The 40,396-nt window shown below is 63.1% G+C and carries 35 protein-coding genes, 4 tRNA genes and 1 riboswitch; of the genes, 33 read left to right on the top strand and 6 right to left on the bottom strand.

The genetic code is table 11. The features are described 5' to 3' along the window. The 21 genes from rsmH to nrdR form a co-directional block, all read left to right on the top strand. On the top strand, positions 1-799 hold a 799-nt coding region (gene rsmH / locus TX78_RS01525), incomplete at its 5' end, for a 16S rRNA (cytosine(1402)-N(4))-methyltransferase RsmH (RefSeq protein WP_044493521.1). Continuing rightward, complete coding sequence (locus tag TX78_RS12415) at positions 796-1,449, top strand: hypothetical protein (protein WP_049897289.1); 654 nt, start codon at positions 796-798, stop codon at positions 1,447-1,449. The genes rsmH and TX78_RS12415, both read left to right, overlap by 4 nt. 24 nt (positions 1,450-1,473) lie before the next feature. Continuing rightward, positions 1,474-3,270, top strand: coding sequence for a peptidoglycan D,D-transpeptidase FtsI family protein (locus TX78_RS13430; protein WP_044492988.1), 1,797 nt, complete (start codon positions 1,474-1,476; stop codon positions 3,268-3,270). Next, on the top strand, positions 3,264-4,925 hold the full coding sequence (locus TX78_RS13425) for a Mur ligase family protein (protein WP_044492986.1): 1,662 nt from the start codon (positions 3,264-3,266) through the stop codon (positions 4,923-4,925). The genes TX78_RS13430 and TX78_RS13425 overlap by 7 nt, the downstream gene beginning before the upstream one ends. Further along, entirely contained in the window at positions 4,922-6,406 is a 1,485-nt protein-coding gene (locus TX78_RS01505; protein WP_044492984.1) for a UDP-N-acetylmuramoyl-tripeptide--D-alanyl-D-alanine ligase, read from the top strand. Before TX78_RS13425 ends, TX78_RS01505 begins: the two co-directional genes overlap by 4 nt. Next, positions 6,403-7,509 (top strand): phospho-N-acetylmuramoyl-pentapeptide-transferase, encoded by a 1,107-nt coding sequence (gene mraY, locus TX78_RS01500; RefSeq protein WP_044492982.1) that lies wholly within the window; start codon positions 6,403-6,405, stop codon positions 7,507-7,509. Before TX78_RS01505 ends, mraY begins: the two co-directional genes overlap by 4 nt. Continuing rightward, complete coding sequence (murD, locus tag TX78_RS01495; protein WP_044493519.1) at positions 7,506-9,071, top strand: UDP-N-acetylmuramoyl-L-alanine--D-glutamate ligase; 1,566 nt, start codon at positions 7,506-7,508, stop codon at positions 9,069-9,071. The genes mraY and murD overlap by 4 nt, the downstream gene beginning before the upstream one ends. Before the next feature lie 33 nt (positions 9,072-9,104). Continuing rightward, positions 9,105-10,589: an FtsW/RodA/SpoVE family cell cycle protein gene (locus tag TX78_RS01490; protein WP_233722112.1), complete on the top strand. Its 1,485-nt coding sequence runs from the start codon at positions 9,105-9,107 to the stop codon at positions 10,587-10,589. Positions 10,590-10,687: 98 nt separating this feature from the next. After that, on the top strand, positions 10,688-11,794 hold the full coding sequence (locus TX78_RS01485; RefSeq protein ID WP_044492975.1) for a UDP-N-acetylglucosamine--N-acetylmuramyl-(pentapeptide) pyrophosphoryl-undecaprenol N-acetylglucosamine transferase: 1,107 nt from the start codon (positions 10,688-10,690) through the stop codon (positions 11,792-11,794). Then, a complete protein-coding gene (murC, locus tag TX78_RS01480; RefSeq protein ID WP_044492973.1) occupies positions 11,791-13,257 on the top strand; it encodes a UDP-N-acetylmuramate--L-alanine ligase in 1,467 nt (488 codons plus the stop codon). The genes TX78_RS01485 and murC overlap by 4 nt, the downstream gene beginning before the upstream one ends. Before the next feature lie 127 nt (positions 13,258-13,384). Then, positions 13,385-14,062 carry a cell division protein FtsQ/DivIB gene (locus tag TX78_RS01475; protein WP_158644280.1) on the top strand — a complete coding sequence of 226 codons (678 nt, stop codon included), beginning with the start codon at positions 13,385-13,387 and terminating at the stop codon, positions 14,060-14,062. A gap of 359 nt (positions 14,063-14,421) precedes the next feature. Next, positions 14,422-15,618 carry a cell division protein FtsZ gene (gene ftsZ, locus TX78_RS01470; protein ID WP_044492970.1) on the top strand — a complete coding sequence of 399 codons (1,197 nt, stop codon included), beginning with the start codon at positions 14,422-14,424 and terminating at the stop codon, positions 15,616-15,618. A 155-nt stretch (positions 15,619-15,773) separates the two neighbouring features. Beyond that, positions 15,774-16,616, top strand: coding sequence for a polyphenol oxidase family protein (locus TX78_RS01465; protein ID WP_049897286.1), 843 nt, complete (start codon positions 15,774-15,776; stop codon positions 16,614-16,616). A 64-nt stretch (positions 16,617-16,680) separates the two neighbouring features. Further along, positions 16,681-17,409 (top strand): YggS family pyridoxal phosphate-dependent enzyme, encoded by a 729-nt coding sequence (locus tag TX78_RS01460; protein ID WP_044492968.1) that lies wholly within the window; start codon positions 16,681-16,683, stop codon positions 17,407-17,409. Between the two features lie 82 nt (positions 17,410-17,491). Continuing rightward, positions 17,492-18,163: a cell division protein SepF gene (locus TX78_RS01455; RefSeq protein WP_044492966.1), complete on the top strand. Its 672-nt coding sequence runs from the start codon at positions 17,492-17,494 to the stop codon at positions 18,161-18,163. Positions 18,164-18,193: 30 nt separating this feature from the next. Continuing rightward, positions 18,194-18,484 (top strand): YggT family protein, encoded by a 291-nt coding sequence (locus TX78_RS01450; protein ID WP_081652477.1) that lies wholly within the window; start codon positions 18,194-18,196, stop codon positions 18,482-18,484. Positions 18,485-18,621: 137 nt separating this feature from the next. Then, positions 18,622-19,563: a DivIVA domain-containing protein gene (locus TX78_RS01445; protein WP_044492965.1), complete on the top strand. Its 942-nt coding sequence runs from the start codon at positions 18,622-18,624 to the stop codon at positions 19,561-19,563. 30 nt (positions 19,564-19,593) lie between these two features. Next, positions 19,594-20,178: a signal peptidase II gene (locus TX78_RS01440; protein WP_187118344.1), complete on the top strand. Its 585-nt coding sequence runs from the start codon at positions 19,594-19,596 to the stop codon at positions 20,176-20,178. Beyond that, on the top strand, positions 20,171-21,214 hold the full coding sequence (locus tag TX78_RS01435) for an RluA family pseudouridine synthase (protein ID WP_081652476.1): 1,044 nt from the start codon (positions 20,171-20,173) through the stop codon (positions 21,212-21,214). The genes TX78_RS01440 and TX78_RS01435 overlap by 8 nt, the downstream gene beginning before the upstream one ends. Positions 21,215-21,265: 51 nt before the next feature. After that, positions 21,266-24,793 (top strand): DNA polymerase III subunit alpha, encoded by a 3,528-nt coding sequence (gene dnaE / locus TX78_RS01430; RefSeq protein ID WP_044492963.1) that lies wholly within the window; start codon positions 21,266-21,268, stop codon positions 24,791-24,793. Between the two features lie 143 nt (positions 24,794-24,936). Beyond that, positions 24,937-25,434, top strand: a complete 498-nt coding sequence (gene nrdR / locus TX78_RS01425) for a transcriptional regulator NrdR (RefSeq protein WP_044492961.1) — start codon at positions 24,937-24,939, stop codon at positions 25,432-25,434. A 176-nt stretch (positions 25,435-25,610) separates the two neighbouring features. On the opposite strand, the gene rpe is transcribed toward nrdR, so the two are convergent. From rpe to TX78_RS01400, 5 genes are read right to left on the bottom strand one after another with little or no spacing between them, the layout of a single operon-like run. After that, complete coding sequence (rpe, locus tag TX78_RS01420) at positions 25,611-26,264, bottom strand: ribulose-phosphate 3-epimerase (RefSeq protein ID WP_044492960.1); 654 nt, start codon at positions 26,262-26,264, stop codon at positions 25,611-25,613. Between the two features lie 19 nt (positions 26,265-26,283). After that, positions 26,284-27,918 (bottom strand): RsmB/NOP family class I SAM-dependent RNA methyltransferase, encoded by a 1,635-nt coding sequence (locus TX78_RS01415; RefSeq protein WP_044492959.1) that lies wholly within the window; start codon positions 27,916-27,918, stop codon positions 26,284-26,286. Continuing rightward, positions 27,915-28,907, bottom strand: a complete 993-nt coding sequence (gene fmt, locus TX78_RS01410; RefSeq protein ID WP_044492956.1) for a methionyl-tRNA formyltransferase — start codon at positions 28,905-28,907, stop codon at positions 27,915-27,917. The genes TX78_RS01415 and fmt overlap by 4 nt, the downstream gene beginning before the upstream one ends. Then, positions 28,904-29,443: a peptide deformylase gene (gene def, locus TX78_RS01405; protein WP_044492954.1), complete on the bottom strand. Its 540-nt coding sequence runs from the start codon at positions 29,441-29,443 to the stop codon at positions 28,904-28,906. The genes fmt and def overlap by 4 nt, the downstream gene beginning before the upstream one ends. Before the next feature lie 13 nt (positions 29,444-29,456). Beyond that, complete coding sequence (locus tag TX78_RS01400) at positions 29,457-31,106, bottom strand: HNH endonuclease signature motif containing protein (RefSeq protein ID WP_147640388.1); 1,650 nt, start codon at positions 31,104-31,106, stop codon at positions 29,457-29,459. Positions 31,107-31,731: 625 nt separating this feature from the next. Between TX78_RS01400 and TX78_RS01395 the strand changes: the two genes are divergently transcribed. Beyond that, positions 31,732-32,274 carry a DUF6318 family protein gene (locus TX78_RS01395; protein WP_158644279.1) on the top strand — a complete coding sequence of 181 codons (543 nt, stop codon included), beginning with the start codon at positions 31,732-31,734 and terminating at the stop codon, positions 32,272-32,274. A 500-nt stretch (positions 32,275-32,774) separates the two neighbouring features. Beyond that, positions 32,775-33,431: a hypothetical protein gene (locus TX78_RS01390; protein ID WP_049897283.1), complete on the top strand. Its 657-nt coding sequence runs from the start codon at positions 32,775-32,777 to the stop codon at positions 33,429-33,431. Here TX78_RS01390 and TX78_RS01385 read toward each other — a convergent pair. Next, on the bottom strand, positions 33,398-34,456 hold the full coding sequence (locus TX78_RS01385; RefSeq protein WP_069956223.1) for a PD-(D/E)XK nuclease family protein: 1,059 nt from the start codon (positions 34,454-34,456) through the stop codon (positions 33,398-33,400). The genes TX78_RS01390 and TX78_RS01385 overlap by 34 nt on opposite strands. A 130-nt stretch (positions 34,457-34,586) precedes the next feature. Between TX78_RS01385 and TX78_RS01380 the strand changes: the two genes are divergently transcribed. The 10 genes from TX78_RS01380 to TX78_RS14080 form a co-directional block, all read left to right on the top strand. Next, positions 34,587-34,660, top strand: a tRNA-Gly gene (locus TX78_RS01380). Positions 34,661-34,693: 33 nt separating this feature from the next. Then, positions 34,694-34,764: transfer RNA gene (locus tag TX78_RS01375), tRNA-Cys, on the top strand. Between the two features lie 42 nt (positions 34,765-34,806). Continuing rightward, a tRNA-Val gene (locus tag TX78_RS01370) sits at positions 34,807-34,878 on the top strand. 24 nt (positions 34,879-34,902) lie between these two features. Further along, positions 34,903-34,976: transfer RNA gene (locus tag TX78_RS01365), tRNA-Gly, on the top strand. A gap of 73 nt (positions 34,977-35,049) precedes the next feature. Further along, positions 35,050-35,169: riboswitch (FMN riboswitch) on the top strand. A gap of 14 nt (positions 35,170-35,183) precedes the next feature. After that, positions 35,184-36,272 (top strand): bifunctional diaminohydroxyphosphoribosylaminopyrimidine deaminase/5-amino-6-(5-phosphoribosylamino)uracil reductase RibD, encoded by a 1,089-nt coding sequence (ribD, locus tag TX78_RS01360; protein ID WP_044492949.1) that lies wholly within the window; start codon positions 35,184-35,186, stop codon positions 36,270-36,272. Next, complete coding sequence (gene ribB / locus TX78_RS01355; protein ID WP_081652475.1) at positions 36,254-38,317, top strand: 3,4-dihydroxy-2-butanone-4-phosphate synthase; 2,064 nt, start codon at positions 36,254-36,256, stop codon at positions 38,315-38,317. Before ribD ends, ribB begins: the two co-directional genes overlap by 19 nt. Next, positions 38,314-38,814 carry a 6,7-dimethyl-8-ribityllumazine synthase gene (gene ribH, locus TX78_RS01350; RefSeq protein ID WP_044492946.1) on the top strand — a complete coding sequence of 167 codons (501 nt, stop codon included), beginning with the start codon at positions 38,314-38,316 and terminating at the stop codon, positions 38,812-38,814. The genes ribB and ribH overlap by 4 nt, the downstream gene beginning before the upstream one ends. A 17-nt stretch (positions 38,815-38,831) precedes the next feature. Then, complete coding sequence (locus TX78_RS01345) at positions 38,832-39,095, top strand: phosphoribosyl-ATP diphosphatase (RefSeq protein WP_044492944.1); 264 nt, start codon at positions 38,832-38,834, stop codon at positions 39,093-39,095. A 23-nt stretch (positions 39,096-39,118) separates the two neighbouring features. Next, positions 39,119-40,003, top strand: coding sequence for an ATP phosphoribosyltransferase (gene hisG, locus TX78_RS01340; RefSeq protein WP_044492942.1), 885 nt, complete (start codon positions 39,119-39,121; stop codon positions 40,001-40,003). Positions 40,004-40,078: 75 nt separating this feature from the next. After that, on the top strand, positions 40,079-40,396 hold a 318-nt coding region (locus tag TX78_RS14080), incomplete at its 3' end, for a HisA/HisF-related TIM barrel protein (RefSeq protein ID WP_044492941.1).

The following is a 40,396-nucleotide window of genomic DNA, read 5'->3' as shown; positions in this document are numbered from 1 at the left end:
CGCCGGTCGGCTCGAGCGTTACGGCAGCCGTTTTCGCGGCGTCCATGCGGTATACGACCAGGTGGACGAGGTTGCCAAGACGCTCGAGCCGGACCAGCGTCTGGCCGGAGTGCTCTTTGACCTCGGAGTATCGTCTCTGCAGCTCGATGAGGCTGAACGCGGCTTTGCCTACTCCTATGACGCACCACTGGATATGCGCATGAACGCCGCGGATGACTCCCCAGATGAAACGGCTGCTCAGCTGCTGGCGCGGGTGGAGGAGAATGAACTGCGCCGGATTCTCTCCGAGTACGGCGAGGAGCGGTTCGCAGGGCGCATCGCCAAAGCGATCATCCGGGCTCGGCAGGAATCACCGTTGACCACCACGAGCCAATTGGCCGCCGTCGTGGATTCAGCAGTCCCAGCCGCAGCAAAACGTACCGGGGGGCACCCGGCCAAGCGGACTTTCCAGGCCATTCGCATCGCGGTGAACCAGGAGTTGGAGGTGCTGCGCCGAGCTATTCCGCATGCACTGGATGCACTGAGCCTGGGCGGCCGGATCGTGGTGCTCAGCTACCACTCGCTTGAAGACCGGATCGTCAAACAAGCCATCGCCAAGCGCACCACATCCTCAGCACCTGCCGGACTGCCGGTGGAGCTTGACGAGCACAAACCCACCTTCAGCAATGTGGTCCGCGGGGCAGAACCGCCCACCGCAGAGGAGATCGCTGAGAACCCGCGCGCAGCATCAGCCAAGCTGCGCGCAGCCGAGAAGATCCGCCAGGCCAAGGCCCCAGTCACGGCAAGGAGTATCGCATGAGCGTCCTCTCCGTAGCAGATGTGCGCACAGTCTCCCCGGAGCACAGCTCGCCGCGCTCCCAGCAGGCTGTGCGCTCTCGGCCAGCACTGCAGGTTCTGCCGAAGGTCAAAGGGCGGCAGAAAGGGTTGATCGCCGGAGTGATTCTGCTGCTTGCAGCGGCACTTGCAGCGGTTCTGGCCCTGAATATTCACATCGCCAACGCTCAGTACAGCGTGGTCCAGATGCAGAATGAGCATCAGTCACTGGTGCATCAGAACCAGGCGCTGACCCAACAGGTCCAGTTCCTGGAGTCACCTCAGTCACTGTCCAATGCTGCAGTGACCCTGGGCATGGTCATGCCAGCTGCGGCTGGGACCCTGGACTTGGCCAGTGGGGATGTCATCGGCAGCGCCGAAAGCGCTGACTCCTCCCACCGCCCCAGCAATTTTGTGGCAGCACCTGTGCTGCCCGGCCAGGACGTCAGCGCGGCAGTGGACGTGGCGCAACAGGCCGAGGGTTCGCCTACCGGACTACTCGGCGTCGGCGCGTTGGAGACCCTGATGCACGCTGCGGACGGGCACAATGGAGGCCAAGAAGCCCAGGCTGACCGCAAGTTCGGCAGTCAGGACTTAGAGGGCGGCACAATTCCCGCCCCGAAGCTGATCAACTGAAGCGGCCCGGAGGACAACTGACGCATGATGGGCACCACCCAGCGCGCCAAGACGCTCTCCTTCCGCATGCGCATCGGGCTTGCCCTGGTGCTGGCCATGCTGATGCTTCTGGGCGGAAGACTCTTCCACGTTCAGGCCCTCGACCCGGCCGGTAATGCTCAACAGGCGGTCAGCGACAGGCTGCGCAGTGTTGAGCTGCCCGGCGCCCGTGGAGACATCCTGGATGTCCACGGGCGCGTCATGGCCACCTCCGTGGAGCGGTACCACATCATCGCTGATCAGCCTCAGGTCGATAGCTACACCGTTCGGGATCCGGACACCGGCCTGAGAGTTCCCATCACGGTGGAGGAGTCCGCCGCCCAGATCGCTGAGATCCTTGAGATCGACCGCCAAGAGGTACTGGAGGCGATGACCGGGGACGGCACCAACCGGTACTCGATGATCGACCGGTCGGTGACCCCGGAGATACGTCAGAAAGTCATGGAGCTACGAGTCCCGGGCATCTTCTCCGAGCCCCAGTCCGAGAGGGCCTATCCTGCCGGGCCCGTTGCCGGCTCCATCATCGGTTTCATCGGAGCAGATGGACCCTTAGAAGGGGTGGAAGCGGCTCAGGACGAGGCCCTCACAGGTGAATCGGGCCAGCGGATCTATGAGGTGGGTGCCGACGGCGTGCGCATCCCTACCGCGACCTATGAAGAGGTCCCCGCCACCGACGGCCAGGATGTGAAGCTCACCATCGACCAGGATCTGCAGTGGTACGCCCAAGAAGCCATCGCGCAGAAGACCAACCAGTACAACGCCCAGTGGGGCAACGCTACTGTGGTCGACCTTCGTGAAGGCAGCGAAGGCGAGATCCTGGCCATGGCAGATTCTGAAACCGTGGACCCGGCACAACCGGGTCAGACCGATGAGCTCTTCCGCCGTCCGCTTGCTCTGACCCAGCCTTTTGAACCGGGCTCCGGGGGCAAATCGATCACCTTCGCCATGGCGTTGGAAGAAGGGGTCATGGAGCCCGAAGATCACTACACGGTTCCCTACCGCTACACCTGGAACGGCCAGACCATCCAGAACGCCCGCTCGCATTCTGAGTACGAGATGACGGCGGCGGGCATCTACGCGCGCTCCTACAACACCGGTACCGTGCTGATCGGCAATCAGATCGATGAGCAGACCCGCTACGACTACATGCGCAAAGTCGGCATCGGCGATCCCATTGACATCGGTCTGGGGATCGAGGGGCAGTCTGCGCTGCGCCCGCCTGAGGAGTGGGACGCGCGCCAGCCGCTGACCACCCAGTTCGGTCAGGGTTATGAGATGACCGTGCTGCACACTGTTCAGATGTACCAGCTGCTGGCCAACGACGGCGTGAAGACGCCGCTGCGCATTGTTGACGCCTACGTCGATCCAGATGGAACCGAACATCCGGTGGAGACCGAATCCGAGCGGATCTTCTCCTCGCACACTTCAGAGGAGATGCTCAAGCTCATGGAGGGCGTGGTGGAATACGGCAGCGCCCGCGGTGCTGCTATCGAGGGGTACCGGGTCGGTGGAAAGACCGGCACCGCTGAGGCCGCCGGTGCTCAAGGGGGCTTCGACGGGTACACCGTGAACTTTGTGGGGCTGGCCCCGCTCGATGACCCGCAGTTCCTGGTCTCGGTCACCGTGCACCGGCCCGCAGGACGCTTTGGCGACTGGGACCTCACAGATACCTTCCGGGACATCATGTCCTATACCCTCTCCAGCTACGACGTGCCTCCCTCAGGAGCAGAGTCGGAGGCCTATGATGGGTTTGTGGGCGAAAAGCAGGACTATCCGTGGTGACCAGCGCTGTCAGCGTCGGCACCCTTACTGAGCATCTGCGAGCTACAGGGTATGACCCGCTTCTGAGTCCTGTCGCAGAAAGTGCCTACGCCACCGCACTGACCGGTGCGGCCATGAATCCCCAGCGGGTAGCGCCGGGGGATCTGTTCGTTGCTGTCAGCGGAGCGCGGGCGCACGGGGCCGACTTCATCACCGAGGTCATCAGCCGCGGTGCTGCCGCCGTACTGACCGACGCCGCCGGGGTAGCCAAGATTCGTGAGACCGTCGGCTACCAGCTGCCGGTCATCGAAGTTTCGGCAGTGCGTGACGCTGCCGGTCCCGCCGCGGCTGTGATCTACGGCACTACCGCCTCCTCGGATCCGGCACTTTTCGGTGTCACCGGAACGAACGGGAAAACCACCACCACCTACTTCCTGCGTGCGCTGCTGAGCGCACTGCTGGCACCTCAGGGGCGCAATACCGGGCTGATCGGAACTATCGAGATCGCCGCCGGTGCGACTCCAGAGGATTCCGAACGCATCGCATCGGATATGACCACCCCGGAGGCTGTGCAGCTGCATGCGTTGATGCACCAGTTCCGTGAGAAGAACGTCGCGGCCGCCGCTATGGAGGTTTCCTCCCATGCCATCAGCTACCAGCGGATCTCCGGACTGTTCTACGACGTCGCTGGCTTTACCAACCTCACCCAGGATCACCTAGACCTGCACGGGACCATGGAGGAGTATTTCGCCGCCAAGGCAGCCCTCTTCAGCCGCTCGCGGACCCGGATCAGCGTGATCACTGTGGACGACGCCGGGGCCGAACAATCCTGGGGGCACCGGATGGCTGCCGCGGCCACCGGTAAGGTCGTCACCCTCTCCACTCGCCCGGACAGCGTCACCCAGGCTCATTGGGAGGTACGCGAGGTCGCACCTGAGGGCCTGGGCAGCGCGTTCACCTTAGTCAACCGGCATACCGGGGAAGAGGTTCGCTCCTCCACTGCACTGCCGGGGGACTTCAACGTCTCCAATGCCGCACTGGCTGCAGTGATGGTCTTAGAGGCAGCTGCGGATCCGCACCGCGCCCAGGAGTTCACGCGAGAAGATGTCGTGGCCGCACTGGAGACCAAGCGGCCCTTCCACGTGCAGGTCCCCGGCCGGATGCAGGTGATTGCGGCTGGAACCGACGGCGCCGGACCTGCGGCGATCGTGGACTTCGCCCACAACCCCGACGCTATGATCCGCACCCTGCAGGCGGTCCGCCAGCAGCACGGCAAACTCATTCTGGTCATCGGCGCCGCGGGCGAACGTGACCGCAGCAAGCGTCCTACGATGGGCGCGATCGCAGTACGGATGGCCGACCACGTCATCATCAGTGATGACGATCCCCACGGTGAAGATCCCGCCCAGATCCGTGCCGACCTGCTCGAGGGCGCCCGTGACGCTATCGCCCGTGGTGGCCTAAGCACGGTGCTTGAAGAGATCAGCCCGCGCGAGGACGCCATCACCGCAGCGGTTGCTGCCGCTGGGCGAGCGGACACTATCCTGCTGGCCGGACGTGGTCATGAGTCTCATCAGGACATGGCCGGTGCCAAGCACGCCATCGATGACCGGGTAGAACTGGCCCGCGCGCTGTCTGCACGCGGGTACCCCACGCTTCAAGGAGACTACGCATGATTCCGCTGACCGCCGCTGAGATCGCTGAGATCACCGGGGGCCGGCTGCTCGGATTTGAGGCCGCGGAGCTGGATCCGCAGTCGGTGACGCTGACCGGTGCCGATACAGACTCCCGGCAGATGACTCCGGGCTCATTGTTCATCGCTAAGCCAGGGGAGACCACTGACGGTCATCACTTCATTGACGCGGCCCTGGCATCTGGGGCCCAGCTGGTGCTCGCCGAGCGTGCGACCTATGCCCCTGACGGTACCGAGCACCCCTCGGTGATCGTGCCGGATGTGGTGGTGGCAATGGGAGCGCTCGCTGCTGAAATCATCCGTCGCATACGCGCGCATTCGCCCACCACGGTGATCGGCATTACTGGGTCGGCAGGGAAGACCACCACGAAGGATCTACTGGCTGCGCTGCTGGGAGAAGAGGGCCCGACCACAGCGCCTCAGGGGTCCTATAACGGCGAGGTCGGAGTTCCGTTGACGGTTTTCACCGCCGAACTGGACACTCGGTACCTGATCATCGAAATGGGCGCCGACGGGCCCGGGCACATCCGCTACCTGTGCGAGATGGTGAAACCCGATATTGGGGTGGTCCTCATGGTCGGCTCCGCCCATGCCGGAAAGTTCGGCGGTGCCGACAAGATCGCCCAGACCAAGGGAGAACTCGCCGAGCTGGCCACTGAGCACGTCATTCTCAACGACGACGACGCTCAGGTCCGTGCCATGGCAGACCGTGCCAGTGCGCCGATTACCTGGACCACCTCGGATTCGATGGACGTCAGTTCCCGCACGGTGGCCGCCAAGAGCTTGACTCTCGACGGTGAGGGTCACCCGCAGTTCACGCTGAGTTTTGGCCCGAGCCGGGAGGAGTTCGCGGTGACCAGTGGGCTGACCGGAGCCCATCACATCACCAATATCCTGGCGGCTGCTGCTGCGGCCTACCGCGCCGGAGCCGAACCCGAAGACATCGCCGCGCGCCTGCAGGGGCTGGGACCGGCATCCCGTTGGCGAATGGAACGCAGCGTCATAGATTTCAAGGGGGAGCCGCAGTCGCTGACCATCATCAACGACGCCTATAACGCCAACCCCGAGTCCATGCGTGAAGCGCTGCGCACTCTGGCGATGCTGACCCGGCCCTCAGCCCATGACCCGCTGGCCACACCGCGCCGCTCGGTGGCGGTTCTAGGAGCGATGCTGGAGCTCGGCGATGAATCGATCATCAAACACGCCCAGTTGGGTGAGACTGTCGTCCGGCTGAACATCGACAAGACCCTGGTGGTGGGGGAGACTGCGTACCCGCTCTACCGCGGCGCCATCGCCGAAGGCTCCTGGGGCAGTGAGGTCCACTGGGTGGCCACCGCAGAGGAAGCCGAGAGCTGGCTGAAATCGACTCTGGAACCGGGAGACATTGTGTTGTTGAAGTCCTCCAACGGAGCTGGGCTTAGACTTCTTGGAGACAAAATCGCCTCATGGGAAGGAACTGAGTGATCGCCGTCGTAATCGGTGCAGCCCTCGGCCTGCTCCTCACCCTTCTCGGGACACCACTGCTCATTCGCTTCTTAGTGCGTCGCGGATACGGGCAGTTCATCCGCGACGACGGGCCTACCAGCCACGAATTCAAACGCGGCACACCCACTATGGGTGGTGCTGTCATCATCCTCGCGGTGCTGATTTCCTATGCGCTGACCCACGGGGTGCTGCTGCTGATCAGTGACACCGCTGCCGGACCCTCGGCCTCGGGACTGATTCTGCTGCTTCTGATGGCAGGTATGGGCGTTGTCGGCTTCTTCGACGACGCCGCGAAGATCACCAAGAAGCAGTCCCTCGGGCTTTCCCCGTGGGCTAAGATCCTGGGTCAGGGGATTGTGGGCGTGCTCTTCGCGGTACTGGCGCTGCAGTTCCCCAACAGTGAGGGCAACACCCCGGCGTCGACTGCCATTAGTTTTGTGCGCGAGACACCGATTGACTTCGCAGTCTTCGGCACCGTCATCGGCGGCATCCTGTTTGTCATCTGGGCGAATCTGATCAACACCGCGGCCACTAATGCGGTCAACCTCACCGATGGGCTCGATGGCCTCGCTGCTGCAGCCACGGCGATGGTGACCGCGGCCTATACGATCATCTCCATCTGGCAGTACAACCAGTCCTGCAGCGGGCCCCGGGCTGTTGAATCGGTCTGCTACACCGTGCGGGACCCGATGGATATGGCCACAGTCGCCGCCATTATCACCGGCGCGCTGATTGGTTTCCTGTGGTGGAACACGTCACCGGCCAAGATCTTTATGGGCGATACCGGATCGCTTGCTCTAGGTGGTGCGCTGGCGGGCTTCGCCATCCTGACGCACACTCAGCTGCTCTTCGTGATCCTGGGCGGGCTCTTCGTGATCATCACGATGAGTGTGATCATCCAGGTGGGTTACTTCAAGCTCACTGGCGGTAAGCGTGTCTTCAAGATGACGCCGCTGCACCATCACTTCGAACTCAAGGGCTGGGCCGAGGTGACAGTGGTGGTCCGCTTCTGGATCATCGGAGCGCTGGCAGTAGGACTTGGCCTGGCGGTGTTCTACGGCGAGTGGGTGATCACGCAGTGACGGGTTCCCATCCGCAGCTGCGCGGTTGGGACGGTCCGTGGGCCGGTGTCCGTGTGGCAGTGCTGGGCTTAGGCGTCACCGGGTTCTCCGCTGCGGATACTCTTGCCGAACTTGGCTGCCGCGTGGTTGTCGTTGACGGGTCCAGCACGCCCAAAAAAGAGCTGGATGCACAGACCCTGCGCATTGTGGGTGTGGAGGATATCCGGCTGGGGGCCGCGGCAGTCGATGAGCTTCCGCTCATCGGGGACCAAGCACCTGAGCTGATCATCACTTCGCCGGGCTGGCGCCCGGACTCGGCAATCATGCAGCAGGCTGCCGCCGAGCATGTGCCGGTATGGTCAGATATTCAGCTGGCCCGGCGACTGGGCGCCCGACCCGGGGCCAGGCAGCCGCAGTGGTTGGTGCTCACCGGCACCAACGGCAAGACCACCACGGTGACCCTGCTGGAGTCCATGCTGCAGGCGGCCGGTCGACGCGCTGTGGCCTGCGGGAATATCGGGATGCCCATCCTGGATGCCATCCGGGACCCCGAAGGCTACGATGCGCTGGCCGTTGAGCTCTCCAGCTTCCAGCTGCATTACACCGAAGCCCTGAACCCGCTGGCCTCAGCGGTTCTCAATATTGCCGAGGACCATGTGGACTGGCATGGCAGCATGGCCGGCTATATCGCTGATAAGGCCAAGATCTATACCGGCACTGAAGTCGCCTGCGTGTACAACGTGGCTGATCCGGTCACTGAGCAGATGGTGGCCAGTGCCGATGTTGCCGAGGGCTGCCGGGCAATCGGGTTCACCACGGACACCCCGGATGTGTCGATGCTGGGTATGGTCCGTGCTGAGGATGGTCACGACATCCTGGTAGATCGTGCTTTCCTGGACAACCGTCGACACCAGGCCCTTGAACTCGCCGTGCGTTCAGACTTCGGTCCGATGGCGCCCCAGCACCTGGTGGCCAATGCGCTGGCAGCCGCCGCACTAGCACGCGCTGCAGGTGCGGAGCCAGAGGCTATCCGCACTGCTATCCAGAGCTACGAAGCAGGCGACCACCGCATCCAGCCGGTGGCCAAGGCCGCCGATATCCTCTGGGTCAATGACTCAAAGGCCACGAACCCCCACGCCGCAGCGGCGTCGCTGAGCAGTTTCAGCGAAATTGTCTGGATCGCCGGCGGGCTCCCCAAAGGGGTGAACTATGACGAGCTGGTGCGCCAGGTGGCGCCGAGGCTGCGCCAGGTGATTCTCATCGGTACAGACTCTTCTCAGCTGCGTTCCAGCCTTGAACGACACGCGCCGCAGGTGCCGGTGATCGGCGGAGGCGTGAGCGAAGATGAAACGCAGAACCAGACGGGATCAGATACACCCCCACCGGTGGAGGACCTGCTGCGATCTGCTGATGGAACTGCCGCAATGCGTGCAGCAGTCGCGCAGGCACATCGCTTGGCTACCGCAGGCCAGACCGTGCTGCTCAGTCCTGCGGCGGCCTCGATGGATCAGTTCGCCTCCTATGCAGCACGAGGCGAAGCCTTCATCGAAGCAGTCGCCGAGCTGATGGAAGGTCCGGCTTAAGCAGCCACCCCAAGCCCGTAGAAGGAGGATCAGATGGATAAGCGCCCGCCGCGGCTTCCGGCCCGACCTCCTGCACCAACGGTACTGACCGCGCCGTCGCCGATTGAAGCGGACTCGGCCGAGGAGTTGCTGACCGCAGAGCCGGAGACCCCGGAGCTGGAGACACCCGGCCACAGCGGATCCCAGCGTGGGCATCTGCGGCTGGTGGACGACATCCCAGGAAGCAATACTGATACTTCAACCGCAGCCACCTCGGGGCAGGAGGACGACGCCGCAGACGGTTCCACCGGGCGGGCCTGGCGCCAACAGCGCGCCGCCTCCCGAGCAGAACGGGTCCGCCAGCTGTGGGCGTTCTTCGAAGGGGCGAACCCTTACACCAACTTCTGGCTGGTATTAGGCTCAGCCATCGCGCTTTCTGTGATCGGCCTGACCTTCGTGCTGTCCTCGACCTCAGTCACCGGCGATGGGGACCCGTTCACCATCGTCGCCCGTCAGGCGATGTGGGCTGGCATCGGCGTCTTGGGCATGATCTTCATGATGTACGTGCCCACCCGTTGGATGGGCGGCATCGGCTGGGCCATGATGCTGCTCTCCGGAGTGCTGCTGAGTCTGGTGGCCTTCACTCCGCTGGGTTCAGACGGCGGCGGTTCAACCAACTGGCTGCAGATCGGACCTGTCCGCGGCCAGCCCTCGGAGTTGGCGAAGCTCGCCCTGGTGCTCTGGGGCGCGGCGGTGCTGGCCAAGAAGGGGCGACTGGTGGAGCAGTTCACCCACTGGGTGGTCCCCTTTGTGGCCCCGGGTGCGCTGGCCGTGCTGGTGCTGGTGCTCGCCGGTGGTGACCTCGGCACCAGCCTGATCATCATCACCGTTGTCGCCGCACTGCTCTTTGCCGCCGGTGTCACCTTGCGCTACTTCATCGCAGCCGGTGCCTTGGCGGTGGTCGCAGTGGGCCTGCTGATGTGGATGACCCCGTACCGGATGATGCGCGTCTACGCATGGCTGGGTATGAACTGTGACCACAGCCTGGATCCCTGCCACCAGACCGAGATGGGCTACTACGCGCTGGCCTCCGGCGGTTTCTGGGGAGTGGGCCTGGGGCAGTCCCGGCAGAAATGGGACTACATCCCCGAGGTCCACAATGACTTCATCTTCACCATCATCGGTGAGGAGTTGGGCCTGCTGGGAACTCTCACTGTGCTGGGGCTCTTCGCCGCCCTGTCCATCGGCATCTTCCGGGTGGCATTCGGCACCGATGACCAGTTCACCCGGTTGGTGTGCATCGGTATCATCGCCTGGCTCAGCGGACAGGCCTTCATCAATATCGGCATGGTCATCGGGCTGTTGCCGGTGGTCGGTGTGCCGCTGCCCTTCATCTCCTACGGCGGCTCAGCCCTGACCATCACACTCTTAGCAGTCGGGGTGGTGCTGAACTTCGCGCGCCGCCAGCGGCTCCAAGCGCGGGCGCCCAAGCGCCGTCGTCGCGGTACTGCTAAGCGGTCTACACTGGCACCGCGGTAAAGACGCCAGACCGCGATCACGCCGACGTCCCTGATGTACCCCGCTATGACTGACCTGCCGAAGATCGTCGCTTAACACCCGAAGGAACCCCACACGCTATGAGCGCTCCCTCTGTCGTCCTCGCTGGAGGCGGCACTGCCGGACATATCAGCCCCATGCTGGCCATCGCTGAGGCGATCCACAGACTCGCCCCGCAGGCCCGCCAGTCCATGATCGGAACCCCCGCAGGCCTGGAGACCCGCCTCGTTCCGGAGGCCGGATACGAGCTGGACCTCATCGAGAAGGTTCCTTTTCCCCGCCGACCCACCCGTGACCTGCTGCGATTCCCGGGCCGTTTCCGTTCAGCGATCAACGCCGCCGGTGAGATCCTGGACCGCCGCGAGGCTGAGGTAGTGGTGGGTGTGGGCGGTTATGTCTGCACACCGGTGTATCTGGCAGCACGACGGCGCGGTATCCCGGTGGTACTGCACGAAGCCAATGCGCGACCGGGACTGGCCAATAAGTTGGGCAACCGGTTCAGCGCCTTCTCCGGGGTGGCTTTCGAGAACACTCCGCTGCGCGGGGCGGAGCATGTGGGGATGCCCATGGCTCAGGCCATCTCGCGTCTGGATCGTGATGCGGAGCGCGCGACTGCACGTCAGGCTCTTGGTCTGGATCCGCAGCGCCCCACCCTGGTGGTGACCGGGGGATCCTCCGGTGCATTGAACGTCAACCGAGCGCTGGCTTCTGCACTGCCGGAGATTCTCAGCACCGGAGCCCAGGTCCTGCACCTGACCGGCCGAGGCAAAGTCGTCACTGATGCCAATGGCGCGCCGCTGCGCGCTGAGCACTACCACCAGCGTGAGTATTTGGACGGAATGCACCTGGCCTATGCGGCTGCGGACCTGATCGTGGCGCGTGCCGGAGCGGCGACTGTCTGCGAGGTCGCCGCGGTGGGCCTGCCTGCGGTATTCGTCCCGCTGCCCATCGGCAACGGCGAGCAGGAGCTCAATGCTCGCGGCCTGGTGGACGCCGGAGGTGCCCTGCTGGTCAAGGACGAGCATTTCAGCAAGTCCTGGATCCGGCGCAATGTTCTGCCGTTGCTGAAGGACCCACGGCTGCTGCTGACCATGCAGCAGCACTCAGAAGCCTCCGGAATCGCTGATGCAGACGAGCGGATGGCCCGTGCGGCCCTGCACGCAGCAGGTGTGGAGGCCCAGGTATGAGCACCACTTCAGCGACTCAGGCCCCCGGTCCCCAGATCCCACCTGCACTTGCGGCCCTGGGGCGGGTTCATTTTCTGGGACTGGCAGGTGTCGGCGTCTCTGCCATCGCCCGACTGATGCTGGCTGCCGGGGTGCCGATCTCCGGTACCGACGCCAAAGACCTCCCGGTCCTGCAGGAGTTTCGTGACGCCGGTGTGCCGGTGCGGGTGGGATACAGCGCCGCGAATATTGCCTCCATTGAGGCTGAAGCCGGAGAACCGGTGACCACGGTCATCGCCTCATCCATTGCCAATGAGGGCAACCCGGAGTACGACGCCGCCCGCGCCGCCGGTGCTGACATCCTGCACCGATCCCAAGGTCTGGCAGCGTGTATGGCCGATCAGCAGGCGATCGCGGTAGCCGGCACGCACGGGAAGACCACCACCTCATCGATGACGGCGGTGATGCTTGATCGTGCTGGGGTGCAGCCAAGTTTCGCCATCGGCGCCAATGTGGCAGGTTTCGGCACCAACGCTCAGGCCGGTGCGGGTCAGTGGTTCGTTGCTGAGGCCGATGAGTCCGATGGTTCCCTGCTCAATTACCGTCCGCGCATCGCGGTCATCACTAACGTCGAGCCTGACCACCTGGACCATTACGGCACTGCGGAGGCGGTGGAGCAGGTTTTTGTGGACTTCACCGAGCGGATCGAGGCCGGGGGAACGCTGGTGATCTGTGCCGACGACGACGGCGCGGCCGCCCTGCTGGAGAAGGTGCGGGAATCCCTTGCCGCACGAGATGTCCAGATCCTCAGCTACGGAACCGGGGAGTCCGCCGATATCCAGCTGAACGAGCTGGTACCGGCAGGTGCCGGGCTGGAAGCTGTGCTCCGCTACGCCGACCAGAGCGCGCGGCTGCAGTTGAAGGTGCCCGGTGTCCATAACGCGCTCAATGCTGCTGCCGCCGTCGGCGCGGGCCTGGCCTCCGGGCTCAGACTGGAGCAGGCGGCGGCAGCAGTGGCTGAATTCTCGGGAAGCTCACGGCGTTTCGAGCTGCGCGGTGAGGTCTCCGGCATTCGGGTCTATGACGACTACGCTCACCACCCCACCGAGGTGGCCGCGGTGCTGGCCGCAGCCCGGGCCGCAGTGGCCTACCAGCCTGACTCATCATTGGAGCCCGGTCAGGTCCATGCGATCTTCCAGCCGCATCTGTTCAGCCGCACCCAGTCCTTTGCCGCAGAGTTCGGTGCGGCCCTTGAAGCTGCCGACACTGCTCTGGTGCTGGATATCTATCCGGCCCGTGAAGAGCCCATCGAAGGGGTTACCGCTGAGCTGTTGGGCCATCCGGTGCACAGCCCCGACTCCGCGGTAAGCGCAGTGGCCGCCGTCGCCCGTCCCGGGGATATCATCCTGACCATCGGCGCGGGGGATGTCACCCACCTGGGCACCGGCATTGTGCAGGCCCTGCGGGAGCGCACCGGTGGGTGAGCCCCGACGGGACAGTGGTGAGCCACCGGACAGTGGTGATCGACAGCACAGTGGTGATCATGAGCCGCTGTCCTTTCCGGAACCGGAGACGGTCACTGAGCGCCGGCGCCGACGTCGGGGACTGCTCATGCTCGGTGGGGCCTTCCTCGCGCTGGTGGCGACAGTGGCTACGCTCTATTTCTCCCCGCTGCTGGCACTGCGCAGCATCGAAGTCAGCGGTAACGACCTGCTGACTGATGCCCGGGCCCAGGAGTTGGTCGAGAGCTTCTACGGAGAGCCCCTGCCTCAGGTGAGCACAGCCGATATTCGGGCCGCTCTGGAGCAGGAGAACGTGGTGGCAGATGTGCACAGCAGGGCAGAGCTTCCGCATACCCTGCATGTGGAGATTCAGGAGCACCCGCCGGTGGCCGAGGTCCATGAAGACGAGGCCGTGCTGTTCTACAACGACGCCGGGGAGGTCATCCGAGAGTTCCGCGGGGCCCAGGTCATGGACGCTGAGGGTTACGCCACGCCCGAAGTGTCAGCAGAGGCGGCCCTGGAGGATGAGGCCGTCTTCGCTGCCATCGTCTCTGTGCTGGGTCAGTTGCCGGAATCAGCGCGGGAGCAGATGAGCGCGGCCTCTGCAGAATCGATCGACTCCGTTCATCTCGAACTGGCAGATGAGCGAGTGGTGGTGTGGGGCTCCGATGACCGCGGTGAGGAAAAGGCGGCGGTACTGGAGGCGATCCTGGCCTCCAGCGCAGAGGACTTCGCTGAAGCCCAGATTATTGATATCTCCACGCCGTCCACGCCGGTTACCCGCTGATCGGGTGTCAGGGCTGTAGGGTGGGGCAAAACTGCATAGGCACCCGCGGCTGAGGAGGCCTCAACCCTCTAAGGTTCAAGTGCAACTTGAACGTTGCTGCAGGGTGTCCGGAACAGAAGAATGGCATGTGTCACGAAGGCTCCGGCTGCTTGTAAGGGCGGCCCGGGACGGAGTCACCGTGTGTGAAGGCGGGTTGGCTTGAACCGATGCATCCGCGAACTGCATCGGCTTAAGCCGCGGACCCCGCCAGAGCGCGGATTGACGGGCAAGGCAGTGAGGAGCCTCCCGGTCAGCAGCCTGTTCAGGGCAGCTGGGGTCTTCGTGCATTAAGACTTTCGAGAGCTAAGGGACAAACTCACGTGGCTACACCGAACAACTACCTGGCCGTGATCAAGGTCGTCGGCATCGGCGGCGGCGGTGTCAACGCCGTCAACCGCATGATCGAGGTGGGGCTGCGCGGCGTGGAGTTCATCGCCATCAACACTGACGCCCAGGCGCTGCTGATGTCCGATGCCGATGTGAAGCTTGACGTGGGACGCGAACTGACTCGCGGTCTGGGCGCCGGCGCCAACCCCGATGTGGGACGCCAGGCTGCCGAGGATCACGCAGAAGAGATCGAAGAGGTCCTGCGCGGGGCCGATATGGTCTTTGTCACCGCCGGCGAGGGCGGCGGCACCGGTACTGGCGGTGCGCCCGTCGTGGCACGTATCGCCCGGTCCCTGGGCGCGCTGACTATCGGCGTGGTGACCAGGCCGTTCACCTTTGAGGGCCGCCGTCGTGCCAGCTCCGCCGAATCCGGCATCGAAGCGCTGCGCGATGAGGTCGACACCCTCATTGTGATCCCGAATGACCGTCTGCTCTCCATCTCGGATAAGAATGTCTCGGTGCTGGATGCCTTCCGGTCAGCTGATCAGGTGCTGCTCTCCGGCGTGCAGGGCATCACAGACCTGATCACCACCCCGGGCCTGATCAACCTCGACTTCGCAGATGTGAAGTCGGTCATGCAGGGTGCAGGCTCGGCGCTGATGGGTATCGGCTCGGCGAACGGGGAAGACCGAGCCGTCAAAGCCGCAGAGTTGGCCATCGCCTCCCCGCTGCTGGAAGCCTCCATCGACGGCGCCCACGGTGTGCTGCTCTCCATCCAGGGCGGTTCTGATCTCGGCCTGTTCGAGATCAATGAGGCCGCCCGCCTGGTGCAGGAAGTGGCCCACCCAGAGGCCAACATCATCTTCGGTGCGGTGATCGATGACGCGCTGGGAGATGAAGCTCGGGTGACCGTTATCGCGGCCGGATTCGACCAGGTGGATGCCACCTCCCGCCCGGCGGCACCGCAGCAGGCCGCCCCGGCGCCGCAGCGTCCAGCGGTCCCGGTGGCCCCTGTAGCTGGCGCCACCGCACCAGCAGCTTCGGCAGCCTCCCAGGACACTGCACCGCAGCCGCGCATCTCCAGCCCGGCCCCCGCGGCCCGCTCCCAGGAGGAGATCCCGGAGATTATCGAGTCGGATTACACCGGCAAGAACGACGATGACCTGGACGTTCCTGATTTCCTGAAGTAGAAATAGGGCAACAGACTTACGGCGATAACCTTCCCATCGCGCACGGGGGTACCGCCTGCCGCTCCAGGCAGGGGTGCCCCCGTTCTGCATCCTTAGACCATCCTCGCCCTCCCGTTCCAGCCCCATGCGCCGCAGCGATGCGGGATACTGAAGCGGTGACGTCACAGCAGCCACCCGCAGAAACAGCGCCGGCAGGACCGGACCGAGGCAATGAGCCCTTCTGGTGGAGCGCTGATCATGGTCCGCTCCGACTGGCCTTCACCTCAACAGCTGCCGGCACCATGTCGTTGAACACCGGGGTCAACGGCGCTAAGAACCGGAGCAGGGTCGAACAGCATATGAAGATCCCCCCGGGCTCGCTGAAGTTTCTGAACCAAGTGCATTCTGCGACGGTTCACAACGCCGCAGAGACGCCTGGCGCAGAGATATCGACCACATCAACACCGACCACAGATCACCACCCAGGAACAGATCATTTAGAAGCCCGGACCGTCTTAACTGGAGACGCCTGGATTTCTCCTGAGGCAGGGCAGCCGCTGGCGATCATGACCGCAGACTGCCTGCCGGTGCTTTTTGCCGCCACACGTGAACCATCAGCGCAGGGGCAGTCCGAATATCTCACCGCAGCTGCCCACGCCGGGCGGATCGGTCTGTTGGACGGCGTATTGGAGAACACCGTCGCAGCACTGCGTGAGCACGGTGCGCAGCAGATCAGCGCGTGGATAGGCCCGGCTGCCTGCGGTGACTGCTACGAGGTGCCGCAGCAGATGGTTGATGAACTGGCTGCGCAGCGACCCGCCCTGGCCTCCACCACCAGCTGGGGGACACCCGCGCTGAATCTCAGGGCGGAGGCGGGCCGTGTCCTTGAAGCCGAGGGCGTCCTGGTCAGCGATATCTTCGGCTGCACCATAGAGGATGCGGCACTGTATTCTCATCGCGGCAGCCAGCAGACCGGTGCCTCAGAGGGCCGCATTGCCGGACTGATCTGGCAGCGCTGAGTCGGTTGACACGCGCTCCACGGCCAGGGATTCCGTGCTGCACTGCGGAGATACACTGACCTGCGTGACAGATCCCCGGACAGATGAGCTCAAAGACCGACTTCAGCGCGTTCACCAACGAATCGAGACGGCCTGTGCTGCCGCCGGCCGACTGGACCGTCCCGAGCTGATCGTTGTCACCAAGTACTTTCCGGCAGCAGATGTCCAGCGTCTCTACCAGCTGGGTGTGCGCCAGGTGGGGGAGAACAAAGATCAGGAAGCCGCGGCCAAGGCCGCCCATACCGCGATATCGACGGCGGGACTGAACTGGCACTTCATCGGACAGCTGCAGAGCAATAAAGCCAAATCCGTGGCGCGATACGCCTCCGCGGTGCATTCGGTAGACCGCGGCAAGCTGATCACTGCACTCTCAAAAGCTGCAGACCAAGCGCTGCAGGAGGGGCAGCGGACAGCCCCCTTGGACTGCTTGATCCAGGTGGACCTGCGCGAGCCCGGCGTCGACGACGGCAGGGGCGGAGCAGTCCCGGCGAAGGTGGAGGAACTGGCCGCCCAGGTTGCTGAGGCTACAGGTCTGCAATTGAAAGGCCTCATGGCTGTCGCTCCGCTGGGGGAACCGGCCGAGCCTGCCTTCGACAGGCTGCAGCAGCTGGCCAGCAGCCTGCGCGGCGCACACCCGGAGGCGCACTGGATCTCAGCAGGTATGAGTCAGGATCTAGAAGCTGCGGTGGCAAGCGGGGCGACACACCTACGCATAGGACGTGATGTCCTCGGCTCGCGACCTTATCCCGGGTAATCTCTGAGTCACGCAGGTCGCCGGCGGTTATCCAAGCGCCGCAGGGCCTGAAGCTAACCACAACCTTCCCCAGGAGAATCTCATGGCCGGCGCACTGAAGAAGACCATGATCTACCTCGGCTTGGCCGATGGTGATGACTATCAGGAGGAGAGCTTCGGCAACGAGGAGCGCTCCTCCGCCCGTGCAGAGAGCAGCTCCGAGCGAGCTGCAGCTTCCAACGGAGCACAGCCACTGGCCTCGGCGCAGCAGACCAGCTCAGTGCGTGCCGCGCACTCCGGGCGCCCGACTGCTGCTCAGCCGACCGGCGCCGTCGTCTCCCTTGCTGATCGTGCCTCCAGTGCCGAGGAGCCGGAGAACACCACCGGTGCCTACAACCGGACCAACCTGGCCGTGGACCCCGACTACCGGGCCCCCGTGACCCCTATTAAGCGTGCCCCCTCCTCCCGGGATGAGAGCTCAGAAATGCGTAAGATCACCACCGTCCACCCCCGCTCCTACAATGACGCGAAAGTCATTGGCGAGTCCTTCCGTGATGACATCCCGGTGATCATGAATGTCACGGAGATGGGGGAATCCGAGGCGAAGCGACTGGTGGACTTCGCTGCTGGCCTGGTCTTCGGTCTGGGCGGCTCCATCGAGCGGGTGACCAATAAGGTCTTCCTGCTGACTCCGAAGAACGTGGAGGTCCTCGCGGAGGAGCAGGCCGCTCCAGTGCCGGCTGAGGGCAGCGCCAAATTCTTCAACCAGTCCTGATTCGCTCCAGTTCAGGTAGCCTTTCCACCTGTGGACTTCTTCCTTGCACCGCTCTATCTGCTGCTGAGCATCTATCAGCTGATGCTGCTCATCCGGATCATCTTTGATATCACTCAGCAGTACGCCCGAAGCTGGCGTCCCAAGGGACTCGCGCTGATGCTCGCCATTGGTGTGTATTCAGTAACGGACCCGCCGATTAAGTTTGTCCAGCGCAAAATTCCACCGCTGAACCTTGGTGGCATCTCCCTGGACATGGGCTTCATCATCGTCTTCCTGGCCGTTGTCATCCTGCAGCGCGTCCTGGTCGCCATCGCCTTCTGATTCGCGCGCCTAAGACGGCCTGAAGGCCTGAAACCCTGACTTGAAGGTTGAGGTCGAAGGCGAAAGTGCCCGATGGGTATTCTGTGCGATGACGCAATCCCGCCCGCTTGTACAGCCACTCGATGAGGTGACACCGCATGGCCCTGACACCCGAAGACCTCCTGAACAAGGAGTTCCCGGAGACTAAGTTCCGCCCCGGCTATGACAAGGACGAGGTCGACGACTTCCTCGACGAGGTCGTCGTCGAGTGGCGCCGGCTTCTCCAGGAGAATCAGGAGCTCGAGGCCAAGGTCGCCTCCCTCCAGGAGCAGCTGGACAACGATCCTCGCCACGTCGAGCCCGATGACCTCAACGACGCCGGACTCTCCGGCTACGCAGGTACCGCCGCCGAGGTGACCGGTACCGTTGACCGGATCACCGATGAAGACCCCTCGGAGTCCGAAGCGAGCGCCGAGCAGCCGGAGTACAAGGCTGACCCCAGCATCACCGCCTACCCGGAGTACGCGCTGGGTACCCGTCCCGCTCAGGAGCGCCCCAAGCCCGCGCCTGCAGCGTCCGGGGACGACGCCGCCTCTGCAGCTGGTGTGCTGGCCATGGCCCAGAAGATTCACGACCAGTACGTCGCAGAGGGCGAGCAGACTCGTGCGCAGTACATCGCCGAGGGTGAGCAGACTCGTGCGCAGTACATCGCCGAGGGCGAGTCCAAGCGTGCTGAGCTGATCTCCGAGGGCGAGTCCAAGCGCGAAGAGCTCATCACCGAGGGCACCAGCAAGCGTGAGGAGCTCATCACTGAAGGTGAGCGCACCCGCGAGGAGTACATCACTGAGGCTGAGCGCAAGCGCACTGAGATTGTGACCGATGCGGAGACCCGCGCGGAGAACATGATTGAAGAGGCTGAGCTGACCTCAACCCGGACTCTGAATGCGCTGGAGCGCAAGAAGTCCGAGCTGGAATCCCGCGTCAGTGAACTGACTGGCTTCGAGCGCGACTACCGTGCCCGCCTGAAGGACTACATCGAGGGCCAGCTCAACGAGCTGAACACTAAGGGTTCTATCGAGAAGGAAGCCACCGGCGCCTAAGCCGGATGACTATCACGTAGAATCGTGGGGATGTCCGAATCCCCCAAAACACCACGCCGCAGGGCCGCGATCCTCCTCGCAGGAGGCATCGCGGCCCTTGCCTTTGTTCTCGACCAGACCACCAAAGTGTGGGTCGAAACCACCATGACTCTGGGACAGCAGATTGATGTGCTCCCGCCGGTGCTCTATTGGCGCTACCACCTCAACCCCGGAGCTGCCTTCTCCATGGGCACCGACCACACCTGGATCTTCACCCTGATTCAAGCGGCGGTGCTGGTCTTCGCATTGGTGACGTTCCGTAAACTCGGCGGTTCCTGGCTCTGGGTGCTGGGGCTGGGTGGGCTGGCCGGGGGAGTCGCCGGCAACCTCACTGACCGGCTGTTCCGGGCGCCGTCGTTGGTCGATGGCAGCTTCGTCAGCTTCGGACAGGGCCATGTGGTGGACTTCATCTCCGTCCCGCAGTTTGCGATCTTCAATATCGCCGACTCCTTCATCGTGTGCTCGATCATCCTGTTGTGCGCGCTGATGGTATTCGGGATCAACATTGACGGCAGCCGTGAAGCCAAGAAGCCCAAGAAGACTATGAACCAGGATGAGGCCAACACTGATGACTGAGCATTCCCGCGCTGAGCCCTTTGATCAGACCACAGTGCCCGCTGACGAGCTCGTCGAGGCCGACGACGCCGCTTACGGTCTCATCGATTTCACAGTCCCCGCAGAACTCGGCGGAAAGCGTGCCGACGCTGTCCTTGCCGGGCTGTGCGATATCTCTCGTACTGAAGCGGCCGCGTGGCTGCAGGACGGGCGGGCCGGCTGGGCGGAGGATCGGCCGCAGCACCATACGCAGGACAGCCGTGCCACCGGTGCGGTGGTGAAGAAGTCTGAGAAGCTGCCTGCCGGAGCCCGGATCACCGTAGACATCCCGGAGCCCAGTGACCCCAATGAGCTGAGGATCGAAGCCGTGCAAGATCTGGTACTGCTGCATGAGGACGCCGATATCGTCGTCATCGATAAGCCTGTGGGTGTGGCGGCACACCCCTCGCCCGGCTGGCGCGGCCCCACGGTAATCGGTGGGCTGCTTGCACAAGGCGTGGAGATCGCGACCTCAGGGGCCCAGGAACGCCGGGGCATTGTGCACCGCCTGGATGTGGGCACCTCCGGAATCATGGTGGTGGCCAAGACTGAGCGCGCCTACAGCGTGCTCAAGGACGCTTTCCGCAACCGTACGCCGAAGAAGACCTATCATGCGCTGGTGCAGGGGCTGCCCGATCCGCACGAGGGCACCATTGATGCGCCCATCGGGCGACACCCTGGGCATGACTGGCGCTTCGCCGTCGTCGACGATGGACGTGATGCGCGTACTCACTACACGCTGATGGAAGCCTATGGTCGGGCGAGTCTGATGAATGTGACTCTGGAGACCGGGAGAACTCACCAGATCCGCGTGCACTTCTCCGCCATGGGGCACCCACTGGCCGGGGACCTCACCTATGGGGCCGACCCCTACCTGGCTTCTGAGCTGGGACTGACCAGGCAGTGGCTGCATGCGGTAGAGCTGGGCTTTAGCCATCCGGCATCGGGGGAGTGGGTCAGCTACCGTAGCGAGCACGCCAAGGATCTGACACAAGCACTTGACCTGCTTCATGATTAAGCAGCGCTTCCGGCGCGCAGTGATGTCAGAGGCTCAGGGCATTCTGGAGGCATGATGAGCAAGGATTTTGTCCACCTGCACAATCACACCGAGTATTCGATGCTCGACGGCGCAGCCAAGCTTGACGAGCTCTTCGAGCAGACCCGCGCTCAGGGAATGAAATCCCTGGCCACCACTGACCACGGGTTCATTTTCGGTGCCTACGACTTCTGGAAGAAGGCCAAACAGCACGACATCAAGCCGATCATCGGCGTCGAGGCCTATCTGACCCCTGGCACTCACCGCACGGACAAGACCCGTGTGCGCTTCGGCGATGGTGTGGACGATGTCTCCGGCTCCGGTGCTTACACCCATATGACCATGTGGGCTGAAACCACCGCCGGTATGCACAACCTGTTCCGGGCCTCCTCACTGGCCTCCTTGGAAGGCCAGTTCTACAAGCCGCGTATGGACCGCGAGATTCTGCAGACCTACGGCAAGGGGATCATTGCCACCACCGGCTGCCCAGGTGGTGAGATTCAGACCCGCCTGCGTCAGGGCCAGTATGAGGAAGCCAAGCAGGCTGCGGCGGATTTCCGCGACATCCTGGGCAAGGACAACTTCTTCTGCGAGATCATGGACCACGGCATCGAGGTGGAGAAGCGGGTCAAGCAGGACCTGCTGCGCCTGGCCAAGGAGATGAATCTCCCGCTGGTGGCCACCAATGACCTGCACTACACCCACGCCCATGACGCTAAGGCCCACGGAGCGCTGCTGTGCGTGCAGTCCAACTCCACCCTGGATGATCCCAAGCGCTTCAAGTTTGAATCCGAAGAGTTCTATCTGAAGTCCGCCGCGCAGATGCGAGATCTGTTCCGGGACTTCCCGGAGGCTTGCGACAACACGCTGCTGATCGCTGAACGCTGTGAGGTGGAGTTCAACGAATCAGCCTCCTATATGCCGCGCTTCCCCGTGCCGGACGGGGAGTCGGAGCAGTCCTGGTTCGTCAAGGAGGTGGAGAAGGGGCTTCACTACCGCTACCCGCAGGGCATCCCCGATGAGGTCCGTAAGCAGGCCGAGTACGAGATCGGCGTCATCACCCAGATGGGTTTCCCCGGGTACTTCCTGGTGGTGGCCGACTTCATCAACTGGGCCAAGGAGAACGGGATCCGGGTGGGTCCTGGACGTGGTTCCGGTGCAGGATCCATGGTGGCCTATGCCATGCGCATCACTGACCTGGACCCGCTGCAGCACGGGCTGATCTTCGAACGCTTCCTGAACCCTGACCGTGTCTCCATGCCCGACTTCGACGTCGACTTCGATGATCGTCGCCGCTCCGAAGTAATCCGCTATGTGGTGGACAAATACGGTGACGAGCGGGTGGCGATGATTGTCACCTACGGCACGATCAAATCCAAGCAGGCGCTGAAGGACGCAGCACGTGTGATGGGCGAGCCCTTCGCCACCGGTGAGCGGCTGACCAAGGCGATGCCGCCGGACGCCCAGGGCAAGCCGATGCCGCTGGGGGACATCTTCAATGAGAAGTCCAAGCGCTATGCCGAGGCCGGTGAGATGCGTGAGACCGTGGAGAACGATCCGCGGCTGAAAGAGATCTTTGATCTGGCCACCGGCCTGGAGGGACTGAAGCGGCAGTGGGGTGTGCACGCCGCCGGCGTCATCATGTCCTCGGACCCGCTGATCGACATCATCCCGCTGATGAAGCGTGAGCAGGATGGCGCCATCATCACTCAGTTCGACTACCCCACCTGTGAAACCCTGGGCCTGATCAAGATGGACTTCCTGGGGCTGCGAAACCTCACGATCATCTCCGATGCTCTGGAGAACGTGAAGCTCAATAAGGGTGTGGAGATCGATCTTGAGACTCTCCACCTGGAAGACCGGCCCTCCTATGAGCTGCTGGCCCGCGGTGACACTCTGGGAGTGTTCCAGCTCGACGGCGGGCCCATGCGTGCCCTGCTGCGGCAGATGCGTCCGGATAACTTCGAAGATATTTCCGCGACCATCGCGCTCTACCGACCGGGGCCGATGGGCGCCAACTCCCATACCAACTACGCGCTGCGCAAGAATGGGCTGCAGGAGATCACCCCGATCCATCCTGAGCTGGAAGAGTCGCTGGCTGAGATTCTGGACACCACCTATGGTCTGATCGTGTACCAGGAGCAGGTCATGGCGATCGCGCAGAAGGTGGCGGGATACTCGCTGGGCCAAGCAGATCTACTGCGCCGCGCGATGGGCAAGAAGAAGAAAGAGGTCCTGGATAAGGAGTATGTCCCCTTCTCTGAGGGTATGAAGACCAACGGCTACTCCGATGAGGCCATTAAAACGCTCTGGGATATTCTGGTTCCCTTCTCTGAGTATGCGTTTAATAAGGCCCACTCTGCCGCTTATGGTCTGATCGCTTATTGGACTGCGTATCTGAAGGCGAACTACCCGGCGGAGTACATGGCAGCGCTGCTGACCTCGGTCGGTGAGAACCGTGACAAGCTGGCGATGTACCTTTCCGAGTGCCGCCGCATGGGTATCACGGTGACACCGCCGAGCATCAATGAGTCCGAGCTGACCTTCACCCCCGTCGGTGATGAGACCATTCGCTTCGGCATGGGCGCGGTGCGCAATGTGGGTGCCAATGTGGTGGCTGGCATGGTGGAGGCCCGCACCGAGCAGGGAGCGTATGAGTCCCTGAGTGACTTCTTCAAGAAAGTGCCGCTGCATGTGTGCAATAAGCGCACCATCGAATCGTTGATCAAGGCCGGCGGCTTTGATGAGCTGGGGCATACGCGCCGTTCACTAGTGGCGGTGCATGAGCAGGCCATCGATCAAGCGGTGAAGAAGAAGAAGGACTCGCTGCAGTACGAGACCGATATCTTCGGGGCGATGTCCACTGGGGACGACGGCATGGAGGACTTTGATGCCGTGCAGGTGCCCCAGCTTCCGGAGTGGGATAAGAAGGACAAGCTCGCCTTCGAGCGCGAAATGCTCGGACTCTATGTGTCAGATCATCCCCTCCAGGGCCTTGAGCGCACGCTGAGTCAGCATGCGGATCGGTCTATCGCTTCGGTGATGAGTGAGGAAGGCCCGCCGGATGGCGCAATCGTCACCATCTGCGGCATGATCACCGCCCTGGAGCGCCGGGTCGCTAAATCGGGCAATCCTTATGCCCGCGCCGCAGTGGAGGATATGGTCGGCTCCATCGAAGTGATGTTCTTCGGCAAGACCTACCAGGCGGTGTCCATGGTCCTGGCCGAGGACCTGATCGTCTCGATCAAGGGTCAGGTGGACCGCCGCGACGACGGCGGGGTGGTCCTCAAGGCCATGGATGTCACAGTCCCGGAGATCACCGAGGATGGTGTGACTGGACCGGTGGTGGTGTCGATGCCGGTGCAGAAGGCCACCGAGAAGATCGTCACGGAACTGGCGCAGACCTTGAAGGCCCATGCCGGCAATGCTGATATGCACATCAAGTTGGTCTATCCGGATAAGTACGAGCTGATCCGGGTGGAGAATTTCCGGGTGAATCCCTCGCCGTCGCTCTATGGAGATCTGAAGGTCATTCTCGGCCCCACCTGCCTGGAGACTTGAGCTGGCCTCAATAGCGGCATTCGCGAGGGAACTGCATCGCTCCAGTACTAGATGTAGTGCTAGTGGGTTTGTTGGGCCCAATATGTAGTGCGTAGACTGGTGTTCTGAGGGGAGAGGAGGCCCCTCCAGACAGGAGACAAAAAGTGCACTGCCCCTATTGCCGTCACGACGCCTCACGCGTGGTGGATTCCCGCACACTGGAAGACGGGTCCGGTATTCGCCGTCGTCGTCAGTGCCCTCAGTGCTCCAAGCGCTTCACTACGGTGGAAACCACTTCCCTCAGCGTGATCAAGCGCTCGGGAGCAGCTGAACCGTTTGACCGATCCAAGGTCATCAACGGTGTCCGCAAAGCCTGCCAGGGCCGTCCCGTCTCCAATGACGACCTCGCGGTGCTGGCTCAGGAGGTGGAGGAAACCATCCGGGCCTCCGGCAACGCTGAAGTAGACGCCAACGACGTCGGGCTGGCCATTCTGGGACCGCTGAAGCGACTGGATGTGGTGGCGTATATGCGATTCGCCTCCGTGTACCGCGGATTCGAGAACCTCGATGATTTTGAGGCGGCCATCCAGGAGCTGCGCCACGAGGAGCTGCAGCCAACTGCGGCGCCGAAGGTGGTTCAGCCGCGATTCGGCTTCCGCTGATTCCCCCGGGGCTGAATCCTGGGAGGTGCGAGGGCCGCACAAGACCGCAGTTTCGGGTAGACTGGCGAGCACACCGGCGGTGGTCTCTTCAGGGGAAGGTTGAGACCGCCGCCGGTTTTTGCTGTCCGGACAAGCTCTCAGCCGCACTTACGACGTAGCAGTGAGGCGGGGAGCGGTTAACTTCCTGGAATAAGCTTGCGCAGTTGCGCGATGGCCGCGTCGGGGTCCGCGGCCGAATAGACGGCGGAGCCTGCAACGAAGGTGTCCGCCCCCGCTTCGGCGGCACGGAGAATGGTGTCCCGGTTGATGCCCCCGTCGACCTGGATAGCAACCGTGCCTCCGAGGTCGTCTGCTGCCTGCCGTGCGGCCGTGATCTTCGGCAGCATCGCTTCCATAAACGACTGGCCGCCGAAGCCCGGTTCTACGGTCATGATCAGCAGCATGTCCAGCTCGCTGAGGATCTCCAGGTGGGGTTCCAGCTCGGTTCCGGGTTTGACGGCCATAGCCGCTTTCGACCCGTGGGAGCGCAGAATGCGAGCCAGCTCTCTGGGGCGTGCGGCGGCCTCGATGTGGAAGGTCACGGACTCGCAACCGGCCTCAGAGTATTCCGGCGCCCAGCGGTCGGCGTCGTCGATCATCAGATGGATGTCCAGGGGAAGGTCGGTGGCCTCACGGATGGCTTTCACTACCGGCAGCCCCAGGGTGAGGTTGGGAACGAAGTGGTTGTCCATCACGTCCACATGGACTGCATCGGCGCTACTGATGCGCTGGAGTTCGGCGGCAAGGTTGGCGAAGTCGGCGCTGAGGATGCTGGGATGAATAGAAGTCACGTCTTTGATCCTAGATGCGTCAGTCTGGCTTCTTCTGCAGCAGTGCGAAGAACATGGCGTCAGTTCCGTGGATATGCGGCCACAGCTGCACAGTCTTGGTGATGACGGGGTTGGAGTTGGCCGAGGTGGCCGAGCGTGTCTCTTCGAGCAGCTTCTGTCCTTGGGGAAGTGCCACTGCAGCCATGGGCTCGTGGGCGTCGAGCAGCTGTAGTTCGGGGTGTCGGCGTAGCAGGTCTTCCACCTGAGCGATGGTTTCAGCTGCATGCGGGGAGCAGGTGACGTAGGCCAGCAGGCCCTCCGGCGCGAGGACGGCGACGGCGGCGTCGAGCAGGTCCTCCTGCAGGACAGTCAGCTCGGCGAGGTCACTGGGTTTGCGCCGCCACCGGGACTCGGGACGGCGCCGCAGGGCGCCCAGACCTGTGCAGGGGGCATCGATGAGGATGCGATCGAAAGGCTGCTCGGGCGTGTAGAACTCGGGGTCTGAACTGATCGTCCGGCCATCGCCTGTCCGCACACTCCAGGCCGAGGGGTCGACGGCGGCCAGCGCCTTGGTCACCAGTTCAGCACGGTGTGGGGCAGGCTCATTGGCGGTGAGAGTCACGCCGTACTCAGCAGCGATCGCTCCGAGTAGAGCGGCTTTGCCGCCGGGCCCGGCGCAGAGATCCAGCCAGCGTTCTGCTGGTTGTACGGCTGGTTCGGTCAGCGCCTGAGCGATCCATTGCGAGCCGATGTCCTGGACGCGCAGCTGACCTTCGCGGACTCCTTCGAGACGGCCGATATCTCCGCCGCGGAAGATCGCTGCCCCTTCGATGAGCTCCGAGGGGATGGCTCCTGCAGCGACGGCTGAATTCAAGTGCTGGGGGCCGGCGTCCTCGTGAAGTCCGGGCAGCCCCACTAGGTGGACTTCAGGGGCGGCGTTATCGGATTCAAGGAGCGCGTCGATGTCTTCGGCACGTCCGCGCAGCTTCAGCGATTGTCTGAGGGCGCGAACCACCCAGGCGGGATGGGCATGCCGGAGGCCCAGGGCGTCGTCGCCGGTGGAGTTTTCGGCGATGACGTCCAGCCACTGGTCACGGGTCTTCTCCGCGACACGTCGCAGGACCGCGTTGACCAGGCCGGAGGGGCCGGCACCGATTTGATCGCGGACTAGGGCTACCGTTTCGTTGACGGCGGCATGGGTATTGACCCGCATCGCCAGCAGCTGGTGTGCCCCTAGCCGCAGCGCGTCGAGGATTGGTGGGTCGAGTTTGCTGAGTTCCCGGTCTACGCACCTGGAGAGCACAGCATCATAGGTGCCTTCTGAGCGCAGGGCGCCGTAGGTGAGTTCGGTGGCGAATCCGGCGTCGCGCTTATCGAGCTTGGCGCGGCGGATCTCTGCAGGAAGGACCAGGTTGGCGTAAGCATCGTCGCGGGAGACTGCACGCAGTACCTGGAACGCTGCCAGGCGGGCAGGGTCCGAGCGGCGACTGCGAGCCGATGGAGCGTTCTTGCTGAATTGACGGCCAGATTGGCGGCTGGATCGGCCGCTCTGTTCGCCACGAGAGCCTGCGGCGCTGTGCTCGGAAGCGCTGCGGCTGCCGCGGTTGCGCTGACGTCCTTTGGCGTTTCTACGTTCGCCCTCGTGGGGGCTCTGGTTCCGGTGTGATTCGCTCATGCTGCGCTTCCTAAGGTGACGGTGCCTTGTTGGCCGCGGAACCAGTCAGCGGCGTTCATCATTGCTTTACCGGCGGGCTGGACTTGGGTCAGGACAACCCCGCGTGCGTCTCCTGCAGTGAGCACAATTAGGGAGTCTCCCGGCGCGCGGTCCGAGATCGCTTGCAGTACACGTCCGGGGGTGGCGTCTGGAGAGAGGTCGCCGTGGTAGAGCCTGGCGGGACCAAGTTTGAGGCGGTTTTCGCCATTGAGGGTCCAGGCGCCGGGCTCGGGGATGGTCGCGTTGATGCGGTTGACCAGCTGTTCTGCCGGTTCGCTGGGGTCGATGTAGGCGTCTTCGCGTGTGAGTTTCGGGGCGTGGCTGGGGGTGCCCTGCTGGCCTACTGGTTGTGAGTTGCCTGCCAGGAGGTCCGGGAGCAGTTTGGTGAGCAGAGAGGTCCCCAGGGTCGTCAGTTCGGCGAGGACTGTCCCTGAAGAGGTAGCTTCGGGAATGGTGTATTCAGCGCTGGCGTGGACCGGGCCGGTGTCCATTCCGGCTTCAAGCTGGAAGATTGTGGCGGCCGTGGTGGCTTCGCCGTTGAGCATGGCGTGTTGCACGGGGGCAGCGCCGCGGTACTGGGGCAGCCGTGAGTAGTGCAGGTTGACCCAGCCCAGCGGCAGCGCCTCCAGCGTGTGCTGCGGCAGCAGGGCACCATAGGCAACGACGACGCCGAGTCGGGCTCCAGTCTGCTGGACCTGATTAGTGATGTCTGCGTCGACTTTGGCGGTCTTAATGGTGGGGATCCCGGCTGTCTCTGCAGCCTGCGCAACAGGCGAAGGAGTCAGTTGTTTTTTCCTGCCCACGGGGGCGTCGGGGCGGGTGAGGACAGCGGTGACGTTGTAGCCGGCGGCAATGATTCCACGCAGAGCTTGTGCGGCGATCTCGGGGGTGCCGGCGAACAGGAGTGGGGTGCTGGTGGGTTGTGCGGGGTGAGCAGCAGATTCGGTCATGCAGGGTTCCCTTCACGCAGTGCACGCATGGCAGTCTTGCGGTGGTCGCCTTCCAATCGGTCTAGGAAGAGTTTGCCGTCAAGGTGGTCGAGTTCGTGCTGGAAGCAGGCTGCGAGAAGGCCGTCGGCTTCGATGCGCAGCGGTTCTCCTGCCCTGTCGTAACCGGTGAGAATCACGTGGGGGTGACGTTTGACTGGACCGTAGATCCCGCCGCGCACAGATAGGCAGCCTTCACGAAGTATGGCGTCTTCTTCCGTGGGTGTTTGGCGAGGGACGAATACTGGTTCGCCCATCAGCTGGAGTTCCGGGTTGATGACTGCGCCCCGATGCCCTTCTACGTCCCAGGTGAAGATACGGAGGTTGACCCCTACCTGGGGCGCTGCGATTCCGATTCCGCCGGCGTCTTTGTTGGTGGCCTCCATATCCTGGATGAGTTGCTGGATACGGCGTTCTGGGGTTGCGGTATCCAGAGGCACAACCGTTGAAGGTGTGCGCAGGACAGGATCACCGATCATACGGATGGGCAGCACAGGCATGGGGGACATTCTCTCATCTGTGGCGTGAGCCTGATGCGGTGTTGATGACTCGGTGCAGGGATTCCGGGGTGCGCGGTACCAGCGTTTCGGCAGTTGCGCGGTGGGTTCCGACTCCGGGTTGTGTGATCAGAACGTCGAATCCTGCTGTTTTGATCCGATGATGACGCCGGCACAGCGCCTGGAGGTTGTCCCCGCGGGTGGGGCCATCTGGGTGCGGCTGGACGTGGTCAATATCGCAGTTCTCTGCAGGTACCGTACAACCGGCTACCTGGCATGTGCCGTCCCGGAACCAGATGGCTTGGCGCAGCCGTTCAGGTGGGAACCGTCCGAGGTACTGGTGGGAGAGCGTGTCATATTCCTGGGCAGAGGGGCCCAGTGGTGGTGGGTTGTTGCGTCGGGGCTTGACTTGATGATGCGGTTTGACTCGGAGTTCATGCCAAGTGGTGACAACTGCAGGATCTCTAATGAGGTTTAGTGCCGCCTCGGCTGGCAGGGTATAGCTACGGTCGCGGCTGATTGCCGGATGGTTCGATTCCCCGGTGAGGGTTTCTTCTGCCACCAAAAGACCAATGTGGGCGTCAATGGTGATTGCGGATTCGGTGCGGCCGTTCAGGATCCAGGCGCTGAGCTGATCTGCCGTGCGCTGCGCCAGAGTGCGTGTGTCGCCGTCGTGATAGGTGGTGGGAAGCGACGCCGCGGTGAGCGATTCCGGGCTCGGGGGCAGGCGCACCACGGTGGGACCTTCTGGTGTCTCCGGTGAGTCTCCGTGCAGCGGTTTTCCTGTCCAGATGTCGCGTGGGGTGGACAGACCGCGGTAGGCGGCAATGCACTCCCGGATGTGAGCCTTGCGCGTAGCGGTGGCAGTGAGGGCTGCCGTGATGGGGTCGTGGGGGACTGGTTGTTGTGGTGACCGCGCTACTGCGTCAAGGCGTCGCTTGATGGCTACTGCAGTGGGGGTGGGTAGGAGTGCGCTGAACCAGGACATGTTCTCGAAGTCATCTGCGGGGCGAACGGAGACGGTTCTCCGATCGAGTTCCCGCTGGCAGCGGTCTGCTGCATTTTCTGGTTCGGCCACGGCTGTGAACCGAGTGAGCCAGCGTTCCAGTTCGCGTGGACGGTGATGCTCTGCGTATTCGGGTGCTAGGGCATCGAGCTCGGCGCGGGATGACTTGTCACAGAGCCTGTCACGGCTGGTCCGGGAAATACGGCTCAGTGCGGTGCTGGTGATTTTTCCTGAAAGGAACGCTTGCCAGACGTTGGGGAGGGCTGTTCTGGCGTGGGAGGAAGCGCTGAAGAGCGCTGAGGCGCGGTACTCAGAGGTGCGCATTGCTTGGGCTGCGTAGAGGAGTGCGGCGGATTCATCAGTTCTAGCTTCGCGATGCTCTTGTTTCTTCAAGGCGCTGGCACTCTGGTCCATCCCAAGGCTTATGAAGTCCTGGTAGCGCCGCTCGCGTTCATCGGCGCGAGTCCGGCAGAAGGTCTGGACATAGTCGACGAGCATTGAGACCTGGTGGGCTTCAGCACGCCTTATGGCCATTTCGGCGTCCCATAGCTCCGTTGGAACGGTTGGCTGTGCCGAAGAGGGGCAGGCCTGGTCGGACACGCTGTTCTGGCCGGCACGCAGGTCCGCGTGCCGCTGCGACTGAGTCTTTTTCGTGCCCATGTTTCGATTATATGTTCGATCCTGGCGGTCTGACAAGAGTTGATAGAAGAAAGATTCGAATAATCTAGCCCAGTCTTCAAGTTAGCGGTTTGGTGGCGTTTAGCCCCAGGTCAGCGGTCCCACCCCGTGATGGCTACCTATGCAGCGGTCGTAGCTTTTTATCCACAGGCGGGATTTGACCCTGGTCACAAGGAGCAGGGCTTATTACCGTGGGGAGCGGACGGTAGGGGCGGAGCTGTTGGTGCCCCCGAGGAGCAGATGGTGGGCAGGCCGTGCCAGACGGTTTGCGGAACGGGTGTATCGGCAAATGGTTGACGGGACATGGATGCAGAACAAGGTCGTGGCTGCCGAAAGGTCGAAGGGCAGAGGCCGACACGGGTCGTGGTTTCGCCGTTCACCGGGGCGTGGCGGCGGGCTCGGCATGATCGGACTTCTCGTCCTAAGCGCGTGCTCAGGTGCGGATGGCGCGGAAGGCTGCGAACCGATGCAGAACGCCCCACACCTTTGTGCTGATGGTAGCGAGAACCCCGACGCCGCATCTCCGTCCGAGGTTAGTGACAGGGAAGCGGCGGAGGGAGATGGTCAGGGAGCCTCCAGCAGTGATCCTGCAGCCGAAGATTCGGAAGTGAACGACAGCGATGACACCACGCCGGTACCCGCATCCTCCGAAGGGCCAGCCCAGAACTGGCCTGTTCCCGATCCGCCCGATGAGATATACGACCCCACCGAAGAGGGAGCAGAGGCGGCTCTGCGGTACTGGTGGGAGCTGCGCGTCTACGCGCGAAACACAGGTGATACGGAGCCTTTAGAAGAGTTTTCCGACGAAGCCTGCGAAGTTTGCGAGGCTCAAACGGATCAAGTCCGCACCTTGTATGAGTCTGGTTGGTATGTGCAGGAGCCCGACAACATCGTCGACCTTTGGGTTCGGCCTTTCGCCTGGGACAGTGCTGAGGTAGATGCAGAGGCTGAGGCTGAGGCTGTGGTGTTGTTTCGACTCGTCTCCGGTAGTTTCGACGTCTACTGGGAAGGGGCGCTAGATGGTAGCGAGCCAGAATCGAATGAAGCTGTTTTGAGCTCACTGCTTCTTTTTGACGAACATTGGCGCATTGGCGAGCACGTCTACGTTGGTCAAGACGAAATCGCTGGGACTCCTCTTGGGGATGAATGATGGGTGTGCAGAACTTTCAGGTCAGAGTTTCATTCATCGTGGCGCTAGCGATGCTACTCGTGATGTGGCCACTCATGCCTGTTGCAGCAGCGGATGAGGACGAACCTCGCGGCCAATCGCGATCGGCGCCACCGGGAGTTTACGTTGCTCCCGCGGACCAGGCGTTTGACGTTCAAGTTCATCGCCGGAATCAATACGTGGAGCGGGAGCCAGGGTCGACAGGAGAAAGTGGTGGCGAACGAGTCCGACAAATAGAGCATCCAAGTCGCTCTACGGGCTCATTGGAAAATCGAAGCATCCCTCACAATGAAAATACTCCGGGGGACAGGCTCTCAGGACTCCTCTCCAACCGTAACTTTTGCACAAACAGCGGCGCATCCGACCCTTCCTGTTGGGATCTTCTACCGCGAGACTGCCCTGTGGGGTTCCTCATCGGAGGCTTGGCAGCGGGTGGGCCTGCGGAATGTCCGTCTACCGACGAAGAACCTGTCGAGCTTGCGGTGGCCCCGCCTGCCCCTGACCAAACCGAAGCTGCTGAGGAGATTCCGGCTCATGAACTGGTGTACACAACCGTCGTTGAAGAGTTCTCCCGCTTGCCGATCGATGGCGGTCGCGTCGCCTTTGAAGAGCAGCTTCAGGGATTCGGGTACATCAACCGGCACACGAATGTCTTTGCCGATGTAGAAACACAGACGCTCACCGAAGAGCTCCTGGGTCACACAGTGCAGATCCGCGCTATCCCCGTGGAGTACACCTTCGACTACGGCGACGGCACCGTTCGAACCACCAGTCGTGCCGGGGAATCTGTCGCACACTTCGCAGAGACAAACAACAGCATCAACCTCACCGACGCCGAGACTCCCACCAGCCACATCTACTCATCCACCGGTGTCTACCCTGTCCAAGTCACCACCAGATTCATCGGGGAGTTTCAAGTCGAGGACTCCGGTTGGATTGCCATCCCCGGCAGTACCACCGCAGCGGCCTCACCCGGTGAGGCTGACATCTGGCGCACCAGCCAGCGCCTGGTCTCCGGGGCCTGTCGCGACGCCGCCGACTACGGCTGCAACGGGCCGTTCACCATCGAGCCCGGGGACCGGCCTCCGGCCATCTACCAGGACCGCTACGACGAGGACGGGAACTGGCTCGGCCGCTGACTCACGGCCCCGTTCGCTACTCCATTCGCTACTCCGTTCGCGGATCCACTCACAGTCCCGGCCACCGGTCCGCCCGGCGCTCCACTACCGGTATCTGCACCAGATCCCGCCAGCTGCACATCACTAGAGGCCTGGGCAGGGGGCGTCACTGCACCAACCCCAGCGCCAGCCGGCGGCGGGCCAATCGGCCGCAACGCGCGGCCGGTCTCCGTCACTGCCCGGGAGTGCTCCCACACCTGCCGCAATGCCCAGAACTTACGCCAGTGCGCCCGCAGCCCACTGGGGCTAGCCTGCACCGGTACTACCTCAGCCTCAGAAATTGCCACCGCAAGAAGCATCGCGTCCTCACCGCCGGCCCCCTGCCCGTAAGCCCAGGGGGACCACGTTCCCGCCACCGGATCCACCAGCATCTCTTCAGCCCGCAACCCGGCCACCAACTGCATCACCACCGACTCGCTCAGCGGCTTAGCCCGCCCGTCGCGAGTCAGCCCCTTCGTCTTGAAATCGATCAAACACAGCCGTCCGCCGATCTCCGCCACCAGATCCAACGTCCCGGCATAACCCACTGTGTGATTCCACACAGTGATCTCCGCCGCAATCGGGCGCACCCCATAGAGCTGCCACCACTCATCAAAACGATCTGCGAAACGCACATCACCGTGCTCGGCCAGAACCCGCCGGGCGCCGTCGGGATCCGCCCCCGGCGCGCCCAGTGCTGCAAGAGAAACTTGCTCAGCGTAGGCATGGACACGATCCCCGCGCGCGGCCGCCGCGTCCCGGAAACGCTCCGCCGCCGAGGACGCCTCTCTCGCCAATCCGCGAAGAGTCGGCGCAGAACCCACAGCACCCGGCAGTCGCGGATCATTCACCAGCTCCGTGGCGGCCATATGCCCCGCCCACCCGGTCATATCCTTCGCCTCCTGGGCGATCACCGTGGTGATGGAGGGAACTTCGGGGGCAAATGAGAGCGAACGCGAGTACATCCGGCCGAACTCAGTGGCGTGGGCAAGTCGTGGATCCGTCATAAGAAATCCAGTCTGACACGAGCCTCGGACATCCTTGTGAATCCGGGGGTCAGCCCGCCGATTGGACTCTCAGGAGACATGTAGGTTAGAGTTTCATGTCGTCGAAACGCCCAAAAAGCGCCGACGAAATGCGGATGTAGCTCAGCTGGCTAGAGCATCACCTTGCCATGGTGAGGGTCGCGAGTTCGAATCTCGTCATCCGCTCGCAGGAAGGGACACTGAGCCCGGTAGAACCCTGGTGGGGTGGCCGAGTGGTGAGGCAGCGGCCTGCAAAGCCGTATACGCGGGTTCGATTCCCGTCCCCACCTCGCAAGTCAGGGATTCGTCCCTGACAAGCAACAGCTGAATAAGCGCGATTGGCGCAGCGGTAGCGCGCTTCCCTGACACGGAAGAGGTCACTGGTTCGATCCCAGTATCGCGCACGGATCCAGTAGTATGGATCTGATGCGGATGTAGCTCAGCTGGCTAGAGCATCACCTTGCCATGGTGAGGGTCGCGAGTTCGAATCTCGTCATCCGCTCTGATGAACAACGATGAAGCCTCGGAATCAACTGATTCCGGGGCTTCATTGTGTCTATGGCAAGATAGTCCGCACGTGCTTACGGGATCGGTGAAAGTCCGAACCGGCGGTCAGAGTCCGCGACCCTCCTCCAGGAGGCTGAGCTGGTGAAATTCCAGCACCGACAGTCACAGTCTGGATGGGAGTGGCACAGAAGGAGAACGCTTAATGCCTACGGCTGATGCCGACAACGGCCCCATGCGTCGTGCCCTCGAGGCCGCGCAGCTCGGTCCCCGTGGAGCAAACCCCCTTGTCGGGGCGGTGCTCACAGACGAGGACGGCACTATTCTGGCCACTGGCCACCACCGCGGAGCCGGCACTTTCCACGCCGAGCGCGATGCGCTTCGCGCTGCACACTCAGCCGGTGTCACTGATTTTTCACGCACCACCCTCTACACCACCCTCGAGCCCTGCCGGCACCGGGGGCGCCAGCCCGCCTGCACCGACCTCATCCAGGAAGCTGGTGTGCCACGCGTTGTCACCGCAGCTGCAGATCCCAGCGCCAACGGGGGAGGTGCGGCGCTGCTTGCCGGGCGCGGTCTCGACGTCGTCACCGGTGTTCTTGAAGCAGAAGCCACCGAGCTGAACCATCGCTGGAACCTCGCACAAACCCAGCAGCGGCCCTTCGTCACCGTTCACTTAGCCCAGACACTGGATGCCAAGATCGCCGCCGCCGACGGCACCAGCCAGTGGATCACCTCCGAACCCTCCCGCCGCCACACCCACCGGATCCGCCAGCGTGTGGACGCCATCCTGGTCGGCACCAACACCGCGCATATCGATAACCCCCGGCTGACCGCACGCAACGACGACGGCGGACTGGCTGACTCCCAGCCGCTGCGCTGCGTGATGGGCCTGAGGGACATACCCGAAGACGCCATCCTGAAACAGCACCAGCCCGAGGGGGACGGCTGGATTCAGCTGCGGACCCGCGACCCCTTGGAGGCGCTTCGCACCCTGGCCGGAACCACCCACGGGGGCTACCCGGTCAAACATGTGCTGGTCGAAGGCGGCCAGAGCGTTCTATCGGCGTTCTTCGCCGCTGACCTGGTGGACGAAGTCTTTGCCTATGTGGCGCCGATGCTGCTCGGTGTTGGCCGCAGTTCCCTTGGAGATATCGGAGTCACCACGCTGGCCCAGGCCCGACGATTCGCCCTCGACCCCACCGACGGCGGAGCCGTCAGCACCATGGACTCAGATGTGTGCATCCACCTCAAGCCCGAACCAGAAGGAGACGCATGTTCACCGGAATCGTGACCGGCACCGGTCAGGTGCTTGAGCGCACCCCCGACCCCGCTAAGGGAGTGGAACGCCTGGTGCTGCAGGCGCCGGGGCACACCGAGGGGCTGGGCCTGGGCGGATCCATCGCTGTCAACGGGGTCTGCGTCTCCGCTGTGAGTATCGAAGGTGAGGTCATCGCCGTCGAGCTCATCCCCGAAACCCTGAAGCGGACCACTTTCTCCCAGGTCAGTACAGGAGACCGAGTGAACCTTGAGCGCTGCCTGCCAGCCGGTGCACGCCTGGACGGCCATGTGGTCCAAGGGCATGTGGACGGCATCGGTGAACTGCTGGAGAAGGACCTCCACGATGGCCGTCACCGTTTCGGCGTGCCCGCGGATCTCGCCCTCTACATCGCGGAGAAAGGCTCCATCGCTATCGACGGGGTCTCCCTGACCATCACCGCCACCGGCACAGACAAGACCAGCGGCCACTGGTTCGAGGTGGGCCTGATTCCCACCACCCTGTCCGAGACCACCCTCGGGGGACTTGCAGCGGGCAGCAACGTCAATATCGAAGTGGATGTGTTGGCCAAGTACACCCGGCGCATGCTGACCTTCCAGGGCGAACTCGAGGTCCCGCAGGCGGCAGAAGCTGAGCCCGCTGACAGCGCCGCTTCCGACACCCTGCCGGCAGTTCCCAAGCCCACCAGCCCCGCACCAGTGCTTGATCCCATCGAAGTGGCACTGGATCAGCTGGCCGCAGGACGCCCGGTGATCGTGGTGGACGACGCCGACCGTGAGAACGAAGGCGACATCATCTTCCCCGCCGCAGTGGCCAGTGAAGAGCTGATGGCCCTGACCATCCGGCACAGCTCCGGTGTGCTCTGCGTGCCCATGACCGCCGAGCGGGCGGCGCATCTTCAGCTGCCTCCGATGACAGCACAGAACGAAGACCCCAAAGGCACCGCCTACACCATCAGCTGCGACGCGATCACCGTGGCCAGCACCGGCATCAGCGCCGCAGACCGGGCCATCACCGCCCGAGCGCTCGCCGATGCTGGCGCCCAGGCTGCTGACTTCACCCGCCCCGGCCACATGTTCCCGCTCATCGCGCACGTCGAAGGAGTGCTGGGGCGTGACGGGCATACCGAGGCCGCCGTAGACCTCTGCCGGCTGGCTGGCTACCCGGAAGTCGGGGTCATCGCTGAGCTTGTGCACGACGACGGCACCATGATGCGGCTGCCTGCCCTGCGCGACTTCGCCGATGAGCACCATCTGGCGCTGATCAGCATCGCTGACCTCATTGAATACCGCGGCGGTGAAGCCACACCGGATGCAGTGCGGGAGTCCTACCTCTCCTCCTGGGACTCGCCCCGCGAAGAGGCGCAGAAACTCGTGGTACCTGGTCCGGTGGTCAACCTGCCGACCGACTACGGAATCTTCCACGCCCAGGTGTGGACCGAGCAGAAAACCGGCCACGAACACATCCTGCTGTCCGCCCCGGGAAGCTCCTCCAGCAGTAATGGAAAGCATGAACCGCCGCTGGTCCGGATGCACTCAGAGTGCCTGACCGGAGACGTCTTCGGGTCCCACCGCTGCGACTGCGGCACGCAGCTGGCCGCGGCCCTTGAGACCGTCCAGGCCGAGGGCGGACATCTGCTCTATCTGCGCGGCCACGAGGGACGAGGCATCGGACTGGCCAACAAGATGCGCGCCTACAAGCTGCAGGAAGAGGGCGCAGATACTGTGGAGGCCAACGAAATGCTCGGCCTCGCCGCAGAGCTGCGCGACTTCACCGGTGCCGCTGCCGTATTGCACGGAGCCGGTATCTCCACACTGCGGCTGCTGACCAATAATCCCGCCAAGGTGGAGGTGCTGGCTGCCGCCGGGCTGAACGTCCAGCAGGTGCCCTCCACCGGCATTGTCCGCGAACACAACGAGCGCTACCTGCGCACCAAGCGGGACAAGATGCGCCATATGCTGGACCACCTCACACTCACCGAGGCGGTCACAACAGCCACTGCAAACCCGCAGTACCCTTCCGAACACATCACCACCAACGAGGAACAGGGAGAGAAATGAGCTCCACCGGAACTCCGCATATCGACGAGCACGAGCTCAACGAGCTCACCAAAGTCGCCCAGGATCTTTCCCTGCGCGTGGCAGTGGTGGCCTCCCGGTGGCATGACACTGTCATGAACGGACTTATTGCAGGCTCCGAGCGCTTCCTGCACAGCATCGGCATCCAGGATTACACCCTGTTGCGCGCCCCCGGCAGCTTTGAACTGCCGGTGATCAGCGCACATGCCGCTCACCACCACGATGTCGTCGTCGCGCTGGGCGTGGTCATCCGCGGTGGCACACCGCACTTCGAGTATGTCTGCTCTGCCGCCACCGAGGGGTTGAGCACAATCGCGGTAGAGACCGGCAAGCCTGTGGGCTTCGGTCTGCTGACCTGCGATACCGAGGAGCAGGCCCTCGCCCGGGCTGGACTGAGCGGCTCGCAGGAGGACAAAGGCTTCGAAGCCGCTCACGCCGCCGTCGCCGCCGCCATCGAAATCGCGAAACTGGACGCTTAAGGCATAGGCTTACGCCCGTGAAATCTTTTGACGAACTCTTCGCCGAACTCGCCCGCAAAGCCGAGGAACGCCCCGCTGGATCTGGCACTGTGGCAGCACTGGACGCCGGAGTCCATCAGATCGGTAAGAAGATCGTCGAAGAAGCCGCCGAGGTGTGGATGGCCGCCGAATACCAGTCTCAGGATGAGGCGGCTGAGGAGATCTCCCAGCTGCTCTACCACCTGCAGGTCATGATGCTGGCCAAGGGCCTCAAACCCGAAGACATCTACCGCTTCCTCTAAAAACGTTCATCGCAAAGGACACCATGCTTCGCGTAGCCGTACCCAATAAAGGCGCCCTGTCAGAGGCCGCCATGGCCATGCTCTCCGAAGCCGGATACTTACAGCGCCGCGACCGCAAAGAGCTGGTCCTGGTGGATGAGGAAAACGGCGTCGAGTTCTTCTACCTGCGCCCCAAAGACGTAGCCATCTACGTAGGACGCGGCATTATCGATCTCGGTATCACCGGCCGGGACCTGTTCCTTGACGCCGAGGTCGGCGGTGGCGCCGAAGAGATCCTCGGCCTGGGCTTCGGGCGTTCCACCTTCCGTCTGGCCGCACCCAAAGGACAGTTCAGCAGCGAGCAAGACCTGGCCGGTAAACGTGTGGCCACCAGCTACGACGGTCTGCTGAGCCAGTGGTTCGCCGACCGCGGTGTGGCCGATGTGGAGGTGGTCCACCTCGACGGTGCCGTGGAATCGGCTGTCCGGCTGGGGGTGGCTGACGCCATTGCCGATGTGGTGGAGACCGGAAATACCCTCAAGGCCGCCGGCATGGAGACCTTCGGCAGCCCGATCCTGCAGTCCGAGGCGGTGCTGATCTCCGGCAACGGGGAGCGTGAGGACGACGACGCCCACGCACCTGTTGCTCTGCAGACCCAGACCCAGCGACTGATCCGCAGACTCCAGGGCGTCCTGGTAGCGCGCCAGTACGTGATGATGGACTACGACATCCGCCGCGAACACCTTGAAGCAGCCACCAGGATCACTCCGGGGCTGGAATCGCCCACGATCTCTCCGCTGGCGGATGAGAACTGGGTAGCGGTGCGCTCGATGGTGCCGGCGAAGAAGACCAACCAGCTGATGGACGAGCTCTACGATCTGGGCGCCCGGGCCATCCTAGTGACCACGATCCACGCCTGCCGAGTCTGAGATGACCACGGCGAGCCTTCATCGGCTGTGCGCATCTGAGAAAGCGGGAGTGGATCTGAAGAGAGGAGTTCAGCCGTGACGCTGGCAGTTCGTGTCATTCCATGTTTGGACGTTGACGCAGGCCGCGTGGTCAAAGGCGTCAACTTCGAGAACCTCCGAGACGCCGGAGACCCTGTGGAACTGGCTCACCGGTACAATAAGGCCGGCGCTGATGAGCTGACGTTTCTGGACGTCACGGCGTCCTCCTCTGAACGTCAGACCACCTACGATGTGGTCACGCGCACCGCTGAAGAGGTATTCATCCCGCTGACCGTGGGCGGTGGTGTGCGCGCGGTGGAGGATGTGGACCGGCTGCTGAAGGTCGGGGCAGATAAGGCCTCCATCAATACGGCC

Source organism: Nesterenkonia massiliensis, assembly GCF_000455245.1.
Classification (GTDB): domain Bacteria; phylum Actinomycetota; class Actinomycetes; order Actinomycetales; family Micrococcaceae; genus Nesterenkonia; species Nesterenkonia rhizosphaerae.
Note: the sequence above shows the minus strand (reverse complement) of the source record. Positions and strands in the feature narration are given on the sequence as shown.

Bases quoted from the DNA above. Each gene is read 5' to 3' on its own strand.
- TX78_RS12415 (WP_049897289.1), top strand. From the start codon at position 796: ATGAGCGTCCTCTCCGTAGCAGATGTGCGCACAGTCTCCCCGGAGCAC.
- TX78_RS13430 (WP_044492988.1), top strand. From the start codon at position 1,474: ATGATGGGCACCACCCAGCGCGCCAAGACGCTCTCCTTCCGCATGCGC.
- TX78_RS01505 (WP_044492984.1), top strand. From the start codon at position 4,922: ATGATTCCGCTGACCGCCGCTGAGATCGCTGAGATCACCGGGGGCCGG.
- TX78_RS01490 (WP_233722112.1), top strand. From the start codon at position 9,105: ATGGATAAGCGCCCGCCGCGGCTTCCGGCCCGACCTCCTGCACCAACG.
- TX78_RS01485 (WP_044492975.1), top strand. From the start codon at position 10,688: ATGAGCGCTCCCTCTGTCGTCCTCGCTGGAGGCGGCACTGCCGGACAT.
- murC (WP_044492973.1), top strand. From the start codon at position 11,791: ATGAGCACCACTTCAGCGACTCAGGCCCCCGGTCCCCAGATCCCACCT.
- TX78_RS01475 (WP_158644280.1), top strand. From the start codon at position 13,385: ATGCTCGGTGGGGCCTTCCTCGCGCTGGTGGCGACAGTGGCTACGCTC.
- TX78_RS01455 (WP_044492966.1), top strand. From the start codon at position 17,492: ATGGCCGGCGCACTGAAGAAGACCATGATCTACCTCGGCTTGGCCGAT.
- TX78_RS01445 (WP_044492965.1), top strand. From the start codon at position 18,622: ATGGCCCTGACACCCGAAGACCTCCTGAACAAGGAGTTCCCGGAGACT.
- TX78_RS01440 (WP_187118344.1), top strand. From the start codon at position 19,594: ATGTCCGAATCCCCCAAAACACCACGCCGCAGGGCCGCGATCCTCCTC.
- TX78_RS01435 (WP_081652476.1), top strand. From the start codon at position 20,171: ATGACTGAGCATTCCCGCGCTGAGCCCTTTGATCAGACCACAGTGCCC.
- dnaE (WP_044492963.1), top strand. From the start codon at position 21,266: ATGATGAGCAAGGATTTTGTCCACCTGCACAATCACACCGAGTATTCG.
- TX78_RS01415 (WP_044492959.1), bottom strand. From the start codon at position 27,918: ATGAGCGAATCACACCGGAACCAGAGCCCCCACGAGGGCGAACGTAGA.
- fmt (WP_044492956.1), bottom strand. From the start codon at position 28,907: ATGACCGAATCTGCTGCTCACCCCGCACAACCCACCAGCACCCCACTC.
- def (WP_044492954.1), bottom strand. From the start codon at position 29,443: ATGCCTGTGCTGCCCATCCGTATGATCGGTGATCCTGTCCTGCGCACA.
- TX78_RS01400 (WP_147640388.1), bottom strand. From the start codon at position 31,106: ATGGGCACGAAAAAGACTCAGTCGCAGCGGCACGCGGACCTGCGTGCC.
- TX78_RS01385 (WP_069956223.1), bottom strand. From the start codon at position 34,456: ATGACGGATCCACGACTTGCCCACGCCACTGAGTTCGGCCGGATGTAC.
- ribD (WP_044492949.1), top strand. From the start codon at position 35,184: ATGCCTACGGCTGATGCCGACAACGGCCCCATGCGTCGTGCCCTCGAG.
- ribB (WP_081652475.1), top strand. From the start codon at position 36,254: ATGTTCACCGGAATCGTGACCGGCACCGGTCAGGTGCTTGAGCGCACC.
- ribH (WP_044492946.1), top strand. From the start codon at position 38,314: ATGAGCTCCACCGGAACTCCGCATATCGACGAGCACGAGCTCAACGAG.
- hisG (WP_044492942.1), top strand. From the start codon at position 39,119: ATGCTTCGCGTAGCCGTACCCAATAAAGGCGCCCTGTCAGAGGCCGCC.